At 46.9% G+C, this 57,671-nt stretch carries 52 protein-coding genes, 1 tRNA gene and 1 other RNA gene (1 of these 54 only partly in view); 28 read left to right on the top strand and 26 right to left on the bottom strand.

Translation table 11 applies throughout. The features are described 5' to 3' along the window. Window positions 1-75: 75 nt before the first annotated feature. The 12 genes from MARGE09_RS10475 to MARGE09_RS10420 form a co-directional block, all read right to left on the bottom strand. Window positions 76-747, bottom strand: a complete 672-nt coding sequence (locus MARGE09_RS10475) for an alpha/beta hydrolase (RefSeq protein WP_236987279.1) — start codon at window positions 745-747, stop codon at window positions 76-78. Between the two features lie 13 nt (window positions 748-760). Beyond that, window positions 761-1,147 (bottom strand): YkgJ family cysteine cluster protein, encoded by a 387-nt coding sequence (locus MARGE09_RS10470; RefSeq protein ID WP_236987278.1) that lies wholly within the window; start codon window positions 1,145-1,147, stop codon window positions 761-763. Window positions 1,148-1,229: 82 nt separating this feature from the next. Next, a complete protein-coding gene (locus MARGE09_RS10465) occupies window positions 1,230-3,290 on the bottom strand; it encodes a vWA domain-containing protein (RefSeq protein ID WP_236987277.1) in 2,061 nt (686 codons plus the stop codon). Continuing rightward, on the bottom strand, window positions 3,287-3,829 hold the full coding sequence (locus MARGE09_RS10460; protein WP_236987276.1) for an RNA polymerase sigma factor: 543 nt from the start codon (window positions 3,827-3,829) through the stop codon (window positions 3,287-3,289). The genes MARGE09_RS10465 and MARGE09_RS10460 overlap by 4 nt, the downstream gene beginning before the upstream one ends. A gap of 796 nt (window positions 3,830-4,625) precedes the next feature. Continuing rightward, the gene (locus tag MARGE09_RS10455; protein WP_236987275.1) at window positions 4,626-5,231 is read right to left on the bottom strand and encodes a DUF1826 domain-containing protein; all 606 of its coding nucleotides are present in this window, start codon (window positions 5,229-5,231) and stop codon (window positions 4,626-4,628) included. 21 nt (window positions 5,232-5,252) lie between these two features. Continuing rightward, the gene (gene zigA / locus MARGE09_RS10450) at window positions 5,253-6,533 is read right to left on the bottom strand and encodes a zinc metallochaperone GTPase ZigA (RefSeq protein WP_236987274.1); all 1,281 of its coding nucleotides are present in this window, start codon (window positions 6,531-6,533) and stop codon (window positions 5,253-5,255) included. A gap of 273 nt (window positions 6,534-6,806) precedes the next feature. After that, window positions 6,807-7,328 (bottom strand): thioredoxin domain-containing protein, encoded by a 522-nt coding sequence (locus tag MARGE09_RS10445; RefSeq protein ID WP_236987273.1) that lies wholly within the window; start codon window positions 7,326-7,328, stop codon window positions 6,807-6,809. Between the two features lie 235 nt (window positions 7,329-7,563). Continuing rightward, a complete protein-coding gene (locus tag MARGE09_RS10440) occupies window positions 7,564-8,367 on the bottom strand; it encodes a ferritin-like protein (protein WP_236987272.1) in 804 nt (267 codons plus the stop codon). A 173-nt stretch (window positions 8,368-8,540) separates the two neighbouring features. Then, complete coding sequence (locus tag MARGE09_RS10435) at window positions 8,541-8,996, bottom strand: NfeD family protein (protein WP_476703464.1); 456 nt, start codon at window positions 8,994-8,996, stop codon at window positions 8,541-8,543. Then, a complete protein-coding gene (locus MARGE09_RS10430; RefSeq protein WP_236987271.1) occupies window positions 8,993-9,937 on the bottom strand; it encodes an SPFH domain-containing protein in 945 nt (314 codons plus the stop codon). The genes MARGE09_RS10435 and MARGE09_RS10430 overlap by 4 nt, the downstream gene beginning before the upstream one ends. A gap of 107 nt (window positions 9,938-10,044) precedes the next feature. Beyond that, complete coding sequence (locus tag MARGE09_RS10425; RefSeq protein ID WP_236987270.1) at window positions 10,045-10,386, bottom strand: hypothetical protein; 342 nt, start codon at window positions 10,384-10,386, stop codon at window positions 10,045-10,047. A gap of 48 nt (window positions 10,387-10,434) precedes the next feature. Next, window positions 10,435-11,232: a glycosyl hydrolase family 18 protein gene (locus MARGE09_RS10420; protein WP_236987269.1), complete on the bottom strand. Its 798-nt coding sequence runs from the start codon at window positions 11,230-11,232 to the stop codon at window positions 10,435-10,437. 280 nt (window positions 11,233-11,512) lie between these two features. Here MARGE09_RS10420 and MARGE09_RS10415 point away from each other — a divergent pair, with 280 nt between their 5' ends. The 3 genes from MARGE09_RS10415 to MARGE09_RS10405 all read left to right on the top strand — a co-directional run bounded on the left by MARGE09_RS10415 (window position 11,513) and on the right by MARGE09_RS10405 (window position 17,072). Next, window positions 11,513-13,342, top strand: coding sequence for an alkaline phosphatase PhoX (locus MARGE09_RS10415; protein ID WP_236987268.1), 1,830 nt, complete (start codon window positions 11,513-11,515; stop codon window positions 13,340-13,342). 108 nt (window positions 13,343-13,450) lie between these two features. Continuing rightward, window positions 13,451-15,115, top strand: coding sequence for a hypothetical protein (locus MARGE09_RS10410; protein WP_236987267.1), 1,665 nt, complete (start codon window positions 13,451-13,453; stop codon window positions 15,113-15,115). Between the two features lie 157 nt (window positions 15,116-15,272). Beyond that, the gene (locus MARGE09_RS10405; protein ID WP_236987266.1) at window positions 15,273-17,072 is read left to right on the top strand and encodes an endo-1,4-beta-xylanase; all 1,800 of its coding nucleotides are present in this window, start codon (window positions 15,273-15,275) and stop codon (window positions 17,070-17,072) included. Between the two features lie 144 nt (window positions 17,073-17,216). Here MARGE09_RS10405 and MARGE09_RS10400 read toward each other — a convergent pair whose 3' ends face one another. Further along, window positions 17,217-18,368, bottom strand: a complete 1,152-nt coding sequence (locus tag MARGE09_RS10400; protein ID WP_236987265.1) for an endo-1,4-beta-xylanase — start codon at window positions 18,366-18,368, stop codon at window positions 17,217-17,219. Window positions 18,369-18,581: 213 nt separating this feature from the next. Further along, window positions 18,582-22,079 carry a DNA polymerase III subunit alpha gene (dnaE, locus tag MARGE09_RS10395; protein WP_236987264.1) on the bottom strand — a complete coding sequence of 1,166 codons (3,498 nt, stop codon included), beginning with the start codon at window positions 22,077-22,079 and terminating at the stop codon, window positions 18,582-18,584. A 375-nt stretch (window positions 22,080-22,454) separates the two neighbouring features. On the opposite strand from dnaE, the gene MARGE09_RS10390 reads away from it, so the two are divergent. Beyond that, a complete protein-coding gene (locus MARGE09_RS10390; protein WP_236987263.1) occupies window positions 22,455-22,823 on the top strand; it encodes a hypothetical protein in 369 nt (122 codons plus the stop codon). Here the strand turns inward: MARGE09_RS10390 and MARGE09_RS10385 are convergent. Together MARGE09_RS10385 and MARGE09_RS10380 are read right to left on the bottom strand one after the other, a co-directional pair. Further along, a complete protein-coding gene (locus MARGE09_RS10385; protein ID WP_236987262.1) occupies window positions 22,820-23,473 on the bottom strand; it encodes an EF-hand domain-containing protein in 654 nt (217 codons plus the stop codon). The genes MARGE09_RS10390 and MARGE09_RS10385 overlap by 4 nt on opposite strands. A 180-nt stretch (window positions 23,474-23,653) precedes the next feature. Beyond that, complete coding sequence (locus MARGE09_RS10380) at window positions 23,654-24,670, bottom strand: aspartate carbamoyltransferase (RefSeq protein ID WP_236987261.1); 1,017 nt, start codon at window positions 24,668-24,670, stop codon at window positions 23,654-23,656. Window positions 24,671-24,974: 304 nt separating this feature from the next. On the opposite strand from MARGE09_RS10380, the gene MARGE09_RS10375 reads away from it, so the two are divergent. Then, complete coding sequence (locus tag MARGE09_RS10375; RefSeq protein ID WP_236987260.1) at window positions 24,975-25,868, top strand: DUF2971 domain-containing protein; 894 nt, start codon at window positions 24,975-24,977, stop codon at window positions 25,866-25,868. 14 nt (window positions 25,869-25,882) lie between these two features. On the opposite strand, the gene MARGE09_RS10370 is transcribed toward MARGE09_RS10375, so the two are convergent. Continuing rightward, window positions 25,883-26,956, bottom strand: a complete 1,074-nt coding sequence (locus MARGE09_RS10370) for a LacI family DNA-binding transcriptional regulator (RefSeq protein ID WP_236987259.1) — start codon at window positions 26,954-26,956, stop codon at window positions 25,883-25,885. A gap of 591 nt (window positions 26,957-27,547) precedes the next feature. Here MARGE09_RS10370 and MARGE09_RS10365 point away from each other — a divergent pair. Beyond that, entirely contained in the window at window positions 27,548-30,961 is a 3,414-nt protein-coding gene (locus MARGE09_RS10365; protein ID WP_236987258.1) for a response regulator, read from the top strand. A gap of 4 nt (window positions 30,962-30,965) precedes the next feature. On the opposite strand, the gene MARGE09_RS10360 is transcribed toward MARGE09_RS10365, so the two are convergent. From MARGE09_RS10360 to MARGE09_RS10335, 6 genes are all read right to left on the bottom strand, one after another. Beyond that, entirely contained in the window at window positions 30,966-31,490 is a 525-nt protein-coding gene (locus MARGE09_RS10360) for an SPOR domain-containing protein (RefSeq protein WP_236987257.1), read from the bottom strand. 117 nt (window positions 31,491-31,607) lie between these two features. Further along, window positions 31,608-32,852 carry a bifunctional folylpolyglutamate synthase/dihydrofolate synthase gene (locus MARGE09_RS10355; RefSeq protein WP_236987256.1) on the bottom strand — a complete coding sequence of 415 codons (1,245 nt, stop codon included), beginning with the start codon at window positions 32,850-32,852 and terminating at the stop codon, window positions 31,608-31,610. Then, window positions 32,852-33,721: an acetyl-CoA carboxylase, carboxyltransferase subunit beta gene (gene accD, locus MARGE09_RS10350; protein ID WP_236987255.1), complete on the bottom strand. Its 870-nt coding sequence runs from the start codon at window positions 33,719-33,721 to the stop codon at window positions 32,852-32,854. The genes MARGE09_RS10355 and accD overlap by 1 nt, the downstream gene beginning before the upstream one ends. A 116-nt stretch (window positions 33,722-33,837) precedes the next feature. Continuing rightward, a complete protein-coding gene (gene trpA / locus MARGE09_RS10345) occupies window positions 33,838-34,635 on the bottom strand; it encodes a tryptophan synthase subunit alpha (RefSeq protein WP_236987254.1) in 798 nt (265 codons plus the stop codon). 1 nt (window position 34,636) lies between these two features. After that, window positions 34,637-35,851 carry a tryptophan synthase subunit beta gene (trpB, locus tag MARGE09_RS10340; RefSeq protein ID WP_236987354.1) on the bottom strand — a complete coding sequence of 405 codons (1,215 nt, stop codon included), beginning with the start codon at window positions 35,849-35,851 and terminating at the stop codon, window positions 34,637-34,639. 51 nt (window positions 35,852-35,902) lie between these two features. Next, window positions 35,903-36,526 (bottom strand): phosphoribosylanthranilate isomerase, encoded by a 624-nt coding sequence (locus MARGE09_RS10335; protein WP_236987253.1) that lies wholly within the window; start codon window positions 36,524-36,526, stop codon window positions 35,903-35,905. Between the two features lie 255 nt (window positions 36,527-36,781). On the opposite strand from MARGE09_RS10335, the gene MARGE09_RS10330 reads away from it, so the two are divergent. Both MARGE09_RS10330 and ffs read left to right on the top strand, forming a co-directional pair. After that, a tRNA-Met gene (locus MARGE09_RS10330) sits at window positions 36,782-36,858 on the top strand. A 42-nt stretch (window positions 36,859-36,900) separates the two neighbouring features. Next, an RNA gene (ffs, locus tag MARGE09_RS10325) (signal recognition particle sRNA small type) lies at window positions 36,901-36,996 on the top strand. Between the two features lie 107 nt (window positions 36,997-37,103). Here ffs and MARGE09_RS10320 read toward each other — a convergent pair. From MARGE09_RS10320 to MARGE09_RS10310, 3 genes are all read right to left on the bottom strand, one after another. Further along, the gene (locus MARGE09_RS10320) at window positions 37,104-38,051 is read right to left on the bottom strand and encodes a tyrosine-type recombinase/integrase (protein WP_236987252.1); all 948 of its coding nucleotides are present in this window, start codon (window positions 38,049-38,051) and stop codon (window positions 37,104-37,106) included. A gap of 116 nt (window positions 38,052-38,167) precedes the next feature. Beyond that, complete coding sequence (gene mobH / locus MARGE09_RS10315) at window positions 38,168-40,357, bottom strand: MobH family relaxase (RefSeq protein WP_236987251.1); 2,190 nt, start codon at window positions 40,355-40,357, stop codon at window positions 38,168-38,170. Between the two features lie 11 nt (window positions 40,358-40,368). Beyond that, complete coding sequence (locus MARGE09_RS10310; protein WP_236987250.1) at window positions 40,369-40,767, bottom strand: hypothetical protein; 399 nt, start codon at window positions 40,765-40,767, stop codon at window positions 40,369-40,371. Between the two features lie 301 nt (window positions 40,768-41,068). On the opposite strand from MARGE09_RS10310, the gene traD reads away from it, so the two are divergent. The 20 genes from traD to MARGE09_RS10210 form a co-directional block, all read left to right on the top strand. After that, window positions 41,069-43,219 (top strand): type IV conjugative transfer system coupling protein TraD, encoded by a 2,151-nt coding sequence (gene traD / locus MARGE09_RS10305; RefSeq protein WP_236987249.1) that lies wholly within the window; start codon window positions 41,069-41,071, stop codon window positions 43,217-43,219. Beyond that, window positions 43,219-43,914 (top strand): TIGR03747 family integrating conjugative element membrane protein, encoded by a 696-nt coding sequence (locus MARGE09_RS10300; protein ID WP_255711972.1) that lies wholly within the window; start codon window positions 43,219-43,221, stop codon window positions 43,912-43,914. Before traD ends, MARGE09_RS10300 begins: the two co-directional genes overlap by 1 nt. 9 nt (window positions 43,915-43,923) lie before the next feature. Continuing rightward, window positions 43,924-44,607 (top strand): hypothetical protein, encoded by a 684-nt coding sequence (locus MARGE09_RS10295; protein WP_236987247.1) that lies wholly within the window; start codon window positions 43,924-43,926, stop codon window positions 44,605-44,607. An 8-nt stretch (window positions 44,608-44,615) separates the two neighbouring features. Continuing rightward, on the top strand, window positions 44,616-45,347 hold the full coding sequence (locus tag MARGE09_RS10290) for a hypothetical protein (RefSeq protein ID WP_236987246.1): 732 nt from the start codon (window positions 44,616-44,618) through the stop codon (window positions 45,345-45,347). After that, a complete protein-coding gene (locus MARGE09_RS10285; protein WP_236987245.1) occupies window positions 45,344-45,886 on the top strand; it encodes a lysozyme family protein in 543 nt (180 codons plus the stop codon). The genes MARGE09_RS10290 and MARGE09_RS10285 overlap by 4 nt, the downstream gene beginning before the upstream one ends. Further along, a complete protein-coding gene (locus MARGE09_RS10280; RefSeq protein WP_236987244.1) occupies window positions 45,883-46,389 on the top strand; it encodes a PFL_4695 family integrating conjugative element protein in 507 nt (168 codons plus the stop codon). The genes MARGE09_RS10285 and MARGE09_RS10280 overlap by 4 nt, the downstream gene beginning before the upstream one ends. Continuing rightward, window positions 46,386-46,694, top strand: a complete 309-nt coding sequence (locus MARGE09_RS10275) for an integrative conjugative element protein, RAQPRD family (RefSeq protein ID WP_236987243.1) — start codon at window positions 46,386-46,388, stop codon at window positions 46,692-46,694. Before MARGE09_RS10280 ends, MARGE09_RS10275 begins: the two co-directional genes overlap by 4 nt. Before the next feature lie 10 nt (window positions 46,695-46,704). After that, window positions 46,705-46,941, top strand: a complete 237-nt coding sequence (locus MARGE09_RS10270; protein ID WP_236987242.1) for a hypothetical protein — start codon at window positions 46,705-46,707, stop codon at window positions 46,939-46,941. A gap of 11 nt (window positions 46,942-46,952) precedes the next feature. Continuing rightward, window positions 46,953-47,360, top strand: a complete 408-nt coding sequence (locus tag MARGE09_RS10265) for a hypothetical protein (RefSeq protein ID WP_236987241.1) — start codon at window positions 46,953-46,955, stop codon at window positions 47,358-47,360. 10 nt (window positions 47,361-47,370) lie between these two features. Continuing rightward, window positions 47,371-47,721 carry a DUF3487 family protein gene (locus MARGE09_RS10260; protein ID WP_236987240.1) on the top strand — a complete coding sequence of 117 codons (351 nt, stop codon included), beginning with the start codon at window positions 47,371-47,373 and terminating at the stop codon, window positions 47,719-47,721. Further along, window positions 47,714-48,334, top strand: a complete 621-nt coding sequence (locus MARGE09_RS10255; protein ID WP_236987239.1) for a DUF2895 family protein — start codon at window positions 47,714-47,716, stop codon at window positions 48,332-48,334. The genes MARGE09_RS10260 and MARGE09_RS10255 overlap by 8 nt, the downstream gene beginning before the upstream one ends. Next, the gene (locus tag MARGE09_RS10250) at window positions 48,331-49,140 is read left to right on the top strand and encodes a DUF3438 family protein (protein WP_236987238.1); all 810 of its coding nucleotides are present in this window, start codon (window positions 48,331-48,333) and stop codon (window positions 49,138-49,140) included. The genes MARGE09_RS10255 and MARGE09_RS10250 overlap by 4 nt, the downstream gene beginning before the upstream one ends. After that, window positions 49,130-50,575 (top strand): TIGR03752 family integrating conjugative element protein, encoded by a 1,446-nt coding sequence (locus MARGE09_RS10245; RefSeq protein ID WP_236987237.1) that lies wholly within the window; start codon window positions 49,130-49,132, stop codon window positions 50,573-50,575. The genes MARGE09_RS10250 and MARGE09_RS10245 overlap by 11 nt, the downstream gene beginning before the upstream one ends. Then, window positions 50,556-51,113, top strand: a complete 558-nt coding sequence (locus MARGE09_RS10240; RefSeq protein WP_236987236.1) for a TIGR03751 family conjugal transfer lipoprotein — start codon at window positions 50,556-50,558, stop codon at window positions 51,111-51,113. Before MARGE09_RS10245 ends, MARGE09_RS10240 begins: the two co-directional genes overlap by 20 nt. Before the next feature lie 413 nt (window positions 51,114-51,526). Then, complete coding sequence (locus tag MARGE09_RS10235; protein ID WP_236987235.1) at window positions 51,527-52,288, top strand: hypothetical protein; 762 nt, start codon at window positions 51,527-51,529, stop codon at window positions 52,286-52,288. Then, entirely contained in the window at window positions 52,288-55,119 is a 2,832-nt protein-coding gene (locus MARGE09_RS10230; protein WP_236987234.1) for a conjugative transfer ATPase, read from the top strand. The genes MARGE09_RS10235 and MARGE09_RS10230 overlap by 1 nt, the downstream gene beginning before the upstream one ends. A gap of 13 nt (window positions 55,120-55,132) precedes the next feature. After that, entirely contained in the window at window positions 55,133-55,381 is a 249-nt protein-coding gene (locus MARGE09_RS10225) for a hypothetical protein (RefSeq protein WP_236987233.1), read from the top strand. Then, on the top strand, window positions 55,382-55,801 hold the full coding sequence (locus tag MARGE09_RS10220) for a DUF1525 domain-containing protein (protein WP_236987232.1): 420 nt from the start codon (window positions 55,382-55,384) through the stop codon (window positions 55,799-55,801). Window positions 55,802-55,986: 185 nt separating this feature from the next. Continuing rightward, window positions 55,987-56,922 carry a TIGR03756 family integrating conjugative element protein gene (locus MARGE09_RS10215; RefSeq protein ID WP_236987231.1) on the top strand — a complete coding sequence of 312 codons (936 nt, stop codon included), beginning with the start codon at window positions 55,987-55,989 and terminating at the stop codon, window positions 56,920-56,922. A gap of 25 nt (window positions 56,923-56,947) precedes the next feature. Continuing rightward, window positions 56,948-57,671 carry the 5' portion of a hypothetical protein gene (locus MARGE09_RS10210; protein ID WP_236987230.1) on the top strand. 647 nt of this gene lie beyond the right edge of the window, so 724 of the gene's 1,371 nt are visible here — the first part of the coding sequence; the start codon lies at window positions 56,948-56,950; its stop codon lies beyond the right edge, outside the window.

The following is a 57,671-nucleotide window of genomic DNA, read 5'->3' as shown; positions in this document are numbered from 1 at the left end:
GCAGAATTTACTCAAGCGAGAAATACCGAAATGCTCGGCTTTATAGAGCTGAGCCAAAATGACAAATACAAACTCCTATTTAGACTCGGCAAATACACTATTAATCCACCGCCCAATGTCCACTAACTGCTCAGGTATTACACTGTGCTCCATGGCATAGTCCTGCCATTGCAAAGGGTAACCGAGCTTGGTCATTTCATCGGCACTGGCTTTACCCATACCGTAAGGCACAACCGCATCAGCGCGCCCGTGCATGGCCATTACGGGCGTCTTTAAGTTAATACCCGTGTGCTGCGCCTGTGCATTCTGGGCAAACGGCAAGTAAGTTGAAAGCGCCAAAATTCCCGCCACCTTGTGCTTTAGACGTATCCCCGTGTAATACGCGACTGCCCCGCCCTGCGAAAACCCGGCAATAATGATATTTTCACTCGCAATGCCTTTAGCTATTTGTTGCTCTATAAGCGCTTCTAACGTTTTTTGTGACTCGGAGATGCCGGGCAAATCTTCTTTGTCACTAATATCGCTGCCTTTAATATCGTACCAACCCGGCATTACATAACCGCCATTAACCGTAATGGGCCTATCTGGCGCTTGCGGGAACACCAAACGTACCGTAGGTACCTGCGCGAGCTTCAAATAAGGGAGGACAGGCACAAAGTCATCGGCTGTCGCACCTAGGCCGTGCAACCAAATAATGGCATGTGTCGGATTCCCGGTGCCGTGTATTTTTTCAATTGTTGATGTCATTGTAATAATCCAATCAAGAAGAATAAGAAGGACGACTATCGGCCATCATTTTATCAAGCTTGGCTTGCGCCTCGCTGGGCTTTTCCAAGTCGATTAATTCGATCATCTCACATTCATCCCTCACCATCTCATCGATATGGGTTGGATAGTGCCGGCAGTCTTCCGGGCGATCGTCGTAAATGCTGCAGGTGTATTTGGGCTGATTAGACTCCAACACCAAAAATGGACATCGCTGCAAAGGCATGCCCGTTTCTGGGTCTACCCAGATTTGACCATTGCGTACAAAGGCGAAAATTTCTGGTTTAAATAGCTCCCACATTTCAATCTCGCTCGCAGAAGCGGATAACCCACCATCACTATATTTTATGCAGCACTTACCACATTGGTTGCATGATTTCATTTTGTGAAGACTCAAATTATGGCGGCAAAAAGGCGATCTTATAGATCGCCCCACAGGAAGTACAAGCTCTTAACTGCGCAGCTTACATCGCTTTGGCCATCATCGCTTTACGCACTAGCTGTACAAACTCGGTGCGGTAACCGAATAAGTCCGCGCCTTTATTGGCCTGCGCCAATTCCAACGCGTGCTGAAAGCTCCAATCCCCTTGATATTGCCCACCCTTAAGCAATTCAGCAAAGCCCGCTACCGCCATCGCAAAATTTACATCAAGCATGAGCTGTTCATTCGGGTTTTGCGCATCGCTGGTAATGGCCTGCTCAATAAGCTTAGAGGTGTTTTCTTCTGGCAGTTTGTAGCGCAATTTTAAAAACCCATACTCACTCGCATTCGTTTTTCTAACCGCACGCTGTGATGCATAGCGCAAGCTATCGATTTGTTGATGCGCGGATTCAGCAGGCACAAATTCATAAATCGCCGTAACCGTGTGGCCGGCACCAATATCGCCAGCATCAACTTTATCATTGTTAAAATCTTCACGTTTTAAGGCGCGCGTTTCGTAACCTAGCAATCGATACTCACTGACTTTATCGGGGTTAAATTCCAACTGAATTTTTACATCTTTAGCGATGGGAAATAATGACGAGGTGGCTTCATGTACCAACACTTTTTGCGCTTCACTAAGGGTATCGATGTAGGCCGCTACGCCGTTGCCGTTTTGCGCCAACTCTTGCATTAAGTGGTCATTATAATTACCTCGGCCAAAACCCAATACCGACAGAAATATTCCCTTTTCACGCTTGCGCTCTACAAAGCCTTTTAGCGTATCGGGCTGGGAAATACCGACATTAAAATCACCATCGGTGGCTAAAATAATTCGGTTAACTGCATTTTGCTTAAAGTTGCGCTCTGCCAACGCATAAGCAAGCTCAATACCTTGCGCCCCCGCTGTACCGCCACCGGCGCTTAAACGGTTTAAAGCCTCTAATATTTTGCCCTTTTCCTTTACTGCCGTTGGTTCTAGTACCGTACCCGCTGCACCGGCATAAACCGCTATTGCAACAGTATCTGTTGGCTTTAGCTGCTCTAAGAGTAAATGCATTGACTGTTTTACCAATGGCAGCTTGTCGTCACTATTCATAGAGCCAGACACATCCAGCAAAAACACGATATTACTATCTGGCTGTTCACCAGCGACAATATCGTAGCCTTTAATGCCAATATGCAGCAGTTTTTTATTTTCACCGGGTTTAGACCAAGGCGCATCGGCAATCACAACTGTTGGCTTAAAGGGCTGCGCTTTGCTTTCTGCCTGGGGGTAGCTGTAATCAAAATAATTGAGCATTTCCTCGGTACGTACGGCTGCCATCTGCGGCATGTGCCCACCATTTAAGCTGCGCCGAACAAAACTGTACGAAGCCGTATCAACATCGATCGAAAATGTCGACACAGGGTGCTCAGTCACTTTTTTTACGCTATTGGATTCAACCGTTTTAAACTGGTCGCGATGTTCCGCTTCTACCGGCATACTGGCGAAATCTGCCACAGGTTTGCTTTTAGCTAGGCGTTGCGGCGCGGCCGCCAGCTTAGCGGACTCCTTAGTTCGCATTAATGCAGACGCATTGGCGGTGCTAGGCACAACACCCGCATCCTCTGCCGATATTGCATCTACCACCCCACTGGCCTCGCGCTTAATCGCTCTCGATTCTGATAGTGTCTGGCGGACACCTGTAACAATTACCTCTTCAATAGCTGCTTCTTTGGCAGGCAATGGCCGGGGTAGCTTTTCGCCTGTTGCGGCTAAGTCCGCCGGCTCATGCACTTCGCCATCTGGCGCTTTTAGCGTTGACGGCCCAATAAGCATAAAGGCCGTAACCACCGCCGCTGTTGAACCTAAACCACCTAACAACCAATTTTTAGTGAACGTTTTCATCAAGCTTGCCTCGCGTTTTTGACTATGTGTACGCGTAGGACGCAAGCGCTTTAAAAATCCTTGGAAAATATTTTCAGTTTTTTTATGCTCCGCTTGAACGGCCGTCGAAGATTCAAATTCAGCCATGGCCGCCGCAAGCGTATTGGCTTTCGCTTTAGGGTCTATATCGGGATTTTCTGACTGTAACAAAGCAATAAGCTCTGATTCTTTCATGATGATGCCCCCGTCGCTTCGTCGATAATTTTTAATTGCTTGCGAATTTCATGCATGCGCCAAGACACCGTGCTTTCTTTAATTTCTAGGATACTCGCCGCTTCCGCATGAGTCATACCCTCGGCCAATACCAACAACAAGGTGTCTTTAAACCCTCGCCCCATTGAATCAACCTGTTTTAACACGCTGGCAAGCTCCGTAGATGCTTGTGTCGCACCACCAGAATCCGGCTGCTCGGGCGGTATTACTCCAGAGCTACCTTGCGATGAACAATGCCGTTTTTCCGCGCGCCCCCAGTCGTTTGCACAATTTAATACCAGCCGGTATAGCCAGGTAGTAAAAGCCGATTCAAATCGAAATTGCTTAATCACTTTCGCAAGCTTAATGCAGGCCTGCTGAGTAATATCCTCAGCGTTATGTTTATTGCCCGCCCACTTAAAGGCAAAGCGGTAAATTACGTCGTACACAAGCGACAACAACGCCGAAAACGCTTTAGCATTGCCACTTTGTGCCGCACGAATCAGTTTATCTTCCACCATAAGGCCGACCTTATTAGAAGGTGTAATGTGAAGGTTATCGGTTAGACGTCGCAACGGCTGTTTTCCTTGGTCGCCATTCTAACCTTTGACCCAACGGGTATGCAGCTGGAGCACCGGGTAGGCGCTAAGCCCTAGCTGTGCAAGTTGATCCTCCGATTTGTAAGGGTTTATTGAAGCACCCCTTGGCTTCAACCCGACGGATTGCCCTGCGGCAAACCAAAACGCTTCAGGCGTTTTAGTCGAGAACGAAACAAATGTCCATGGGTGGACCGAATATAGGTTTTGCATCAGTACAAGAACGCACCCTATTAGAACGGCGCAGCTCGCCGTGGAGTAAACCAAAGTCGAGGAGCCATTATAGAGGAGCGAAAACCTGTAAGTAGCTATCGCGAGGAAAATGTATTTTTAGGGGAAACCTAGAGGGCCTTTAATTTTTATTCAGCTCTAGGTACACGAAACTAGGCAGCTAGTACCTCAAGCTATGTACATACTCCACAACATCCTTAATTTGCTGTTCACTAAGTTCCCCACCCCAAGCAGGCATTTGAGGGGAGCGGCATTAATACCACAGGGAAGTGGCTGATTAGAATAACGCAGGGAGCAGTTACCGAGGTAACACTATGTAGAGGAGCAAAAACCTGTAAGCCGCTATCGCAGAAAAAGAGCATTTTTAAAGCTGCCCCAATACAAGATTTTCGGTGATAACATTGGCAGGAATGATATAGGGCAGATGGATAAGAATTTATTCGTTAGCCGTTTATACCCCACTTTCAAGTGAGGATTAGTGGAAGCTAATTTAAGCAAAGTCCAGTGTCAGTACCAAGCGTGGCGCTGAGTCGCTCGCCGCTGGAGAGCGATGCACCAACCCGCGCCCTTCGTTGCCTTCCCAAGCCTCGCCTTTTAATAATGCTACATCGCCAAGCCCGAGCGTTTTAGCTGCGGCTTCTGGTCGCGGGTTTATGCCGCCGTTATCTAAGCGCTCTACGTGTTCGGGCGGAAGCCATTCGGTGCTTGCGCCAGCGTAAGTGCAGATCAAACGGCAAGGTACGCGATCCACATGAAACCTTGGGCACATGGCTTTACTTAATACCGCCATGCGAAACCCAACGTGATCCAACTCGAATAAACAACTAAACATGTCCACGACCTGCACAAGATCATCAATAAATACCTGTCGATGGCCCGATAGTGGAAGCTCCGTTTCTAACTGTTTTGCAACATTACCTGGTTGTTGAATAAATCGCGTTTGCCAGTGTGGCGACACAGCCATAAGGTGCTCGGCATAGCGATTTATGCTGTCGCTTAACTGGCGCTGCCAAATTGCAATCGTGACTTCAGGTTGATAGATATCCGCTAATGCGCTGGGGTGCATGTCTGACGCTATGGAATGTGCTGCACTCATGTTATAAAACTCCGATTAATATTAAGCGACAGAATGTTCATTATTGGACTGCTCTTCCATAGCTTCTTCTTGCCACTGGGGGAACGGGTCCGCCAGTGTTAGCCAGTATTCCTTACCGGCTAGCACCTCGTCATCAGTTAAAAGGCATTGGTCGAGCCTTTGAATGATGTGTTGTTGATTGAGGCCTTGCCCAATAAATACCAATTCCTGGCGCATATCACCAAATGGCTCCACCCAATTTTTTTCGATAGAACTAAGGTAGTCTGGATCATCTGGCCAGCGATCTTTTGGTATGGCTTTCCAAAACATACCGGCAAAACCATAACGGGCAATACCACCGGCCTGATTCCATTGACCGGCAAACTCCGGACGAGTTGCCAACCAAAAATACCCTTTAGAGCGAATCAATTTTCCTTCTAGGTTTTTACTGTGCAAAAAATCAAAGAATTTTTGAGGATGAAAGGGGCTACGTGCGCGATATACAAAGCTACTAATACCGTATTCTTCGGTTTCTGGCACATGCTCGCCTCGCATTTCCTTAAGCCATCCTGGCGATTGTTGCGCTTTTTCAAAACTGAATTTTCCAGTGCCCAGCACCTCGCCTAATTCAATCTTGCCTTCACTAATTGGTAATACGGTTGCATCAGTATTCAGCGTGCGAAGTACAGCCATGACTTTCTGCGTATGCGCCGGCGTCACCAAGTCAGTTTTACTGACCAAAATGACATCGGCAAACTCAATTTGGTCGACCAACAGATCGGCAACAGTGCGTTCGTCATCATCACCAAGGTGCTCGTCTCCGTCCTGCAAATAGTCTGCTTTGTTAAAGTCGACCAAAAAATTAGCGGCATCAACCACCGTCACCATGGTATCCAATTGCGCCACCTCGCCCAAACTCTGACCCTGCTCATCAGCAAAGGTAAAGGTTTCTGCCACGGGTAAAGGTTCGCTGATACCCGTCGATTCAATCACCAAATAATCAAAGCGCCCTTCTTCCGCGAGTTTCCTAACCTCAATTAACAAGTCCTCACGAAGCGTGCAGCAAATACAGCCGTTGCTCATTTCCACCAGCTTTTCTTCGCTGCGATTTAGCGCGACTTCATTTTTTACCGTCGCCGCATCTATGTTTACTTCGCTCATGTCATTAACAATGACAGCCACCCGGCGATTATCTCGGTTGTTGAGTATTTGATTAAGTACCGTTGTTTTGCCGGCTCCGAGAAACCCAGACAGAACGGTGACGGGTAACCGGGCAACACCACTTTCCCCGATATCACTTGGTTTATTTTCGAAAGCTTTCATATTTCTCTCACCGACTAAAGGCGCCCAATTGACTACAACTTATTAGATATCTGGCCTACATCAGATATGATATATCATATCACATTTAAGTCACAGCTAATGCTTTGTCAAGGCTTAGATATACCTGTTACTTTGGCTCATATGCGTATGCGCTTCCCAGCCGGAAAATGCCAAGCACTTTTGGGCATCCTGCAAGGACTACACATTTTTATTACTCACCATGCGCACTAAGGGAATACGCATCTTTTCGGCTCTCTAGCGCGGCTTCTAGCTTTAATTTTTTGCCCACCATGCCCGCAGACGCAACCCAGGGTAACCGCTAGCACCGATCGTGTGGCCCGCGATAGCGCCATTTTTCACAAATAATACTGTGGGTGTAACCTGCACACCCCACTGCTTTGCAATGGTTTGGCTATTATCGTTAACCATCACCAAACTTGGCGCGGCATTAGAAAAATAGCGTTTCAATTTATCATCCCCACCCGACGCCATCGCTATAGTGACCACAGGGTAATGCTTGGCCAGCTGTTTTATGGACGGCGAAGTTACTTTACAAGGCCCACACCATGTGGCCCAAAAATACACAACCACAAGCCCTTCGCGAGACAAAGCTAAAAGATCAACACTGTTACCCTCAACATCAAAGTAAACAGTTTTAGGGATGCTTGCTAATGGCAACGCCCTACCGCGCCATTCGTCCAAAGCCACTGATAGCACTAAAAACACCAGCACAAACGCGCCACCTTGCAACAAGGCTTTACGCAGCCAAAGCCATACGCTAGATTTCTGTAACATTAAGACACCGATGATTAACGAAAACCGCAGCTAGAAAAACACAGCGCACACACGTTCCACACGAAATATTCAAGAGACAAACCCTACAACGGATTTTAAACCGAAATATTGTACTAATGGGGCGCTAAAATAACAGCGCGTAGACCCTGTGGCAATTGGTAGCTAACCGGCGACAGCCAAACTGCCGCCGGTTAGTAGTAGAAGGGTTTTAAAGCTGTTTTTAGCAAACTTGTTTTTAGCGTAAATACTCGAACGGCGCGCCAACCGTTTCGCCTTGATGCATTGCTAATGGCGATGGTGTTTTCATTAGTGCAATAGCTTGATATTTTAATTCCCACATCACTGTTACAGCTTTGCGCATACCGGCTGGTTCACTTTGTGCAACATCACTTTTTTCGCCGTTAAACGCCGCATAGATATTATCGATTAGTTGCGTATAAGTCCCATTAAAATTATCCACTGCAGGCTCGATATCAGTACCTTTGTAATCTGCCGCTTGCGGATTGGTAACAGTGGGGTAAACCTCGCTCCAGTCGATAGGAATAATATCCCCTGCTGGAGTGTCGGTAATTTTTTGTGTCGGCAAGTAACGGCGTCCAAATTGGATCTCACGAAAACGCACATAATGGGAATACATTTTCCAACCATCAGCTAACGTATCACCATCATCAATAGACTCCGGTTCCAGCGTTTTATCTGCATGCTCACAAACCGTTTCATTTAAAATATTCTCAGAAACGCCTTCGCCTTGGTGCACAATTTCTTCGATGGCTTTAAGCGCCGATGCTTTATCTGTTACAGCAAACAATTTGCCAGCACCACCGTAGTATTCCTCCCCCGATATTTGGCAATGCCCCCGCGTTTTACGCGCTTGCTCAAACACGCTATCATCACACAATGTTTTTATCCCTTGCGATATGGCTGCGTAAAAACACCCTATCGACCTATACCCCTGCTCGGGCTGTTTATCACAGGTATTGGGGCGCTCGATATCAATAAAGGTTTCTACTGCTGGGCGAGAAAACCGCCTAAGGGGCATCTCTAAAAATGCACTTTTTCCGCGATAGCGGCATCAGCTCCGTCCTCGAGTCCTCATTTACACCACGTAAACTGCGGCTCTCCGGGCGGTGCTTCTTTGCTCTCACAAAAAAATTACTATTTTTAGAGGTGCCTCAAAGCAACCTATATTAACCTGTAAAAACTAAAGAAGACTCAAACAGCCTTCACCCATAGCACACCAACTTCAGCCTTAATAACCTCGACTTCGCATCCTGCCGCTATTTCGATATCACTTTTTAACTTCCACTGTATACCAGAATAGGTGTAAAGCGCAGAGCCGCTTTTATTGACCGTTTCCGATGTCACGAAAATGTGCCCTTCAAAATCACTTTTTACACGCTTATCATCGGTATGGCTTTGCATGCGTAATAGAGGGCGCCATAAAACACCCGCAAGTACTGTAGTTAAAATAGCATTTGCTAGGAGAATCACAGGCCAAGTTGCCGGCATTAGCCCTACCCAACAAATGGCACCGGTAATAATCAGCGAAAGACCTAAGAAAAATAATATAAAGGTCGCAAACCCCAATACGGCCACCTCGATGGCCAGTATGATAATACCGGCCGTAATCATTAGCTGGGGAATGTAATGCGCCAGCGATTCCATCACGCCTTTCCTCCTGCATTTAAGGCATTAATAATACTGGTCGCTTGCGCCACAAGCGCCGAAGCTTCAGTACTGCCATCGGGTAGTAATACCACGCTCGATTCTTTTGCAATGGCACGCTTGGCTTCAATAGCTTTGGTCGCCAAATCAAGCTGTACGGCTTTCTGCCCTTCGTCTGTTGCTGCTGCATCACCAACGACTTTAAGCGCTTGTGCTTGCGCATCGGCGACAGCTTTAATGGCTTCGGCTTCACCTTGAGCGGCAAAAACCTGCTCGGTACGTTCCGCTTCAGCCGCTAACACACGGGATTGCTTTTCACCTTCGGCGATATTAATCGCTGCCTGTCGCTCACCTTCTGATTCCAAAATTTTAGCGCGTCGTTCTCGCTCCGCGCGCATTTGTGATTCCATTGCATCCATAATTGATGCAGGTGGAACAATATCTTTAATTTCGTAACGCAGCACGGCAACGCCCCAGGTTTCTGCTGCAGAATTGATTGCCGATACAATTTGAGCATTCAGCGCATCGCGGTCTTCAAAGGTTTTATCCAGCTCGATTTTACCCAGCTCCGAGCGCATGGTCGTTTGGGCTAACTGGGTTACCGCAAAGGTATAGTCTTCTACGCCGTAGGTGGCTTTATAAGGGTCAAGCACACGAAAATACAACACGCCATCTACCGTCAACGAAATATTATCTTTGGTAATAGCCGCCTGGCTTGGAATATCGTAGGCCTGCTCTTTCAGTGAGCGATCGGCGGCGATCTTATCAATAAAAGGGAAAATAAAATTAAGCCCAGCTTCTTTGGTGGATTGATACTTACCAAAGCGCTCTACAATCCAAGCACGATTTTGTGGCACAAATTTAATCGATGATTTAAGAACAACAATAATGAAAACAAAAAAGGCAAATTGAAACGTTAAAACATAATCAAGAATAATATTCATAACTCAATCCTTAGTGATGGAGGCACCCATTAGTAAAGTGCTGCACCGATATTACATGTAACACAATAGAAAATGCAAGCACATCGCGTACAGCTGGCAGAGGACTACTAGCTTTGGCACCCTACGGCTTGTAGCCTTTGATGTACGCGCCGCAACAAGCTGGTTTGCGGATCTAGGCTGTCGCCTGTTAACTCAAAGACCATAGCGCCAGCGTAATCGCCTTGCTGTATTAACTGAGCTTTTTTAGCAATAAGTGAAGGCGTTTCAAAATAAAGGTCTTGATCACGTCCGCGCTTAAGTACATCACTTTTACCATTAGCTTGCGATAACCGCTTAAGGGCATCTCTAAAAATGCACTTTTTCCGCGATAGCGGCGTCAGCTCCGTCCTCGAGTCCTCATTTACACCACGTAAACTGCGGCTCTCCTGGCGGTGCTTCCTTGCTCTCACACAAAAATTACTATTTTTAGAGGTGCCCTTAAGAATATCGCGAAATGGTTAGTGCTTAATCGCTTTATTACCACTCTCATGAAACTCAATACCGTAAGTTGGTAGCCCTACAAGTAGCTTTTCGGGATTAAAGCCTTGTGAACGTGTAAAAGCTAACGCACGTTTAAAGGTGGAAAAATCAGCATGATGGCCCACGGGGGATTCTGGCCAAGCACCGGTAAAGTCGTAAGCCATAACATTGATATAATCCACATATTGCTCGATCTCCGGTAAATACTGCTGCCCGACCCAATCACCTACAAAAATATCTACGGTCAGTAATTTATCGGCAGGCAGATCCGTGCGTAATGCCTTGAGTAAATTCACTAAACGGCGGCTTTCATCTGGGTCGTTGCCGCCCTTGCCCAACACATTTTGATAAGTCCAATATTCCCAATCAATATCCACGCCGGCTAAGTCGTAACGCTGTACATATTCAACAACCCTACGAACAAATATTTGCTGGGTTTGCGCGCTTTTTGTTAACGCTAAAAAACCTTTTCCCGCTTCGCCGCTACCACCAATAGAGATAATGATTTTTTTATTATTTTTTTTAGCTGCCGCGAGCAATGCCGGTAATACGCTATCGGCATCCTGAGTGTTTAGCGTACCGTCGGCCAAAGGGTAAATCGCAACAACTCCAAGGTGGGTAAAATAATCCCAGCGAATATCCTCAATGGAAAAGTCTACAATCGGCCACGTTGGGTAAGCCGCAATGATGGGTTTACACCTCAAAGTATCGTTATCGCAACCTGCAAACAACATCATTAAGGCCATGAAAAAAAACTTTCTGTTTAGTTTTAGCATGCGTCCATTTTCCTTTTTTCTTAACACTAAAGGGCATCTCTAACGTTTTTCAAGAGCTTTTAGCGTATGCAGTATATGCTCGAATTTTAGTCATCACATTAGTGTCGTCTGAATGCCACAAAACTATCACCTAATTGCCCCAAAACAGTCAGCCATTTGTCACAGGCAGCCTCTAGCCTGCAGCACCACAAGTTTGAGTTGGCGCCAAATGCTAACGACTGGCTTGCACAATTCCATATGGGAAGTGATTTTCAGACATCCATTAGTTAGGTGATACATTATGAAACGCAAAACGCTCAGCGTACTTATTGCTGCTATGTCAGCAGTGGCTTTAGGTCTTACCGGTTGCAGTGACGGCGATGACGGTACACAAGGCAAAACCGGCGAGCAAGGAGCCGCAGGTACAAACGGGGCAGCAGGCACCGACGGCGCGACAGGAGAACAGGGCGAACCCGGCGTTACCGGAGCCAGCCTTATACGCTTAGCTAGCGCGCCTTTGGGTGCCGAGTTTACAGGCATGTACCTAAACAGCGATGGTACGTTCTTTTTAAACGTGCAACACCCTAACTCGGCAAACGATACCCTCGATAGCGATGGGATGGCTTTTGCCAAAGGTACCGTAGGTGTTGTTGTTGGCGCCGACTTTAATAATTTAGGCCAAGTAGCTGAACTGCCCGCCCCTATTCTTGAAAGCGAAAAAGAAGTGGTGAACACCGCAGTAGGTCGTTACCAGGTTTTAACTCAGCAAGATGTCGCCCTAGCTGATAATAAAACCATGGGTGATATTATTGCTTCAAACGGCACAACATTGCTTAAGAATTCTAACGACCCCGATTTTAACGGTGTAATTCCTGATGGCGACACAGGCTTTTATGTTTTTACCAACTGGGAAGATCGGCCAGGCGGCATGAGCCGAATTCATGTTGATGATTTAAATTCTTCTGGTTATCAATCCGTTACTCAAGAAGGCATGTTAGATTTTTCTAGCGTTAAGGGGACTTGGGTTAACTGCTTTGGCAGCGTAAGCCCTTGGAACACACCACTTACAGCAGAAGAACTCTATTTTGATAATACCGCCGACTGGTTTGATACCGACAATGGCAACGCCGTATCGGTAACGAGCTACCTTGGTCTGCCAGTCGATGGCTCTGGCGCATGGGCTAACCCGTACGATTACGGCTACATAGTAGAAATCGGCACTAACGATACCGCCACGGCTGCCAATGTTGCGAATATCGAAATGGAAAAACGCTTTGTTATGGGCCGCTTTTCGCACGAAAACCCCGTGGTAATGCCCGACAATAAAACCGTATTTTTAAGTGACGATGGCGGCGGTGTTGTTTTCTTTAAATTTGTTGCTGATACCGCAGGTGATTTAAGCGCTGGTACTTTATATGCGGCTAAAGTCACGCAAACCAGTGGCGTAACAGACCCTGCCGAAGCCGCGTTTGCGATTGAGTGGGTAGAGCTCGGGCACGGTAGCGATGCCGAACTCCTCACTATTGTGCGGTCTTACGATGGCACAATAGCTGAAGCAAAATATATTACTGATGCCAATATCAACGCTTGGGCTGAAGCTAAAACCCAAACCGATTTAGATACCGACGGCACTATTGCCACAAGTCCATTTAGCGACGATCGCCCAGCCTTTTTAGAATCGCGTAAAGCGGCTGTTGCCTTAGGCGCAACCGGTGAATTTAATAAAATGGAAGGCGTGAATATCAACTTCGATCTCGCAAGCGCTTGGTGGAATAACGGCGCAGCAGATGGCGCGCAAGCTTATATGTATATGGCCATGTCTTCCTTTACTGGCGCTATGGCTGACGATGTTGGCAGCATTCAACTCGATGGTACTCACGGTAGCTGCGGCTTGGTGTACAGAATGAAGTTGGTTAAAGATAGCGATGGCAATGTTGATGCGACGCATATGATCCCAGCGATTGTTGGCGGCCCCTACTATCCAGACCGCACCGCTAACCGCTGCAATATTAATAACATTTCTAACCCCGACAACCTCGTCATTTTAAACGACGGTCGTGTATTAATTGGTGAAGATACCGGAAATCACCAAAATAATATGGTTTGGGTATTTGACGACCCCGCTATTTAATGAGTAATTGCTGAAGCCTACGCTTCACTAATTAATGTACGTAAAAAGGTGGTTTCGGCCACCTTTTTTTATAACCAACTTTATGTTTGTAATACCAACGGTACCACAATGAAAACGCTTTTTATCCTTAGCGCCTGCTTACTTTTTTCTGCCTGCAATAGTGATTCCTCATTAAACGAAAAAAAAGATAATGCCACTGCGGCGAATGCATTATTAAGCAATACTAAAACCAGCGATATTCGCCCCAAAACCCGCACAACCACATACAACCCTGAAGCCGTTATTCCGCCCCAGTGCTATACAAAACACGAAGCCAACTACAACCCATGTATTACGTGCCATCAAAGCTATCCCTTTCTCTCGCGCCCTAACGCGATGAATGATTTGGGCCTGCAGATGGAATACGCCTTTTCAGATCCTGGGCTTACAAATCACTGGAAAAACTTATTTGAAGATCGTCGCGAACGCATTAGCCAAATCGGTGATAACGAAATCCTTAATTACATCAATACCGATAACTATTCACCACTCATTCGCCAACTAAAAGATATGGCCGACTGGCAAGGCCCTATTCCAGAACTTAACAACTTAGCTTTAGGTAAAGAGGCTTTCGATAATTTAGGTTTTGCGAAAGATGGTAGCCACTGGGTAGCATTTAACTACAAACCACTGCCCAGTACCTTTTGGCCAACTAATGGTTCTACAGACGACGTAATGATTCGCTTACCTCAAGCCTTTAGAGCATCCGCCTGCACCGATACAAACAACCGTGACGATAATGCTTATTCACAAGACGCCTATTTAGCGAACCTTGCTATTTTAGAAATGGCGATTAAAGATTTAAGCACTATATCTACCCCGCCTATTAACGAAAAATTGCTGTGCCAGGACCTCAACCAAAACGGAATTTTAGAAGAGCGCATTACAGAAATACCCCAGCAAGTCACTTATGCCGGCGGCGCGAATCACACCCCCGTAAACATTATGCTGTACCCGCAAGGCACGGAATTTTTACACACTGTGCGTTATGTGGGCGTAGATAACAATGGCAACATTACCGTACCGGCGCGCATGAAAGAGCTGCGCTATATGCGTAAACACCAGTTTTTATCAGCAGCCAGTTTGTTATCCGCATACGGTAACGAGCAACAAGAAAAAACAGAGGGCCGACTGCCAAAATATGATTACCGCGAAGATAGAGGTATTAGCAATAATTTTGGCTGGACACTAATGGGGTTTATCGAAGCCAAAGATGGACACTTACGCATACAAGACAGCGAAGAAACACTTTTTTGCATGGGCTGCCACAGCACTATCGGTACAACTATTGACCAAACATTTGCTTTTGCCCGCAAAATTACAGGTGCAAACGGCTGGGGTTACATCGATTTAAAAGGCATGGTTGATGCGCCAACAATGGGCAGCAAGCAAGGTGAAATTGCTCATTACCTAGCTACTGTGGGCGGCGGTAATGAATTTCGCCAAAACAGCGAAATGACCGAGAAATGGTTTAATGCCGATGGCACGCTACGCAAAAACGCCGTCGAAAACGCCGATGTTTACACACTCATTACCCCATCACCGGCGCGTGCATTGAGCTTGAATAAAGCGTACCTAACCATCGTGCATGATCAAGACTACATTTATGGCCGCGATGCCAACATCACACCCGCAATCAATGTGCATCGCGCCATAACGAGCGATACCCCCGTGCTCGACCCAAGTAAAGTACACACTTGGGACATGCGCCTTGACTGGAGTGGCGAAAAATAATCAAACCTAGGGCAATTAAAGTACTCATCAGTCATGAATACTCTTTTTTATTATGTTTCGTCTGGTAACTCCAGTAGGCACAACTACACTTAGCTGTGATTTTTAAGCTATGCGCAGGCTTAACAGCCGCGCATTCTATCCCTCACTGGAGACACCTATGCTTTCACTGATAAACACATCCTCTAGAAACAAAGGTAAAAGCCTTATCGCTATTGCGACCTTAAGCTTAGCGCTGGGTGGTTGCAAAGATGATGAAGACGATGACGCTGCCAGCAGCTCAAGTATTGCTAGCTCTGAAATGGCCATAAGTTCCGAAGCGGCTTCTAGCTCTGAGATGACCATGAGTTCCGAAGAGGCCTCGAGCTCTGAGATGACCATGAGTTCTGAAGCGGCCTCTAGCTCCGAAATGGCCATGAGTTCTGAAGCGGCCTCTAGTTCTGAAATGGCCATGAGTTCTGAAGCGACCTCTAGTTCTGAGATGGCCACCGCATGCGCCGCTGTCACAGATAATTTAGCGGTTAACGGCGGCGCTGAAGACGGCTTAACTCCTTGGGGGGCACAAGGCGCCACAGCGGAGCAAAGCGACGCAGAGGCTCATTGCGGCTCATTTAGCATTCTTGTTAGCGGTCGTACCGATTCTTGGAACGCACCTTTAATTAATCTAAGCAACTTTGCTACAGGCGAAACTTACTCTTTCGAAGTGTGGGTCAAAATGGCCGCGGGTGAAGGCACCGAAACCGTTAGCCTTACCGTTAACTATACCGATGACGACGGCAATGCAAATTACACCGGCATCACCAGCGAAAGCGTAACAGCCGACGACTGGGTCAAACTGAGCGGCTCTTACACTCACACCCCCACAGGCACTTCAACAGGTGTTTATGCCTATATCGAGTCTGCGAGCGAAACCGCTTCTTATTATGTTGATGACATGGTGATTTTAGGGGCAGCAGGCGACGACTCCATTGTTTACCCAGAACCCGACGCGACCGCCACTGGTGGGCTAGCCGCCGGTGCAACCAAATTCTTGGGTAACATTATTGCCAGCTCTATTCCAACCAGTTTTGGCAGTTACTGGAATCAAGTAACACCTGAAAACTCTGGCAAGTGGGATGCCGTTGAAGGCAGCCGCGACTTTATGAACTGGGGCAACTTAGACCGCGCCTACGCCTACGCCAAAGTTAATGGCATGCCATTTAAAGGCCATACCTTTGTCTGGGGCAGCCAAGAGCCTAGCTGGATTGGCAGCCTAACCGAAGCTGAGCAATTAGCCGAAGTAGAAGAATGGATTCAAGCCTATTGCGAGCGCTACGATGCACCAGCAGAAAATGGCTTTAAGCATATGATCGACGTTGTGAACGAACCCACCAATGCGCCCGCATCTTATCGCGATGCCATAGGCGGTGCCGGCACTACAGGCTGGGATTGGGTCATTTGGAGCTACGAAAAAGCCAGGCAATACTGCCCCAATGCCACTTTGTTAATTAATGATTACAACATTATTAACGATGCTGTAAATGGCTCTAATACTAACTCTACCGACTACGAAACCATTATTGGCTTACTTAACGACCGCGACTTAATTGATGGGGTTGGCTTCCAAACACATGCCTTTAGTATTAATGGCGTGGATTCTTGGAATAGTGTCACTGCCGCACAAATAGATGCCGAACTCGACCGCTTTGCCGTATTTAATATTCCGCTGTATATTTCTGAGCTGGATATTGACGATGAAGGCATGGACCAGTGCGCGCGCTACAAAGCACTCTTCCCAACGATGTGGGAACACCCAAGCATCCAGGGCGTAACATTGTGGGGCTATATCGAAGGTCAAACATGGCGCAACACCGAACGCTCTGGCATTGTGACCGCAGAAGGTACAGAGAAAGCCGCGATTATATGGCTGCGCGAATACCTTGACGGTAACGGTTCAGCCGAGTGCGGTAGCGATACCTAATTAGCCAAGGCTAATCCTTAAATGGGCCGCCATAGCGCAGCGGCCTTTTAAACCTAAAACCACCGCCTAGCCGGTGGTTTTTTTATGGGCATAAAAAAAGGCTTTGGGGTAATCCCCCAAAGCCTTTTGGTTACTTTTTAGTGATTATTCAGATTCTATTATTGCTTCTTTCACACCGTAAAAAGCTGGCTTTTCTTTAAGGTTTCCATCCCACAACAAGGGCCAATCGGGTTGCGATGGTTTTTCTACTGGCCCGTACCAACTGTCAGTATCAGACACACCCCAAATCGTAATACCACCACGCAGTTTAGCTGGCACCACCTCATAGTAAGCTTTAACAATTTCCTTGTAGCGCGCTTTTTGTTTCTCAAGGCCTGGGCAATTGTTGCAAGTTTCGTAGTCGTTATCGGGATTACCATCGTAGCGATTATTCACACGCACATCTAATTCGGTAATCTTAATTTTAAGATTATGGTTTAAATCAAGAATGCGACGCCACGACGCTTTAATATTATCGAGCGATGGGTAATCTGATATCACATGCATCTGAAAACCGACGCCATCAATCGGTACGCCCTGCTTAACCAAACCATCAATTAAATTAACCAAGGAATCAGTTTTTGGGCCGCCATCTTCAGTATTAAAATCGTTGTAATACAAGTCGGCATTGGGCTCGGCTTTATCGGCCGCTTTAAACGCTTGGGCAATATAATCTGGGCCTAAAGCGCGATAAAAAACTGACTTTCGATACTTCACCCCCCCGTTTACGTCGCCACCTTTACCGTTAGGGCCGTTGTCGCCATCATCGTATTTATCGTAAAGGGCTTCATTTACCACATCCCAACTCGCCATGATGCCTGTTGATGCATTTTTTCCTGCCACACCAGCAACGTGCCGAGTAAAGTCAGTAAGGAAATTAGGGTTATCGTCATATGCCCAGCTTGGTAGCTGGTACGAGCGATGCCATACCAACACATGACCATGCATCTTAAGGTTGTTAGCAACAGCAAAGGCCGTTAGCTCGTCAACCCTAGGGTTGGAGAAATCCTTGCTATCCCAGTATTTCATTTTCATTGTGTTTTCGACGGACATTTGGTCAAAGTGCGTCGTTACAATAGCGCGGCGAACGGCGCTATTTAAGGTATCACGCGCTTTACCTTCGATATTCACCGCAATACCAATAGGCATATCGGCTAAATCGGCCAGGCCTTTTTCTGCTGGTGTTTTCGATTCGCTCGAAGAGAACGCTGAGCAACCGGCTAGTAACGCCGATAGCAGGCATATTTGAGACTTCATAAAAGCAACCGTTGGTTATACCAATGTACGAGGTAAAAAATTCACAAGCCAATACGCAACAAAATATCAGCCACCCCATTGATTGTAGTCACGATTTAAGAGTTGAAGCGTTGATAATGGGTAGAATATTCACGCGAACAAGTGATTGCGACATGATGAATACCCCAATGCGGTGCGCAGGAGCGATCGCACACCGCAATAAGCTGCTCAAAATTAACGGTAAACAACCTCTACCGCTTGTGAGCCAAAGCTGCTGCGCAAGCTTTGCAGTAAATCATCGGCGGCACGTACTCGCCACTCTTGGCCTAGTGCCAACTGTGCGGTGGCATAATCGGTATTCAAACTCACCATAACGGGGCACTGGCCACCCGAGAAGGCCGTTAAACTTTGCTTTAGTTGCTTCACGGTATCTACCGATAATTCATTGTTATCTAGGCGTAAACGTAAGCCTGCCACCCTTGCCTCGCGCGCTTGATCAAAGCCTTTAATGGTATCGGCACGCATTTTAAGGCCACCACTGTAATCATCGTTACTGACCTGCCCTTCAACAACCAGCAGAGCATCTTTCACAATAATTTCACGGTGATCATTATAGGTGTCGGCAAAGATAGCTAAATCAATTCGGCCGGTCCGATCATCAAGGGTAATAAAGGCCATGGTATCGCCGCGCTTGGTCTTCATTACCCGAAACGCCACCACCATGCCCGCAATCGTTTGTTTATTTTTATCGGGTACTAAACTAGAAATACGCGACGACACTAAGTGCTTTAGCTCTGCGTCATATTCATCAATAGGGTGCCCGGTTAAATACAGGCCCAAGGTTTCTTTTTCGCCATTTAAGCGCTCTTTAATTGACTGGCGCCTTATGTGGCGAAAATCTTGGTATACATCAGCGCGATTATCGGATTCGGGCACCACAGAACCAAACAAGTCGACCATACCTGCACTGGCGTTTTTGGCGCTTTGCTCGGCGGTTTTAACGGCTTCGGCAATGGCCGCCCACAATACTGCGCGGTCGTAATCGTAATCTACACCGGGGCCAATATTATCCATAGCCCCAGAGCGCACCAACGCCTCCAAGGCGCGCTTATTTACTTTGCGTGCATCAACGCGATCACAAAAATCGAAGAGATCTTTAAACGGCCCAGCCTTTCTTGCCTCAATAATGGCTTCAACCGGTCCTTCACCTAAGCCTTTAATAGCCCCTAAGCCATAAATAATATTGTCGTCATCATCCACTGTAAAATGAAAGTCGCCATTATTAACATCTGGCGGCAACAGGTTAATTCCCATGTTGCGCACCTCTTCAATAAAGGTAACGACTTTGTCGGTTTTATCCATATCCGACGACATGGTCGCCGCCATAAATTGCGAGGGGTAATGCGCCTTTAACCAAGCAGTTTGATAACTGACTAAAGCGTAAGCCGCCGAGTGCGATTTGTTAAAACCATAACCGGCAAACTTTTCCACCAAGTCAAAAATTTTGATCGCAAGGTCTGGATCTATGCCGTTATCTTTGGCACCGTCTTGGAAGGTAGAACGCTGCTTAGCCATTTCTTCAGGCTTTTTCTTACCCATTGCACGGCGCAGCATATCGGCGCCACCGAGCGAATAACCCGCCAGCACCTGTGCAATTTGCATCACCTGTTCCTGATAAACAATTACGCCATAGGTAGGCTCAAGAATAGGCTTAAGGCTTTCGTGCTGGTATTTTGCATCTGGGTAAGCAACTGGCGCACGACCGTGCTTACGGTTAATGAAGTCATCAACCATGCCCGATTGCAAAGGCCCCGGCCGGAAAAGTGCAACCAAGGCAATAATTTCTTCGAGGTTTTCAGGCTGCAAGCGTTTGATAAGGTCTTTCATACCACGCGATTCCAGCTGGAATACGGCGGTGGTTTCGGCCCGCTTAAGTAGCTTAAAGGTGGGCTCGTCTTGAAGATCGATAGCACTGATATCTAATAGCGGTTCGCCTTTGGCGATTAACCGCTGGTCGATCATTTTTTTGGCCCAGTCGATGATTGTCAGCGTGCGCAAGCCCAAGAAGTCAAACTTCACAAGGCCGGCATCTTCCACATCGTTTTTATCGTATTGCGTCACCAGCCCTGCGCCAGTTTCATCGCAATATAACGGGGCAAAGTCCACCAGTTTTGTCGGTGCAATCACAACTCCACCGGCGTGTTTACCGACGTTTCGGGTAACGCCTTCGAGCTGCAAGGCCATATCCCAAATTTCTTGGGCTTCCTCGTCAATGGCTAAAAATTCTCGCAACGGCTCTTCTTGCTCAAACGCTTTGTTTAGCGTTGTACCAGGATCGGCAGGAATCATCTTCGAAAGCTTATCGGCAAGGCCATAAGACTTACCCTGCGCGCGCGCCACATCGCGCACCACAGCCTTTGCCGCCATGGTACCAAAGGTAATAATTTGGCTTACGGCATCGCGGCCATAGTTATCGGCTACGTAACCGATCACCTTGTCGCGGTTATCCATGCAAAAATCGACATCGAAATCCGGCATCGATACCCGCTCGGGGTTCAAAAATCGCTCAAAGAGCAAATCGTATTCGAGCGGATCAAGATCGGTAATATCTAACACATAGGCCACTAATGAGCCCGCACCCGAGCCACGGCCAGGCCCAACGGGGATATCGTGCTCTTTCGCCCAGCGAATAAAGTCCATTACGATAAGAAAGTAACCTGGGAACCCCATCTGAATAATAATATCCAGCTCGAAATTGAGACGCTCATCATAAGGAATACGCTTTTGCGGGAAGTCTGGCAAGCTAACATCCATTAGCTTGCTCAAGCGGTTATCCAGGCCTTTAACGCACAACTCTCTAAAGAACTCAGCTTCAGTCATGCCCTCTGGGATGGGGTATTCTGGCAAGAAGTATTTGCCCAATTGAATATCCAGCGTACAACGCTTGGCTATTTCGACTGTATTTTCGATGGCTTCTGGAATGTCGCTAAATAGCTCGACCATTTCTTCGGGGCTACGCAGATATTGCTGAGGGCAATAGCGTTTTTCTCTGCGTGGATCGTCCAGAGCCCGCCCTTCGCCAATACACACCCTCGCTTCGTGAACGTCGAACTGATCAGCCGTTAAAAAGCGCACATCATTTGTCGCCACTACCGGCACTTGTAACTCACCCGCTAACGCAACCGCCGCATGCAAATAGAACTCTTCGTTGGGGCGGCCTGTGCGTTGTAACTCTAAGTAGAACCGGTCAGGGAATGTTTTTTGCCACCAAGCACACATTTCACGCGCTTGGGCGGTGCGATCGGCCACCAAAGCCATGCCAACTTCGCCATCGCGCCCACCGGATAACGCGATAACATCGCCGCTGCACTCCTCTACCCACTCACGGCGTACGAGCGCTTGGCCACCATACTGGCCTTTTTGGTATGCCCGCGAGATCAGCTCTAAAATGTTTTTATAGCCTTGGTTATTCATCGCAAAAAGCGTAAATAGCGTGGGCGGCGTTTCGTCATCAATACGCAATAAAAAGTCGCAGCCACCCAAGGGCTTCACCCCTGCGCCCTGCGCCGCTTTATAAAATTTAACCAAACCGAAATAGTTGGTTAAATCACTAATGCCGCAGGCCGGCATGTTCATATCCACTACCGTTTTTATCAGCGGCTTAATGCGAACGATGCTATCAACCAAAGAAAATTCAGTGCGTACTCGAAGGTGAACAAAAGGGGCTGTCATAGATGTGCATATATACAATTACTGTGGCTTGGCATTGTAACGGCATAAACCCGCAAGCGACATAAAAGAAGCCAGCCTTGGCACGATCAAGTTATAGGCCGCGAGTACTGGGGTAATGTATTAACTACAAGAGCATCAACAGAAAAGCGGTAGCACAAAATATTAAACAATCAAGTTTTTTGCGATTAGAGGTGGATTTAATACCAAACAAGTGGAACAATCGGTCTTAATGGCACGAAAAACAACCAGCGAGTGCAGCGCCGCAAGCTGAGTACGCTCTTGGTAAGAGTCGTTACACCTGTTTACTTGCCGATTAAGCAAAGGATTGTTGATGCCCCAGCCTTGTGCTCACAACAATCTATGGCCCATACAACTATGCAATTCACCAAACCCATGATCGAGCTAGTCTATGAGATTCGCAGACTAGTACCATCAGACATGAAGCCCGCCATAAAGCTTGCCAACCCTGAGCTTTTCTCCGATTTACAACACCACTACCACCACGGCGCTAACGCTGTGAATAAAGCACTGATCAAAGAACTGTTTCATCTAGCCGGTGCGCCATGGCCCGCCAGGCTAGAAAACCCAGCGGCGCCGGTAAGCAGCCAAACAATTAAGGTGTACCGCGGGCAGGTTCAAGCAGAAGACCGCCCCTTAGTCGGCGACAAACACTCCACTCAAAAAGACGCACAAGAGAAGCAACGTAAAAAACGTATTTATCGCGGCCGTGTTATCGAGTATTAATGCGCGCTGGAGCGCACACACAACCACAAAAAGCACTTAGGTGCAGGGCTTGTAGCAACTTGCGTTGAAGTGGCGCTAGTATCGCTATTGATTTCATCCGAAGTAATTTTGCCATTACCGTCTAAATCAAATGCTCCAAAAGAGCCATAGTATTCAATGTACTCTTCATCGGTCAGTATGCCATCAGCATTGGCATCTAACTTGGTGAAGCGAGCGCGCACAATAAGCGCACGTTTTTTCGCATCCAATAAAGCATATTCATCAATGCTCACTCGGCCATCGCCGTTGTCATCCATGTAACTGAACATTTTTTCACGCTTCTGGCTGATTTCATCCACCGAAATAATACTATCGCCATTAGTATCGTATTTTGCCATTAGCCACTGCTGCGTTTGTTTTGCTACTAGGTCGCGCTCGTCAGCAGAAGATGCCGTGCTCCAAGCCATAACAAGTATAAGCGACACTAATACACAGAATTTAAACAGCAAAGCTAAACCACGTTGACGCTGTGCAGCCCTAGGCAACGGCATGCTCCACTCTGGCGATAGGGTATCCCGCGAAAGCGCTGTAACGGCTAGCGAACTGCGCACTGGGGTTAATAGAAGAAGAGACTTTAATGTGTAACGAAAAGAAGAACGCAAAGGAGACATCAGCACAACCCACCACAATGAACTACCATTCGATTGTAATGGGTTACGGCAATGAAAACACAAACAAAATCATACTTTTTGCTTAAATGTAAATAAAACTGTCACTTAAGTATTAAAAAGGGCGTACTTTACCACTCTGGCTCTGCGTCAATTGAACTATAAGCCGCTTAATACAAGGCCTTATAGCAATGAGCGCCGATGATACCAACCCACAGGCTTCGCATGCTTTTCAACATCGTTTTCGACGCCGAGAATCAGTGCAAACAATGCCATCCTAACCAGCACGCCATTATCGGCTTGCCTAAAAATCGCTAAATTAGGGTTTTGATTCAGGTCATTATCTAATTCATTAGCATCGGCGCGTGAATCCCGCGGCAATGGATGCATAATGACGGTATTAGGTTCGCAATACTGAGTGTAAATGGCCTGATTTAAACGAAAGCGCCCACGGTACATATCGGCTTCGGCTTTGCTACTGAAGCGCTCTTCTTGAATACGCGTTGAATAAACAATATCCACATCGCGAATGCCGTCGGATAAGTCAGATGAAATGGTCACTCGGTGGCCAGCTTGGCGCAGATGCTCTACGTATTTTTCTGGCATTGCGAGTTCATCCGGCGATACCAGCACAACCTGAACACCTTTAAATAAAGCTAACATGCGGCACAATGAGTGCACCGTTCGGCCATGCTTCAAATCGCCAATCATGGCAATACGCAAGCTATCGAGCGAACGCCCCTTATCTTCCAGCTCTTTGCGAATGGTGTATAGATCCAACAATGCTTGACTTGGATGCTCGTTAGCGCCGTCACCGCCATTAATCACCGGCACGCGACTCGCTTCGGCAAACTCAGCCACCGAGCCAGGCTCTGGATGGCGCATACAAATCACATCACTGTAACCAGACAGCACCCGCGCGGTATCGTACAACGACTCCCCTTTTGCAATGGCCGAGCTTTGAAACCCTGTAGTCTCGCGCACATTGCCGCCCAGCAAGTTAAAGGCGCAACCAAAGCTTACCCGCGTACGGGTACTCGGCTCAAAAAACATGTTGCCCAAAATAGCGCCTTCAAGCACTCGCGTTACCTTGGCCCGCGAAGCATAGGGCACCATAGAATCGGCAACACCAAAAACATGCTCAATATCGCACCGCTCAAACTGATCAACCGATAAAACATGAGAACCTAAAAACTGCATGGCAAACCCCTTAATAGAACAGTAATAGCGAAGATGCTGAGCGCAAACTCGGCGTATTTTAGCTGCGGCATTGTCTAGCGCAAGTGGAAACATAGAATTTCGAGCGCAGCCTCGACCTGGTTACAGCCAAGAATTACTTATAGACTCGCCCCAAACGCTGACGCTAACGACACAATCAACGAGCAGGCGTATTAAGTAACGGCTGTTTTCACAAGAAAGCAGCAAAAAGCAAACACGATTGCGCAACAGCAACTACCCTTAAGATGGACACCAACACATTGACGCACTAATAACGAGACTGACAGTGACCGCCGAGCGCCCCAAACAACTTATTAAATACGTCAGCGCTGACGCAGGCCTCGCCATACTTCGCTCACAAAGCCTGCTATGGAGTAGCCCTAATTTATATTCATCGCCCTTTGAGATGAATGGCAAATGCGCTATCCCCTTCAGTAGCCAAGAACTTCTTGAAGCAACCGTTAAGCTTTCGACGACGCTTATCTTTAATGATGATAGGCCTCAGGGGGATACACCATTGATGACTGCCATTAACCGGTGGCGCGATGAAGAGCGTTTTAACTCCCCGCAGGAAGCTGAATCCGTACTCAAAGATTTACTGAGCCGAATGGTTGCACAAAAAGAAGAGCAGCTACACGCGTCTTTACAAAAATGGCAGATGTTTGTTGAATCTGTGCGCACTTGCTGCTTTTGTGCCTCAAGCGACCTGCCGCAAGCGTGGGAAAAGTTTGCCGATAACCATCGCGGCATCGCAATTGGTATTGCACCAGATACCGACAACGGGTTAGAGCAGGTTCAACCCGTTATTTATACAAACGAGCGCCCACAGCTCACAACCCTAAAAGAGCAAATTAACCAACTGCTGTATAACTTAGCGGTAAACCCAAACCAGCGGTTCCCAAAAAACTTATTATCAAAACCCAGCTTTTTATCGGAAGAGCGCGAATGGCGAGCGCTTGTGCCAAGGAACGGAAGCTTCAGAAAAACAGACCATCCCAACCGAGACGAAAGGATGCTAACCCCAGGCAGTATTCGCGCAGTTTATCTTGGCATCGATTGTGACGAAAGCACCCGCCAATCAGTAAAAAAAGCGTGTGCAGACATGAAGAAACAACCCAAATTAATTCAGCTTAATATTGCCAAGAATCATTTCAAATTCGACGCGACACCCGTTGTGTAAAATTTGGACCTGCTTTAAACCCCTTCTTCTGTTTTCGAGCCGGCCACCGCCTCTAGTTTAGCTTGCCAGCCCTCGGTTGAATTGCGATAAATAACCTCGCATGCGATATTTTGAGGGTAATCGGTGTTATCTATTTTTTCGATTTTATCAATGAGCTTATTCGCGGCAATTTCCGCCATACGACGATTGGGTTGTTTTACGGATGTTAACCCAGGCCACGATTGTTTTGCTAAAGGCGAGTCATCATAACCGGCAACAGCAAGCGCTTGAGGCACGGCAATATTAAGTTCGTGAGCAACAGACAATACCCCCGCAGCCATATCGTCATTACTGCAAAAAATTGCTGTCGGTCTAACTGGGCGCTGCAATAACGTTTTAGCAGCAACCACCCCAGAACTAAATTCATAAGTTCCTGCAACCACATATTGTTCATCAACAGGTAAACCGTGACTGAGCAACGCTCGCTTATACCCTTCATAGCGCGTGATTGTCGAAAGGCACTCGGGGTTGCCGCGAACAAAGGCAATCGTTTTATGGCCTTGCTGTATTAAATGCGTTGTGAGTTCATACGACGCTTGCTCGTCGTCACACAAAACCTCAGAAAAGCCGTCGTATTCTTCGCGCGGCGTAATGCGAATATAAGGCTTACCCAACCGCTTTAACAACGACGTTAGTGGTGACATACATACCAATGGCGGAACCAGCACAAAACCATCAATGTTCATATAACGCGCTTTATGCTCTACCAACGCCAATATTTGTTCAGGAGAACCCTCGCAAGGTTGCATCAGTAAAGAATAATTGCGCATAGAAAAGTGATCTAACATGCCACCTTGCAATTGGTGTAAATAATAAGCGCCAACATCAAAATACAACATTGCCACTAAATAAGAACGCTTAGAAGCCAAACTACGGGCAGACAAATTGGGGTAATAATTTAGCTCTGCCATTGCCTTTTGAACCCGCTCGCGAGTTTCAGGGCGAACATTTAACTCATTATTAATTACTCGAGATACTGTTTTTTTAGACACCCCAGCATGGCTGGCAACATCATTAATGGTCGCCTTAGCAGACTCAAATTCCGTCATAAATGTCAAACCCCTAATAATACCGATATCGTTTTAATATTTTTTGTTCTAATGGGCGGCTAGTACAAGCCACAACTCCACGCCTAAAGAAAGCCCGGGGAGTCACGTATTGTTCCCAGCGCAAGGCCACGTAGCAGCCGGCCATTCTAATCAGTCGCGCTTCAAGTCAAATAAATAAAGTGGATCTTTGCGATCTACTCGTAATTATTTCAGCAATATTCGTGACCATATTCACAGCGGTGAAATTTACCTCCTTGAATGACACCCTTGTCAGTGATTCGGGTAATTCCACTTCTCGAAAGTCAATAAGGTCGCTTAAATAACAACACTACAAATGACGCCATAACGCAAAAACAAAACACCCACCAAATGCCCAGCAGAGCACAACACAACTAATACGCCAATCTTTTGGCACGCACTGAGAAAAAGTCGAATAGAAATTAACTTTCAAACATAAACTCACCTTCGTTTATGGTGAAAATAGCTATAGTTAAAGAAGGAATTAGCGAAGCGAAGAGTCTGCTGCAGGATACTTACCGAGCCTGCATGCACTTACACGTATCGAGCAATGGCAGGGGTCAGCATCTTGTAATGTCGCGTTTAATCAACCGGTCGGCACCCATTATTAATCAGCCCATACTCCCACTTTTAGTGGGCATGGTCGCGTGCACCCTCAGCTTATTGCTTTACAGTTTAGTGTCCGAGCAAAGCAGTAAAGAGCAAGAAAAGTTACTTAATTATTATGCTCAGGGCCTCAGTAACGACATCTACAAAGATTTGCACCAACGCGCGCGCGCACTACAACGCCTAACTTACCGGTGGCCCATTCACAATGGTTTAAGCCAAGAAGAGTTTGAAGCTGATGCTTTAAATATGGTCAACGACGAACCGGGCTATCACGCAATTGAATGGGTCGATTCCAACTTAGTAGTTCGCTGGGCAGTACCTTTAGAAGGCAACCGTTCGATTTTAGGCCTTAACCTTTCAGAAGAACCCGAGCGCAAAGCCTCGCTGGAAAAAGCCTACAAACACGCCATCACAACAATGACGCCCCCTATCGCTTTAGCTCAAGGCGGTACTGGTGTATTGATGTACTTCCCGATTTTGACTAACAATGATTTTGAAGGTTTTATTGTTGCCGTTTTTAAAACACAAACGTGGCTGCAGTCTGTTATTGAAGAATCCATAGAAGAGCTTCAACTCAAAAAATTCAACATCCATATATCGCTGGCTAACCAAAGTATTTATGGCGATGAGGCAGCAATTAACGAAGGGCTAACCGCCAAGACAAGTCGCCACATTTACAACCACGAACTTATTATTGCGCTATCAACCCAAACCCAAAGCATAGATGCCAGCGCTAACCGAATGCCAATTATGCTGCTCGCCACAGGGCTGGTGTTTTCACTCCTTCTCGCCGGTATCGCCTACCTATTGCAACGCACCTCGCTACATGTCGTGCGCATAAAGAAATCTAAATCTGAATTGCAAAAAGAAAAACAGCGACTCGCGAGCATCATCCAAGGCATTAATGCCGGCACATGGGAGTGGAACTTACAAACCGGCGAAGCCATTGTTAACGAAACTTGGGCGCAGCTTATTGGCTACACATTAGAAGAGCTTCAACCCATAACCATTAAAACGTGGGAAGATCTAATCCACCCAGAAGACTACCCCATTTCGTCCGAAAAGCTCGTCGCGCATATTAGTGGCCAAACACCACTTTACGACGTTGAAATTCGCATGCGCCACAAAAATGGAGATTGGGTATGGATACAAGATACCGGACAAGTCATCACCCGCTCCAAAGATGGCCGAGCACTAATGATGTACGGCACCCATACCGATATTACCGCCAGTAAAAAAACAGCCTACGAGCTGTTGATGACCAACCAAGAATTGCAAAAAACATTAACAAAGGCCAATACCATGGCCACCGAAGCAGCTATAGCCAATAAAGCCAAAAGCGAGTTTCTTGCCAGTATGAGCCACGAAATTCGCACCCCAATGAATGGCATCATAGGTATGCTTAGCTTACTTATGCGCGAGCAGCTTAACCAAAAACAAGACCATTTTGCGACCTTAGCGCTAAATAGTGCAAAATCGTTATTAACGCTGATTAATGACATTCTCGATTTCTCGAAAATTGAAGCGGGAAAAATGGAGTTAGAATCCATTAGCTTTGATATTCACAAATTCTTTGCAGAAACAACAGCGCCCTTAGCATTGCGCGCACAAGAAAAAGGGCTTGAATTAGTCGTAGACTACAGCAGCATCCCAAGCTGCAAGGTCATTGGGGACCCAGGCCGCCTTCGCCAAGTTATTATTAACCTAGTCGGCAATGCTATTAAATTTACCGAAACAGGCTTCATTAAAATTTGCCCAATTCTAACCCTAGAGGGCGATACCGCCGAGCTTAAATGCAGTGTTATCGATACCGGTATTGGCATACCGAACAATAAGCTTTCATCACTCTTTGAAAGCTTTACCCAAGTGGATACCAGCACTACCCGCAAATATGGCGGTACAGGGCTGGGCTTGGCAATATGCCTTAAGTTATGCCACTTAATGAGCGGTAGAATTGTTGTTTCAAGTGAAATAGACCAAGGCTCTAACTTCACCTTTTATGCTCAATTAAAAAGTAGCGAAGAAAAAGTACAAGGGCTTCCGTGGTTAGACCTAAGCGCTCACAATATTCTAGTCGTCGATGGCTGCGCACCACAGCGCAAACAAATTATCTCTATCCTTCATAGCTGGCGCGCAAAAACGTACGAAGCTGAAAATAGCGAATCAGCTTTAAAAATTCTTAATGCGCAGCGCGGCTCTATTGATTTCGCCATCATTAACAATCAACTGCCCTACAACACCGGCACCCAACTTAGCCTGCAAATAGCCCAAATGCCAGACCACCAAAAGCAATTAAGGATATTGCTGACCGGGCAAGGCGACCGCGCCACACATCAAGATTTCGCCAACCTTGGTTTTCATGCGAGCTTAACCAAACCTATATCACCATCAGACTTATTTAATACCCTGATGCAATTATTGACCGGCAACAATAGCAACGAAGGTTTGATTGCCATCAGCAATAAAAAAACCAGCGAAAGCAGCAGCCGCATTACAGAGCAAACTTGCCGCGTGCTTTTAGTCGAAGATAATCCCATTAACCAAGAGGTGGCTCAGGGCTTACTGCAAGATTTAGGCTTAACCGTTACCTTAGCGAATAATGGCAACGAAGCTATACGCGCACTGGCGACGGCACCGGCAGATATTCCACCATTTGAAGCTATTTTAATGGACTGCCAAATGCCTGTAATGGACGGTTACGAAGCCACGCGCCAAATCAGAGACAACGCGGCAGGTAAAAAATATCAAAATGTTCCCATTATTGCCATGACAGCAAACGCCATGACCGGCGATAGGGAAAAATGCTTACAATCAGGGATGAATGATTACATTAGTAAACCTATAGACCCAGACACCCTAGAGGAAGTATTACGAGCCAACCTCAATCTTGAGGCAGTTTCAGCGCCACAAGCACTACCTTCACAAGCGCAGCCCTCACAAGCAGCCGAGCTACAAAGCAGTGCTTCAGAAAATTTACCCGAACCGCCAACACCCCAAGCACCGAGTACCGAGGAAAAAGCAGAGACCAGTAGTGAAGAAGAACCCGTTTGGGATAAAGAAGCCATATTAAAGCGAGTAAAACACCGTAACGATCGCCTAATGCAGCTCATTACAATGTTTATGGAAGACATGCCGCAAAAAATTGCAGAGGTTAAAGAAGCCGTAGCCAAAGAAAATTTCGAAGAAGCCAAAGCTTTCACGCACAATATTAAAGGCGTATCGGCGAATTTAGGCGGCGTGCAATTACAAAAAAAATGTGCTGAATTTGAAGGTTATTTGATGGCTAATGACAAAGTCGCCATTGAAGGATTTTTACCCGTTTTACTGGAAACTTTCGATGCGTTTACCGCAGCACTCGAAAGCCACGAAGCCGGCTAAGCTTTTATTGCTTGGGTGTCATATCCAATAAAATGCTGGATATCTTATACTTCGAATCCACTATTTTTTTATCGGCTAGCAACGCTTTTTTATCGAGTTTGGGGCCGATATAAACGCGGTGATGCAAGCCCTTCGAGGTTTTTGCATCGCGTAAAAATGCATGGTAACCGTCTTCAATAAGACGATCCCGAAAAGAAATAGCTTTCGCTTTTTCGCTGTAACTAATAACTTGCAACACCCAACCATTAGGCACGCCGTTATCATTTAATGTTGGTGCAGCGGGTGTTTCGGGCTCTGGTTTAGTCTCATCCGGAATAAACATTTGCTCAGGTTCTGGCGCTGGCGAGGGCACCTCTGGCGCTTGAGCCACAACAATAGGCTCAATTTCAATAGTCGGCATTGGTGGTACTTGCGTGGTAATACTCACAGGCGTGATTGTTTGACGATCGAACAATACCGGAATAAAAATTACCGCTATCGCCAATAGCACAATGGCACCAATGAGCCGCTGCTTTAAACCATCATCCATATTAATAACCCACTTACCGCTTTTACTTTGTATGCCTTAGCACAACAAAATTAACAACGCCTTTCAAAAAAGCGCCAATAAAAAAGCATAACGCCCACAAACATATCCGCTCGCGGCTTAACTTTCGCAACAACTCAACGCTTCGGCAACCGTAAAGAAAGAGCCAAAAACCAATGCTTGTTGGGCCGCAAAATCCTGTTGTTGTAAACCGTCTATTGCGTTGGTCACTGTCCTTCCAACGGTAATAGCATCGCCACTTACCTGCAATTGCTGTAAAACAGCAGCCACGGCCTCAGGTTGCGCTGCCCGAGGGTTGTCTGCAAGAAGTACACAATGCCAGTGGCTCACCCACGGTATTAAAGGGGCCAATACACCATTTAAGTCTTTATCTGCCATAACAGCGACAATGGCAGGCATTGGCTTGAAGCTACGCCGCTTTAACTCGGCGGCTAACAGCTCTGCTGCCGCGGGGTTGTGCGCAACATCCAGCAGCAAAGATACATCTCCAACCGGTAATAACTGCATTCGCCCAGTTAACTGCACAGCCTCAATAGCTTTCACAAGCTGGGCTTGGGGTAAACACCCTTCCAACTCGCACACCTGTATAGCCGCTGCAACACTCGGCAATGGCAAACGCACTTCGGCAGCACTGAGTTTTAAACCTGCGCTTGTCCACAGCGTATTATCTTTAACACCAAAATCTTTGCCCCACCACAACGCAGGGCACCCTAGCTGCTCAACCTGGTTGCGCACAGATTCTGGCGGAGCACTATCGGCACAAATCAAGGGAGCATCAGCGCGGCAAATGCCGGCTTTTTCCGCCCCTATAACTTCGCGGGTAGATCCTAACCAAGCCTCGTGATCTATAGCGACCGATGTAATTACTGCGACACTAGGCGCAACAATATTGACGGCATCCAAGCGCCCACCTAAACCAACCTCTAATAACCAGTAGTCCAGCGGCTCGCGATTAAATATGTCCATCGCGGCCAAGGTGCCAAACTCAAAATACGTTAGAGAAATATCACCACGGGCCTCGTCTATGCGAGCAAAGGTATCGCATAGCTGTGCATCGCTAACAGGCTGGCCCTGCAAGCGAACGCGTTCGTTGTAGCGTATAAAGTGCGGAGAAGTATAGGCCCCAAAGCGCTTACCGGCAGCACTTAACAATGCCTCAAGCGTAGCAACACAGCTACCCTTACCGTTAGTGCCCGCGACAGTAATAACCCGGGCTTTAGGCGAAAGCACACCTAAACGCTCCGCCACTATACGAACACGCTCTAAACCTAAATCGATGGCCGACGGGTGGTGGCTTTCTTGCCAAGCCAACCACTCAGCGAGCGTATTAAAACGTGCTGTCATTAGGCGGCAGGTTGCTCTTGGTTTGTCATTTTCGCTAATAGGCGCGCTAATGTGTCACGCATTTCACTGCGGTGAATAATCATATCGATAGCACCGTGCTCTAACAAAAACTCTGCACGCTGAAACCCTTTAGGTAATTTTTGACGAATCGTTTGCTCAATAATATTAGGGCCAGCAAAACCAGCGCGTGAACCTGGCTCTGCCGCGTTAATATCACCTAACAACGCCAAACTAGCAGAAACGCCACCATAAACAGGGTCTGTCATTACCGAGATGTAAGGCACGCCTTGCTGCTTCATGCGCTCTATCACTGCACTGGTTTTTGCCATCTGCATCAAAGAAATTAAAGCTTCCTGCATACGGGCACCGCCGGTAGCCGGAAAACACACCAAGGGAATGCCCTCTTCCAACGCGCGGTTCGCAGCGCGGGTAAAACGCTCGCCCACAACATAGCCCATCGAACCACCGTGAAAATCAAACTCAAACGCTACAGCAACAACGGGCATACCTTTTAACTGTCCGCGCATCGCGATTAAGGCATCTTTTTCGCCAGTTTTTTTCTGCGCTGTACTTAAGCGGTCTTTGTATTTTTTCACGTCTTTAAATTTAAGACGATCAACGGGTAAAACGTCTGTTGCAAGCTCTTCTCGTTCGCCACTGTCTAAAAATAAATCCAAGCGCTTGCGAGCACCTATACGCATATGGTGGTCGCATTTAGGACACACACCTAAATTTTTCTCTAATTCGGGGCGATACAAAACAGCAGCGCATTTTTTACAGTTTTGCCACAAGCCTTCAGGAATGTTGCTTGCGCTTTTTCGCTCATCTGAGCGGACAACTTTGGGGACAATTTTATCAAACCAACTCATTCTACTTGCCTCTTGCTTCCCCTGTGGGGCCTGCGTTTACTGTGTATCGATTTTAGCGCCGCTGTGATTTAAGCGCGCATACTTAGTCGTATATTTAGCCGTGAATTTTGCAACGTCTAAACATCTAAACCTTGTCGAATTTCACTGACTTTTTCGCCCACGCGCTGTGCAATTTCTTCTGCAGAGCCTTCAGCCATTAGTGCCACCAACGCACTACCCACTACGGCGCCATCAGCACTTTGGCTAGCCGCTTTGGCGCTAGCACCATCTTTAATACCAAAGCCCACCATCACAGGTAAACCCGTAGTGCTTCGTATAGCTGCGACTTTTTGCGCTACAGAATCCACATCCAAATGACCAGCTCCGGTAACCCCTTTTAAGGACACATAATAAATAAAGCCTGTTGCAGACGCGGTGATGTGCGCAATGCGCTCGTCAGCAGTAGTTGGGGCGACAAGGAAAATATTTTGAATACCTACCGCTTTAAGCTCAACATCTAAATCGGAAGATTCTTCTGGCGGTAAGTCCACGGTTAATAAACCATCAACACCTGCGGCGGCGGCTTTTTTAGCAAAATTCGCATAGCCCATGCGCTCAACAGGGTTGGCGTAACCCATCAGCACTATAGGCGTTGTGGTATTGGTCTTGCGGAATTGCGCAATAATATCCAACGTGCTTGTTAAGCTAATGCCATGAACTAATGCTCTTTCATGGGCGCGCTGAATAGTTGGGCCTTCTGCCATAGGGTCCGAAAAAGGCACACCCACCTCGATAATATCAGCACCGTTTGCAACCATGCTGTGCAAGCTTAGCAATGTTGTATCGGGCGTAGGGTCGCCATTTACAATATAGGTGACTAGTGCTTTTCGGCCTTCGGTTTTTAGTGCATCCAAAGTTGTTGTTATTCGATTCATCTTAAACCTTAATTCCATCAATTTCGGCAACGGTCAGAATATCTTTATCACCACGCCCAGAAAGGTTAACAATAATAATGTCGTCTTTGCTCAGTTCGCCGGCGAGCTTTTCGGCATAAGCAATAGCGTGTGACGATTCCAGTGCAGGCATAATGCCCTCTACCCGCGTTAGGCTGCGAAAACCGTTCATGGCTTCATCATCGTTAATGGGAACATAGCTTACGCGCCCCACATCTTTTAACCATGCGTGCTCTGGGCCCACGCCTGGGTAATCTAAGCCTGCCGATATTGAGTGAGTTTCAATAATTTGGCCGTTTTCGTCTTCCATTAAATAGGTGCGGTTACCGTGCAAAACTCCCGGCACGCCATCGTTTAACGGGGCTGCATGCTTACCCGTTTCAACGCCGTGACCACCAGCTTCTACGCCATACATTGCAACGTCTTTATCATTCAAAAACGGGTGAAATAAACCAATAGCATTAGAGCCACCACCCACACAAGCAACTAAGGCATTCGGTAAACGCCCCGTTTGCGCTAGGCATTGCTGACGGGCCTCGCGCCCAATAACGCATTGAAAGTCACGCACTAACTGCGGGTATGGGTGTGGCCCCGCAGCAGTACCGATAATATAAAAGGTATCGTCAACATTCGTAACCCAGTCGCGCATGGCTTCATTCATGGCGTCTTTTAAGGTTTTAGAGCCAGACTCAACCGGCACCACAGTGGCACCTAAAAGTTTCATACGATAAACATTAAGAGACTGACGCTTAACATCCTCTGCCCCCATGTACACCACGCACTCCAAACCTAAACGTGCTGCTACCGTCGCTGTTGCCACCCCGTGCTGGCCAGCACCGGTTTCGGCAATAACGCGCTTTTTGCCCGAATGCTTTGCCAACAACGCTTGCCCAATGGTGTTATTAACCTTGTGCGCACCCGTGTGATTAAGGTCTTCACGCTTTAAAAACAGTTGCGCACCACCAATTTTTTTTGTCCAACGCTCAGCAAAATATAACGGCGACGGACGCCCAACGTAATGAGCCAAGTCATGATCGAATTCTCGGCAGAACTCCTCGTCATCCTTTAAGCGGTTATACATTTCGCTAAGCTCGTCTAGAGCATGGATCAACGTTTCAGAAACAAAACGCCCGCCAAACTGACCGAAGTGGCCCTTCGCATCAGGCAGCTGATTAAAATCTGTGGGTTGCTCAATAATACTCACGGTATCCCTCAATTGGGTGTGCTTAGGGTGCAAAGCACACAATATTTAGTTAGCGACATTCGCCATAAATTGTTTGATTAGGCTTTCGTCTTTTTTGCCGGGGCTGGCTTCTACACCGCCGCTCACATCGACTGCCCAAGGCGCGACACTCGCAATCGCATCAGCCACATTCGCAGGGGCCAAGCCGCCCGCCAATATCAACGGCTTTACAATATCCCGAGGAATAGCGTTCCAATCGAACGTTTCCCCCGTCCCGCCAGGCACCCCTTTACGGTATGCATCCAGCAGTATGCCTCGCGCACCAACATATTGATTGGCAAGCCCTGCAATATCGGTTTCGGGTTTCATACGTAGCGCTTTAATATATGGACGGGCGTAACGCTCGCAAGTTTCAGGCGTTTCATCACCGTGAAACTGCAGTAAATTTAATGGCACTTCTCGCAATACTTGCTCTATGTACTTAGGATCTGGATTTACAAAAAGACCCACTACCGATACAAATGGCCCGGCCGCCTGCGCAATGTCGCGCGCAACCGCTAGGTCAGCCACATAACGCGGACTTGGCGGGTAAAACACAATCCCTAACGCCTGCGCTCCTGCATCACAAACCACTTGCGCATCGGCAACCGAGGTAATACCGCAGATTTTCACTCGTACTGTGCGCGCCATGGTTAAACCACCTTCACCTAAAAGGGGCGCAATATTACCAGATTTACCGTAATGAAGGGAGACTTGTCCATAGCCCATTAACGCCCTAATGTGAAGGGAAATCGCCACAGAGCAAGTCTGCGAAAGTGATACCAAAAAGAACAACTTAGCCTCCAAAACTATTTTGCGTATTTTTAAGAGCTGGCGCTTGACTTTACATAACCAAGTAGTGAAAATGTGCGCCCTTCGCGGGGTCAACCCGATGAAGAACTTGATGGCTAGGTAGCTCAGTTGGTTAGAGCACAGCACTCATAATGCTGGGGTCGGGAGTTCAAGTCTCCCCCTAGCCACCATCATGTTTTAAGGCTGTAATTTTGAAGTTGCTACTATGGTGACTCCGGTCTCTTTGCAACGACTCGCTGTGAACTCCGCCAGGCCCGGAAGGGAGCAACGGTAACAGTTTTGTCGTGTGCTAAGATGCGCTGGAGTTGCCACCCAAAATAGCTTAGGAAATTAGGTCTTTTTTCTCACGCTCGTTTAGTTTTGTTATGGCTGGCCGATCTTATGATCGACACTCCCCTATAATGGTTTCCATTTTTTAGCGCGTCAAGACCTTCTGAGCTAAATTTGGTAAATTCATTTCCCCCAGAACCTTTGTTAAACGCCCCGATGACATCGAAACATACCGACGCGTCGTCGAAATCATTGTGTGTCCCAATATCTGCTGTACAGCAAAAATATCAGGCGCACCTTCGGCGGGATTGCACAGTCGCGTAGCGACAGTATGCCGAAACTTGTGCGCACCGATGTTCAACCCAGTATTTTTATTAACTCTCTTAAAGAAATCCGTGATCGCTCGGGCTCTCATTTGCCCCGCCACTTGCTCACACGGCTTATAGCGGCCGTTGTGCCAGCACACGTTAAAAAGAGGATCGCTTGGAGCAAGGGGGCGATCCAAGACTGATGAGGATTTCGTCATCACTTCCTGAAACACGCCCACTAAGACTGAATGCATTGGTATTGACCACTCCCGATACGTCTTAGAGCCTTGATGAGATAGCTTGATAACCATAAGTTCAAAATCAAGGTCACTTACACGGAGACTGACGAGCTGTCGGCGCCTCATGCCAGTGAAATATAAGGTCTTAATAACCGCGAGCCAAAACCACACAGGGTCATACCGCTGCTTATTATCATCTAGATGACTAAGGAGCTGCCAAAGGTCGTTATCTGACAAAGATTTGGATACACCGGCGGGCACCGGTCCGGTCTTAACAGTACGGAAATGGTTACTCTCGGCATAGCCTTGCGCGACGGCATAGTCGCCAATAATGCGCAGATAACGCAAATAACCGTTATATGTCACGGTTTTAGCGTTAGCCAATGTGATCCGCTTAAATTGAGCAATATCACGAACCGAGTATTCCTCAACTGAGCACATCGCCCTGATATCAAACAATCGCCCAATTCGGATTATGGTAATGCGTGTTTCTTCATTGAATACGTTTAAATCGCAGTATTCAGCTGCAAGCTCTTCAAAATACATATTAATACCCCTTTTACTTGCTCACAAACCTCCTCAAATGCAACGTTAATGACGTCAGTGTCCTATTGCATCGAGTCATGAGCTAGGGATATTTTGCCATGAATTCTTTGTATGCATTAAGTGCTTTGTGGAATTGTTTTGTAAATGAATGTATTAGGCTTTGGGATGGGGTAGTCATCACCATATATTACAGAGAAAGGTATTAGCCGCCCCTGTATCTTTGAGTGTCGTGACTTACCCACCACCCAGTACGCATGGATATTTAATCCCTTATCAGCCTTAATGTGGTAACTCTTGCGATCAAACTTTTTACTAATTTTCGCGTGGGCGTCCTCAGGCAATCCATGCTTGGTGCAAAACATCTTGAAAACCGATGGAGCCAAAATAAACACGCCCTCAGGGACAATATGCACTACCGCCTTAACATCATTAATGATGATTGTCTTTTCAATTAAATTCGTTCGAAGCCAATTCACGAATTTGCTAGCTATTTGTGGGTCACTCGAATCTAAACCTTGGTAAACAGCGTGCCCATCACGTGAACGATCAACAACTGAGCTAATAACATCACTTCCCTCAGCCTTACCTTGCGGTGCCTCCACGTCTTTTTGCTCTGAAAACAGTTTTGCTTCAGTCGTCGGCGCTTGCCCAACGGAGTCCATTACCTCAAGTTCCAACTGCTCTTCCGTCGGCTTCGTAACAACTTCTGAAACCTCATTTACAGTATCACTCGCAGTTTCTACCACCTCTGGCTCAGCTTCATTGCTTGCAGCTTCTAATATTTTCTTTTCAGCTGCAGGAGCAGCTTCAGGTGGTTTCTTGCCTTCGGCTTTTCTTTCAGCCTCTGGCTCGGGCGGCTGACGCCGCTTATTCGCTGCAGCGAATACCAAGCTTGGTTTGGGGGGGGGATTGTCTTTTTCGTCAGCTGCAGGTGCAGCTTCTTCTGCCATTGTTTCAGGTTCAATGGCAGTTTCTTGTGTTTCTTTTTCAGCTTCCGTGCCTACAGCTTCACTGCGGCCTGAAGCCGCATTACTATTTTCTGCCGATGATGTTTTATTTTCAGCGTCCTCGCTGATTTTATCTGTGCCTACAGCTTCATCCGCGCTCTGCGCGGCTTGTTTATTTTCAGCTCCGCTGGCCGCTATATTTTCATTTTCAGTTGCTGGTGCAACCTCTGCCGGTTTGACCGGTGGAGGAATTTTGCCTATCAGTATTTCACCCGAAAACGGTTTAATTGGACGGGTCGGCACAGTAAGCCTCCGCGCTTCAAATTTTAGGCATGTAAATGCGTGCCTAAAATCACTGCCAACAGCTGTAATCGTCCATACCGCCTTGCCATCCGATGTTGGCAAGGCGTAGCCATGCTCTTGGAGGATGTCATAAATCCTTACCACTTCACGCGGAGTATCATTTATCCCCAATTCGTCACACTTGCTAATGATTTTTTCCGCAAGCGAGCGGCACACAAAATAGATATGACCTTCCTGATCACACCAACCCATTCCACCATTCACATTCATGCGAATTGAACCATCGGCGACCCAGTCGCGAATAAAACCCAAATAACGATCGATAAGCGGTAAAGCACGACTAAAGCGCTTGCTTGGCATAGGAAGCTGTAAGTTCGCACGCGTGGACTCCATATCTGCACGCTCAGCGAGGTCACCAATAATGCCAGACTCATAGCGATCACCGCGCAGATGCGCGCAAATCTGCTTCATGAGCTCTGCTTCATTCGCCAACCAAGCCCGCGCCATACGCGGCAAAATATCAAATAGCGTTGGGCCAATGTAGGTGTGCATGTGGTACTGAACCTTCACAAATTTGATGCTGTAAGACTTCGCATCTGTAAATGCCGTCAACGCTTTATCGTGCGGAGTCCACCAGCGTTGAGTGCCATTTTCGAGGTTAAGCTGAATGCGTATCGAGGTGAGTAACTTGCCGATATCGTGAAGAAGGCAGCCGGCAAAAACACCATAAGTCCAAAGGTGCTGCTTATGCTCAATCTCACTAATGCTGGCCCCGATCGGTAATTTAATTCCGGATCGCATTTTGAGGGCTAGTGTGATGACCTCATAAGTATGGGTTAACAAGCCACCAGGGCCACAATGGTGGTGAGACTCAGAAGCTGGGGCTAGCTGGATGGATTCAGCATACTGAGAGAATGCCGCTTTAATTAAGTGATCAAAAACATTCGAATCGAGTCCAACTAATGAGCGCCACTCATGTAGCTCAGGATTGATCGATAACCGCTGGCAAAGATCAGCGTATTTGAGAATCGGTAATGCCGATATATCAAGTGTCAAAGGGAGCTCGCTTATTTTAGGTTGTCGCGAGACCAGCGCTTAATAATATCTTCAGCGGGGTGAGCGGAAGTAGCTTGGGTTGTATGTGTTGAGCTGTCTTTAAATTCAATGAACGGCTGACTGAGCGGGTCCCATGTTTTGTGCTGATCTCCTGCAATATTGGTGGCACGTAATGTCCAAGACGTTAATTTGGGTAAACGAATCGCCACGAAAGTTGAAAGCGGAATTTGAGGATCAGCCTCGTGAGCCTCAGTAAAACCCCAGAGCATGCTGAGAAGCTCTTCGCGTATATCGAACTCTGGCGTGGGATAGTGATCGAAATTATTGGCAAGATTTTGAAGGGGTTCTTGCCAACAACCCTTTTGCAATTTATCGAGAACGGTAGTGAGTGATGCATTGAAATCGGACATGTGAGTACCTTTTTGCTTTTGAATTTAGCTTTTTTGGGGTTTAGCCTTTTTCCCTTAAAAGCCCTTTCCCCATTATGTTTTTTATTAACTCTTAAAAACCCATTAACTGTTAACCTTTTTGCTGGTGGCCAAAAATCCCGTCTTTTAGGGATTGAAGGCCACCATTTCCGAAGGGTAAGCCCATTAGCTTTCTTTAGTATCTAGCCTATTTTCTTTCATTACAGCAATTTAATTGTACAGACCGTGTACGGTTTGATTGCTGCACAAAATATTGCGCTCTTTATGATCTCGGGTCATGAGCATGAGCAAATACCCCATTCAGCAGTTATTACGTCCAGCACACGAAATCCCCGTGGGCATAGCGTACCTGTTGGCCGCAACTCTGAGTGTCCTATCCAGCTCTGTATTGCTGGGGGCTGTCAGCACACCGGCCGTATCATGGGCACTCGCCCTCGCATTTTCAGCGAGAGGAATCTATAGGCTCTATTGGGGATGTCGTTTATTAAAATATCAATATGAGCTGCGCGTACTACCGCCATTTGAGATTGCGAGCAGTGATATACCGGTCTCGAAAAAGGAACTCTACCTAGGAAAAGGGTTCGAGTGGCGCGCCCGACACACGCAACGACGAACAGACGTTGACCGCATCGAGTTTGATTATCATAAAGACCGAAATAGTAAGATCGCCTATAAAATAGCCCGAGGGTTTGAAGCCTGGGTAGCGAAAACCGGAATTAATAAACGCGTTAAGCAGCTGTTATTGTTAACGCAATTGGCGGCACTGACAAGCATTAAAAGCTGGGCAAACCCAGTCGCGCCAATACCATATGTGGAAGGGGTTCCCGAAATTCACGCGGTCGGACTCTGGGAAAAAGAGGGTATAGTCACCGTTAAACAGGGCGAGCGCGTAGCTCACATGTTTGTGGTTGGGACGACCCGCGTCGGAAAGACCCGACTTGCGGAAGTTCTCGTTACACAAGATATACATAACGACGAAGTCGTAATTGTGTTTGACCCCAAAGGGGACGCGGACCTTCTAAAACGCATGTATGTCGAAGCCAAAAAAGCGGGTCGGCTCCATCAATTCTACTGCTTCCACCTCGGTTTTCCCGAATTTTCAGCACGATACAATCCAGTCGGCACGTTTGGTCGAATCACCGAGCCGGCAAGTCGAATTGCGAGCCAATTACCAGGCGAAGGCGCATCAGCAGCTTTCCGAGAATTTACGTGGCGTTATGTCAATGTAATGTCAAAAGCCTTAACGAGCCTGGGCAAAACAATCACATACGATAATTTGCTGCTGTACGGCGCCGACATTGATCCACTACTGAAAGAATATCTGGAGTACTTACTCGATAAGCCCGAAGCGCAAGTTACTCTTAATGCTCGCAATATTGCGGATTGGCGAATCGCGGTTCAAAACATCGTAGACAACCCAGAAATTAAACAAGGAAGAGAGTCAGCATCACGCGATCGCAAAGCTTGGGCGACAGCACGACTCTACAAAGAATCCGGTCTTGTGGACGCCACTGCGCACGCACTAATTAAAACGTTTGAATACGAAAAGTCCTTCTATGACAAGTTAGTCGCCAGCCTATTCCCGCTACTAGAAAAATTAACCTCTGGCCCCACCGCCGAATTACTCTCACCGAACTACACCGACACCAATGATCCACGCAAAATTTTCGATTGGGATTCGATTATTCGCACCGGCGGCATTGTGTATGTCGGGCTCGACGCATTGAGCGACGCCGAAGTCGCCCAAGCCGTTGGCAACTCCATGTTCTCAGACCTGACCAGTCGCGCCGGCTCCATCTATAAAGGCGGGCTAACTAAAGGCCTACCCGAAGACATGGTTTCACTTATCAAGAAACGAAAAATCTGCGTGCATGCCGATGAGTTCAATGAGCTTGTGGGTAAAGAGTTTATTCCACTGGCTAACAAAGGTGGTGGCGCAAACTTCCAGCTCACGGTGTACACGCAAACACTCAGCGACATTAAAGCGCGCTTTGGTGACGATGCGAAAGCCGGCCAGGTCATTGGTAACTTGGGTAGCCTAGTCATGCTTCGCGTGAAAGAAGAAGCGACAGCCGAACTGCTCACAAGTCAGCTCCGCGATGTGGAAGTCAATCAGCTAACGAATGTATCTGGCGTAACAGATGACACCAACCCCGATAGCGAGACTGATTTCACATCACGAAACGAGCAACGCATTACATCGCAGTACGTCAAAACAATTACGACAGCAGACCTGATGGATTTACCGAAAGGGCAAGCCTTCGCGCGGCTTGGCGGAAAACTCCACAAAATACGCTTGCCACTGTTCAACGATGAATCTGAGTTGCCCGAAGGCCTTAGCTTTATGTATGAACAAATGAATAACAACAGAAAAGTCGTCGAGGATTTGAAGTGGGCAGAGTTGCCGGACATTGATTTAAGGATGGCCGCGTAATGGCACAACGAAAGCAACCAAGAGAAGTAAAACGTCGCGGGGTTATAGAAAGGCTCTTTGGGGCCACTGTGGGTCGAGCGTGGAGTATGTCGATGTGGGCGCTTTACGCCGTAATTGGATCAATCCTTATCGAGTGGGTTGGCATAGTTTTTTGGTGGGACCTCGATCATTCACAGTTAGTACTGAATAAAGAAATCGAATACTTATCGGACTTCAATAAGAACTTTTTTCTCAATATTTATCCCGGTGATCTCGCCGCGCAATTAGCGAGCTATACACGAGACTTTATGACGTGGAGCGGAATTGGTGGATTGGCCTATTCAGCGGCCAACTCAAGCTCGTCGGTGATGAATGTCATAGGGTCGTTACTGCAATCGATGATCAATGTGTTTTTCATATTCTCAGTGCGCCTTGCCATGTGTATTAGCTCGATAAGTGGATTCATTTTAGTGTCATTGCTCGCTGGAATGGATGGACTAACAGAGAGAGAAATACGCAAAAGCTGCGGTGGCAAAGAATCAGCAACAATCTATCACCACGCTAAACGATGGGTAGGACCATCGATGATATTGGCGTTTGTCTTGTATTTAACAATACCGATCTCGATACACCCTACTGTGATTTTTTTACCAGCCATGTTCATCACCGGACTAGCGATATTTATCACTGCATCAACGTTCAAGAAATTTTTGTAGGAAACGGCTATGGAATCAACCACTTTACCACCTGAACTCACCCAGCAGTACGAGCAAGAGGTGTCCGACGAATCAGAAACTATTGGCGAATATAAAGCGAATAAAAAACGACACCTTGAAACAGCTTTTAAAGGGTTTTTTGTAATCACCAATATAACGCTAATGGTTTTTGTGGGTTACACGGTATTTAAGCCCGAGGACGATCGCTTCAAAGGTATCGAAGATGCTGTTGCGCTCAACACAAATAGTATTTCCGAGGTGACAGGGAGTGTAAAAACAAATGAGGAAACAGCGAAAAGTTTTGAAGACAGCCTTCATAACTTGAAAATGTATATCGAGGAGCGTAGTGACCAAAACAACGGGAAGATCACACTCTCGAGCGAGCGCGTCGACCAACTCGAATTGAGACTCATAGAAATTGAAAAGCAATGGATCGCAATAAAAGAAAGCAAGAAAAAATCGGTAGTCAAAACAAAACCAGTAGCACAGAGACGGGCTGTCATTCAGCCAATGAGTCTCGTATCGATACGCTCCCAAGGTGATTACGGTTTGGTTAACCTCGCTTCAACTAAAGGAGAAGTATCACCATTACTACGCAACGGTGATGAATGGAATGGCTGGAAGTTTATTCGACTCGATGGTCGCAGCGCTATTTTTGAAGTCGCTGGCCGTGAACGCCAACTCGCTTTATGAGCCTACCAATGAAAGCTTTATTAATGATCATCGCGTGCCTATCCGGCCTAGCGCAAGCTGAGGGTACAGCTGTCGCGCGCCTAAAGGTTCAGGAGTTTAACCAACTATTTAACGGGCTTGATGAAGTCAAAACAAACACTTGGGAGAACTGGGGCCTCACGGAACAAGAATGGACTACATACGAAACAATTAAAGCTAAAACGGCATGGGGATCATGGGGAAACGAAGCCACTCCCCTACAGCTGCTGTCAATTTATGCCACGAATATCGAAGAGAAGCGTCGCTATGCGCGATTGGAGGCAAAGCTCGATCAGTGGAGAGAAGATGCGGTACTCAATTATCAGCAGATTTATAACAATGAGCGAGAAGTTATTCATGCGAAATATGCTGCATTTATCAAAGGGCGTCGACCAGTAGCCGATAACCTAGGACCAAAAGATGCAGTGGCATTTTTCACGTATGCCAAGGCCTGTGATGCACGCTGTAAATCCATGATGAATCGCCTATTAAGTTCAGGAACAAAAATCGATGTGTACGTGATGGATGACGTGAGCCAAGAACAGGTTTTTGAATGGGCAAGTAACGCGAACATTCCGGTTGACCGAGTACAAGCAAAACAGATAACACTCAATTATGACAAAGGTAACTTTAATCAACTGAGTACGATACCGGTCGCATTTGCCAGCATTCCAGTGGCGTATGTTAAAACCGAAGAAGGCTTTGTGAGGTTAGCCTTGTGATTAAGTTTTTTGTAATCGCGATATTAAGTGCGTCGGCATATGGCGAAATACCAAGAGCCTATGGGGTCGTCGCCGAAAAATATGGTGTTCCTGTCGAAGTATTTTATAGCGTAATTCTTCAAGAAAGCGGTGAGTCGAGAAACGGAACCTATCACCCATGGCCATGGACACTGAATGTCGCACACAAAGCGTATCGATACCGCAGTAAGGCAGAAGCCAAAGCGGCGTTAATCGAATTCATGAATTATGAAAATCGTATCGCAGTAGGTTTAGGGCAAATTTACTTACCGGCACATGGCCACAAATTCAGTGACCCAACGGCATTGTTAAATCCAAGAGTCAATTTGGAGTATGCGGCTCAAATTCTATCTAGTGAGTTTGATGTCACATCCCGTAATGGGCGCCCCAACTGGTGGGTGGCCGCAGGCCGATACCACCACCCCTCCAAAGAAGAGTATGCCGCCCCGTACCGCGCCCTGGTGTTTATGAAGTGTCGGGAGATTTCAGCGCAATGCACGATGTATGGAGATATTTTATGAAAATCATGGCCTTTGCATTGATTCTAATTTTGATCGCAGATGTTACTAAAGCAGAACCCATTGTCATTAAAGACTTCGGCAATACACGCCCAAGCGGAATCCCAAGCGGAGAGGATATTAGAAAGCTCGCAAAATCAATGCGAGTACCTACGAAAGAGCTCATTGCATTTGATGCTTATGTTTTTCCAATGGTATCCGAAAGAATGAGTGTAGGAAAACTTGCTGCACCAATTAAGCACGGCAAGCAAGGCATCAACCCCTTCTTTGTATTAGGAGCCGACACAGCATCAAAAGGATGGATTATTAAAAACAAAGCCGTCCTCCAAGAGCAAGGCATTGTCCGTGGATTACTGACAAATGTTCCCAATGGCGACGCGTTCCGAGAAATGTCAATTGCCGCTAAACCGCTAAAACTCTACGTCTTAAATACCGATGATATCGCAGAGATATTCGGCGTATCTGTCTACCCCATTGTTATCACTAAAGAGGAAATACAGCAGTGAAAATTCTAATAGCGGCGTGTATCGCCATCCCCCTGTCACTAGGCGTTCCCTCGGCAATCGCGAGTGATAACGCTTCTGAGTCTGAGCGCGCATTGCTCATAAAAGCGGCCTCTGAATTGGAATACATCAAATCACTTTTAGCAAAAGCAGAACAAGCGAGGAACAAAAAGTCACGAATCCGCGCTGACTACGCAAACATTGACGCAGATCTAACCGAGATACAAACGGCAATCGAACGTCACGCGAATACACCTAAGCGCTCGCCGCGCCGAGTAAACCCCCTCAAGAAACATTACACGCGCTAAGCGAGATGTTATGAACGACAACACGATAGAAGCCTTCAAGTTGTATTTCGGTTCACCCACAAAACTGGCTGGCGTGTTCGTGATTATGATTGTCTGCCTCATGGCGATCGTTATTTTTAAAGCAGTAAATAATGGGATCAAAGAATCTCAAAAAGACGGAGCGGACTACACACCACAAGACCTGATCATGCATATCCTCCGACTATTCGCGGTATTGCTGATACTAGGTATTTTTTTAGGATTCTAGGAGCAAAAAAAATGAAAACACTTACTTCACTTTATTCAAACCTTAAAGACAAGGTCAACACGGCAACACTAAAGCCATTCGTGATGCTAAATATGACCGCGCTATCTACTTCGGCCGCAGCGCAGGACGCAGAAAATGGATTTAAAGTACCAAAGGTCACACTACCAGGCGTCAATGAGAGCTCGTCACCGCTAGATATGTTTTTAGCCATCATCAAATATTTATTCTTATTCGCCTCATGGATTTTTGTGATTTTCATGGCCTTTACAGTGTTAAAAACTGTCATAAAAGAATTCAACAAGGTACGACGCGATGAAGAAACAGCCATTGGCGATATTGTCGGTAAAGTGGTGGCATCCATTGGCGGGCTCTTATTCGTCGTTGTCTTTGTCGGCTGGTTGACTGCTTACTTAGCATAAGGAGAGGACTATGGATTCCAATGACCGTTTGGCAGAGGCCATCAATTCTGAGCCCGTTGTTTTCATGGATTGCACAATGCGTGAGATCACGGTAAGCGCCCTATTTTCTTCGGTCATTGGAATCGCAATTTTTATATTTCTAATGATTATTTTCGGTTTCTTTGTGGGTGCCGTGCTGGGTCTAATTTCAATCGTAGGAGTTACTTACCTAGCATTGAATATGATCCAGGGACTCAGGCAAAAATATTATGAAGGATGGTTAGCCGAAAAACTATTTCTAACAAAATTAAGTGCCGGTTTATCGAGCAAGCCATTCCTGCTCGATTCAAAACGCTACGGCAGAGGAGCTCGACGTGGCTGATCAACGTAATGGTATCTCATCGCGCGATTCGCACATTTGGACATTGCGAATGGGCGGCCTTGTTTTAGTTGCAATTATTGCAGGGCTGCTGACTTTAATAGGTCTCAAGCAAAACATGTTTACAGTTCAAGTGCCACCCGACCTATCGCATGGCGCGCGCGTTAAGCCTGGTGAATATCAATCATCATCAAGTTATGTATTTGCACATCACATTTGGCGTGAAGTGAATGATTGGAAAGTGAGTGGAAAGGTAGACCTGCCTGCAAGGATAAAAACCTATGAGTGCTATTTCACGCCGGCATTCAAAAAACAGTTAGACAAGATTAAAGCAGAAAAATCGGCTAATGGAGAATTAGACCGAACACGAACAATGACATCAGATGTTGCATTTAAAGAGTCTTTTGTCAAAGAGCTAGGCGGCAGCACATTCGTGACTTACTTATACATGCATATCGTCGAGCGAATTGATAGCTCAGAAGTGAAAAACGTGCATATCAAATATCCACTTCGAGTAGTACCGGACAATCGAAATTGCAATCATTTTGGCCAAGCGCTTGATGGTTTCTACAGTGAGCCAGAACGGATCACAGAGAATGAGGTAAAGACACTATGAAAATAACTCACTTTGTAGCCGTGCTAATAATTGGTCTTGGGCTAGGTTCAGTAGCTAAGGCCGAGACAGAAACGGTCAAGGTTTGGGACAATAAGCCGCTGACAATAAACATTAAAGTGAATGAAGAAGTTAGAGTCATATTTCCAACAGCGGTAAATATCCAAGTGCCACTGGCAACGACTCAAAAGCTGCAAGCACTAGCACCAAATAGGCAAATCATTTATTGGAAAGCAACAGCGCCTTTCGAGAAATCACGGATTATCGTCACGACCGATGATGGTCAGGATGTTTATGTCATTGACTTGATGGCATCGGAAAAAGGATTGACCAACGACATCATCATTGAAGACCCACGGCGCGTGCTGTTAAACAATAGCAATAAACCTAAAGATGTAATACCCGAACTTAGTGACCCTGCAGAGCTTGTGCTGACACGTTATGTCGCGCAATCACTATATGCCCCAGATAGATTATTGCCGAGTGACAGCAATATCGGACTCTTAGAAACGCCCGAGCTCCCAGAGGATTTTCCACTGCTCCAAAGCGCACTCGGTGAAACCTATGGCGTTGAAGTTATCGGGCAATGGAATGGCTATGGACATTACATCACAGCGGTACTCATCATCAATAAAAGCGCCATGGTCGTGCCAGTGAACCCTGAGCGAGTGCGCGGAAACTTTACACACATTACGCCGCAACACCAGTATTTGTCAGAGGCCGGCACTTTTGACGATAGAACGACGCTTTATCTCGTATCAGACATCCCATTTAGCGAGGCGGTAATGGAGGATGGTTATGCGTACTAATAAACTGGTATGGGGTGGCCTAGGCCTAATCATAGTGTTTGTCGTTATTGTCGTGATCAATAAATTCAACGAGCCCGCCCCCAAAACTCAAAACACCGTTACCCAACAGGAAGACTCAAAACAGGAAGACCCAAAAACGAAAGTCACACCTGTCGCCATCGAGGGCGACACGATTGTCGAAACGATGAAACAAACCAATGCTCGCTATGAAGCCTCACAAAAAAGGGTGAAAGAATTACAAACACAAAACGCATTGATTAATGATCGTTTAGAAAGTTTAGAGCGCAGTAACGGCACGGCCAAAGGCGACAACCGGATTGATCTAGCCATGAATAAATTCGGCGAGATGTCAGGTGAGCTTAAAAACCTAACCTCGCAATTCATCCAACAACAACAAAAGTTTGAAACCACGTCGGCCAACGGTTATGAGTTTACCGATGGAGATTTAGGCTGGGATGGTAGTACCGGCTCAGCGGGGAAGAGTAAGGGATATGGGAAAGCTCAAGATCATGCCCCGAGTTACCGGAAATTAAGCGGGTACGCCAGCGTACCGGTAATATCCAACACTGCCTCTCCGTCTATTAACTTCGAGTCACCGGAGCCAACGGCAGACGAGCCGTCGAAATCGGGACTCAGTGGACTAGACGAAATCATCGAAGTGGATGAGATCACCCCACACTATACGATACCCGCACGCTCAACTTTACTCGATGCCGTAGCAATGACGGCGATGATTGGTCGAGTGCCGATCGGCGATAAACTGAAAGATCCCTTCCCGGTAAAAATCATTGTTGGAAATAATAACCTGGCAACTAATGGCCTCAATATTCCAGGATTAGACGGCATTGTATTTGAGGGAATTGCGACCGGTAACTGGAATCTTTCATGCGCGTCAGTGGCACTGACGGCCGCAACCTTCACATTTCAAGATGGGCGCGTTCAGCACCTAGAGTCGAGCAACGGAAAAACGTCAGCGATTAGCTCATTAAACCCTATCGGGGGGTCGAAAAATAAGAACTCTATTGGCTACATCAGCAACAAAATGGGCGTTCCGTGCATCACAGGACAGCGCGTTACCGATGCACCTCAGAAAATTACAACAGTCGGAATATTAGGTCTCGCAGGAAGCTACTTTAACGCAAGAGCCGAATCGGAAGTGACCAATAGAAGAGATATCGCCGGTGGTAGCAATAGTACGGTAACCGGCGATGTAGGGAAGTTCGAAGCCAATCGTATGGCCGCAGACGCTGTAGGGACCGTTAATGAATTTTACATGTCACGTAACCGCGACACCTTTGACGCAATTGTCGTCCAGCCTGGGGCAGAAGTAGTACTCCACATAACATCAGATCTCCTTATCGACTATCACAGCAATGCGAGAAAGCTGGTCTATTCACATAACAATCGGGGCTCACATGAAAAATTATTGGATTAAAGCAAGCGCAATACTTGCGTCGATACTTGCAATGTCGCTGACAGCAGGGTGTGCATCTTCAATCGATAAAGTCGTAGAGGACCGCGGACAAGATATGGAAAGCATTTACGCCCACTACGCCGGTGGTGACAAAGCAAATAATTACGAGCGAAGAAAACGAACGCTCAACATGCGGGACGCAGAAAGTCGAAGCGCGATGACGGGATTTCCACCGCACCCAGAGCGTGTAAGGCATTTATTCCCTAAGCTACCGAACCCCGAATTGTTTATGTTCGTACGCCCACATGCGGTCGGCGCCTCGGGCGCGCCCATCCCTGCCTACATTACACGCTTCACGATGTATGAAAAAACGCACTACGCATTACCAGGGGAAACAGTGGATACCATTCGCCGAAATGCAGTTATTGATGAAGCTCTAGACCAGCAAGATCGTGAACGCGCTGCCCAGCTAGAGGATGAGCAATTAAAGGCACAGCGCAAACGTGAGCAAGATGCCCGAACCCAAGCGTTTCGCGCATCGGCTCATAAAAAACGGTAGGACACTAAGCTCGGTCGGGCCAAGCTTATTGTACACAGCAACAACAATTAAACGGTATTCAGCGTTTCCGTAATTAAGCATCATTGATGCAAGTTGAAAACGCCGCATTTCGGTGAACAACGGATAGCTGGAAAATGAACGCCTTTCTTTATTGGGAGGCAAAAGGTTTGGGGAGCAGCCCGCAAACGTTGCTTGTTCTGAGACTGTCAGACAACAGCCGGTGTGATCAGGACACCGATAAAAGGTGCTACTTAGGGGACTGCGTAGCTACAGCATGGCCAAGAGCCACCCGACAGCTGATCACTGTCGACATAAGGGTAAAAGCTGTGTCAAACAACCCTACTCGCCTCCGCTTTTCCGAAGCAATAGGGCGGGCTGCTTCCCAATTTTATGACACATAACGGTGCGGATCAATGACACACAATGAATGCAAAGAGGTGCTTAGGTTTTGCGTTGCCAAGGGCATTGGGCTTCACCACGTCGTTACCATGCTAAGCCAGGCTCTCGATGTATCGCTTGGCGACGTGGCGCGTAAAAGCGGCCATAACAGAAATACACTCTATAACGCGTTAAAAGGCGTTCAAAATCCCTCTGAGTCACTTAAGCGTCACGTATCCGAGGCTTTAGGAATAGACCCGTGGGACGCGACTCGTGACCTGCTCGTTGCCGATACGGCGGCATGGACTCCCTCGCAACTGGAGAGCCTGTACACACTGCATGAAAAGCATCGCGTGCCGTCGCGTATTACGTTCATGCTCGCTTTACGACTCGTCAATAAAACCAAGGGTGATTGCGCACAACACGTGAATTATGAGAGATACCCGTTCAATGGCCTTATCAGTGGAAGCGATGCGCCGACTACAACACAACGTAAAAAACTGTGTGCTTTTACGGGGTTTGACCACTTTGCATTTGCGGCACAAGCAGGCAACCAAAATCCTACAAAAGCCACGTTAAAAGCGCTTTTTGAGGCCCATCGGTCCTTGCACGTTCCGACCACTTATACCACGTCAATGATGGGACAGTGGATCGGCACAACGCTCAGCACCATCGCCACGACGATCGGCTGTCCTAGCGCCGAAGTTCAAAGAGCGATTGCCAATAAAACACGCGCCTCCAGCGCATTGCGTGATTACTTTAAAACAACCTTTCACTTTGATCCTTGGGAGCAATAATGGGTATCAACGCTGTATTAAGTGATTTTTTCTTAAAAGGATCGCCCTTAACGGGAGATAAGCCCTACACGAATGACGATGCTAAAAAGGGCTACAAAAAGAAACCGTCAATCACCGGTAAATTACCGTGGCTCGATATCGTCGATAACAATAAAATTTTACTCGAAGACGGCAAAAGCGTGGCTGCCGTTTTTGACGTTACGCCGGTGGCCACAGAAGCACGCTCGGAGGCACATTTAAAATCCATCCGAGATGGTATCAATCGGTTTGTAACGGGCACCTTTGAAGAGCTAGGGGTTTCGCCCTGGACCGTACAAATATTTTCGTGGTGCGACACCGCAATTTTTCGGGAGCTGCCTGATGAAATGCTCGCGTATGCGAAAAAAGTTCACGCAGACAGAGATGCGGAAATTGAGCCCTACACAGAACACTTCATTAACAATGTCTACCGGCCTCACGTCGAGCAGATGTCGAGTGGTCAAGGGATATTTATTGATGACCTAACAAAGCGGCCCTGGGGAGGTTCAAAGCGAAAGGTCCACATCGTGTTCTATCGCCGCTTTACTCACGCCATTAAACGCCGAAAAAAGATGACTGCCGAAACGGAGCTCGATACGCAGTGTAAAAGATTGAGCGAAATGATGATGGCTGCGAATATGCGCTGTGAACGACTAGACGGTGAGAATATTTGGAATTTCCTGTTCCGGTGGATGAACCCCAACCCCAAAATCACCAACGGCGACCGCGATGCGTGGTTAAAGCAAAACCCGTACATTAAACCGGAAGAGCGCACTGCAGAATTCGATCTAAGCGCTGCGCTATGCAGTGGCAATATTGAATCCAATAAAGAGACTCAGAATTGGTACTTCGATGGCATGCCGCACACCGTGGTATCCATTGAGCGTATGGATCGAATTCCAGAGATCGGGCAGCTGACAGCTGAACACTACGCTAGCCGTGAAGAGATGACCGGTGCGAACGCGCAAACAAGTTGCTTTATTGATGACTTGCCTGAAGGCTCAATTATCTGCATTACCTATGTAATTAAACCCCAGTCTGAAATCCGTACGCATTTATCAAAGCTCAAGAAAAATGCAACGGGAGACTCAGCAGAAGCGAGAAAAACGCGAGACGAGATTAAACTTGCTGAGCGAAAGCTACTCAACAACCACAAGCTGTACCCCTATGCCATGTGCATCGCGCTGCGCGGACGAGACGATGAAGATATGGATGATCGAATTGTTTCTGCCGACTTACTTCTGCAGAAGAATCACCTCAAAGTCATCGACCCCGAGTATGACCACTTCCGGCTAGATCGTTATATTCGCATGCTGCCGTGCGCTTATGATGTTTCGCTCGATCAAGTGGAGCTTCGCCAACGCATTATCTACACCGATCATCTTGCCAACTTATTACCCTTCTACGGGCGCAGCACTGGATCAGGAAACCCCTGTATTGTCGCCTCAAACCGTGGCGGTGAGGGCTTTTGCTTTGACCCCCTCGGGCCTGACCGCCTTAAGAACGCACACTTATTTTTACTCGGCCCTACTGGAGCCGGTAAATCAGCAACATTAGTGCTGCTACAGATGATTATCACTGCAATCCATAACCCACGGTGGGTTGTCGTTGAAGCTGGTAACTCTTTTGGACTCCTTAGCAATTGGCTCAAGGCCTGGGGAAAAACGACTGTTGATATTGTTTTCAGGCCTGGCGTTGCCCCATCGATCGCGCCGTACAAGCCCGCCCTATCCCTCGTTGATAAACACGGCAACATTCTTCAATACGATTCGACTATCGAAGAGGTTTTGATCGGAGAAGAAGAGATCGACGAAGCCGATGACGGTTCGATTGAGCTTGATGATGTGAAGCGCGATATTCTCGGCGAGATGTTGATTATTGCTCGACTGATGGTCACCGGTGGGGAAGCAAAAGAAGAGCAATTCATGCGTCGTTCAGAAATTAGCTTTTTAAAATCGGCTATTCTCAATGCCGCTAGCGAAGCGCGACGAAACGATAAAGAAGATTTATTAACCGAAGATGTAATTCGTAATTTACGAGAACTAACTAAACAGTATCCAAGCCAAGCGCAAAGAATTAATGAAATGGCGCAGGCAATGGATTTGTTTACAGATGGTTTTGCTGGGGAGTTATTTAACCGCCCGGGGGAAACACTACCGGACGCGGACTATATCCGTATCGAGATGGGCCAATTAGCCAGCAGCAATGACACTAACGATAAACTATCCGTTGCCTATATCTCAATCATTAACCAAGTGATCGATCGCGCACAGCGAACACAACGTGATGGGCGCCCGACAATCAATTTAACCGACGAAGCACACGTCATTACGTGTAACCCACTGCTCGCGAAATACCTCATTGTGGTTTCGAAGCTGCTCGGCCGGCGCATGGGGTTGTGGCTCTGGCAAGCCACGCAAAACATGGAAGATTACGTCGGCGAGTCCAAGAAAATGCTCGCGATGTTCGAGTGGTGGATGTGCCTAAAAATCGAGAACGAGGACTTAACGAATATCGAGGCTACGCGATCGATCACTGAGGATCAGCGAACCATGATGCTCAGTACCCGCAAACAGTCACGTGCGTACACGGAGGGCGTTGTCATGAGTGATAACGTTCAGGGCTTATTCCGCATTGTGCAACCTGCACTATGCCTGGCTCTCGCCATGACCAACAAAGATGAAAAACAAGATCGCTATCGCATGGTTAAAAAACACGGCGTCACTGAGACCCGTGCAGCGGAAATGATCGGCGAAATGCTATTTGAGGAACGGCGTAAGCACGCAGAAAAAATGCTCTCAAACTCACTTTAAAAGGAGCGAGGTTATGGCGGTTGTAGCAATTATTAAACGCGGAGAAAACAACGTACCAGCGCTAGTGGAGCGAATTAATAAAGGGGAGGAGTTCTGCTTTGTGGTTAACCAGAAGGTGCTCCCTTGGCATATAGCGCCGGCAACAGGCAGAGAAAACCTTAAGTATTTTGAACCCGAAATCCGTGCAGCCGGCGGTGACCCAAATGCAGCGCCATTGCGCAAGAAACATAAGAAAAAAGTGGTAATGGAGGTTTTCGAATAAATGAAAGTATTTAGCGCAATCATGGCCTTACTCTTAACCTCAAGAGTCGCAACGGCCGAGCCAATGAGCGTTGAAATATTTGCGGATGGTGAAGTTTTAACACCACTCATTACAAATATGAAAATCATCGCGTATGACCTAGACGAAATCACCTATATGAGGCAGAACGCACCAACTTTCAAACGCGGTAGCGTAGAAGCATCGAAAGATGCCGCTTATGAATGGCTCAATTCAAAAGATTTTCAAAGCTATAAACAGCAGGTTATGAGAGTAAGGTATCCACTAATGCTCGTCTCGAAATATCAACTGTCAAAAATTCCAGCAATTGTTTTCGATAAAGGGAGTTACGTGATTTACGGTACGACAGATATTGAGCTTGCGTTACAGGAGTGGAGCCGTTTTATGGAGAATACAAAATGATACGTATTATCACCATAGTAATTTTTCTATTTATCTCGCCTCAAATATTCGCGTTTGATACACATGCTGAGTGGGTAGCAAATGAATTAGCGCAAGAAGCGAACTGTGAACAGCAAGGGGGTACGTATACTAGAGGAAGACGAACAATATTAACTGGAAAGATAATACAACATGGGCATTGTGAATTGCCTGATGAAGATGAGGATACTTGGAGCATTATAGAAGAAACATTGAAGTGTGATGATTGCTTCGATTGGTCTTTAATGGGCGTTTGTTTCTGGCTCGATATTGAAGTAATACCACCTAGCGCAACGGTTAGAACCTCTGCACTCGTTAAAAACTTCTTACCCGATTTCGTCGTCACTGCTTATAGCAATCAATCGCCCTATCCCGAAATGGGCGGAATAGTGAAGCGGGAAAATGGCGCAATACAGACAGAGAAAAATGATACCTATGTTGGTACGAACGAAATTGATACCAATTTGGATTTTAAACACGTTGATATTATCACCAACCCAGCAATCCCCATTTATAACCAAATAGGGGATTCATTTTCGTGGTCCTGTAAATCGGTAGAAAAGATTCCGTATTTTCCTCATTACGTGAGCGACAAAGACCCTGCATGGGAAGCACCAATTGTAGAGCAGCTTTATCCGCAAGCTTTACTGGGTTTCCCCCGCATGAGTCGCCTACCCCATTACTGGGGGCCGATATACCCGCGTACAGGATGGACAAGCCTCCCTCATGACGCCATGTCCGCGCTGGTAGTTGCTGAACGAGCATCAGAAATTGTGACTGGCGGATTTAGTGTCCATGTATTCTTTCCCCCTGGTAACGACTGCGGAAACAAATGCTGGCCACCAGATCCCGTTAAGGTCGATGACTGGGAAAATCGATTTCAACAAATTTACCCATCGGAACATGTCGATACAGACGCGGCTCCACTACCCCGTAACGCATCATGGATTAACGGTCGCGAATACCCAAATCAAAAATATGCGTGGGTACTCTGGCGGCGCTATGAATGCTGCAAAGAAGAAGGCGAAATTTTTATTGAACGCGTAGTTATCGATGGTGATTACGGCGGCAATGGTCGTGGCCATGAAGCCGGCAGACATTAATCATTAATTGAACGGAAATTAAAGAATGAAAACATTAACCAAACTATGCTCTATCGCTGTGCTAACCGCTCAATTGGGCGCAGTATCACAGGCATACAGCCAAGAAGTATTACGCCCCATCGGCGCTGATAATTGGTTTTACGAGATGGGCGGTGGTGATAGTTATCTCGCATACCGCCAAACAAATCGCACGAATTTTAATTTTGGCGTTGGAGCAGACTGGCGGCTGTTTAGGGGATGTAGTTTTGATCCTAGAGGGTCAATTAGCGATTCTTTCAGTGATATTCAAGAAAACATTTACGGCCTCGCGGATAACTTAGTAGATTCAGCTCCGAGTATGCTGCAAAGCTGGGGGCTATCAAAGGTACAGGAGGCTTATCCAACATTATACGATTTTGTAATGAATGGAGCTAAAGATTTGCAGCAAAAATTCCAAGTTGCAATGAAATCGTGCCGCGACTATCAGAATGATCTCAACGCTAAGCGTGACCCCTCCTCTGGCTGGATTTCATATGGGAAGTCTGGCGCATGGGCAAGAGCATCTGATGATGGTGACAACCCCATCAAAGCCGACCAGATCATTGATGAAGAAGCTGGCGAGCACGGAATCACATGGATAGATGGCGAACAGCGTGCAGGCAAAGATACAGATCCAATACAAGTCATTTCAGAAGTTACTACTAAGGGCTACACCCATATTACCGATCCTGGCAGCGGCGCGATCGTCGGTGGTGGTAACCCCCTCGGAG

This window comes from Marinagarivorans cellulosilyticus, assembly GCF_021655555.1.
In the GTDB taxonomy this organism is placed as follows: domain Bacteria; phylum Pseudomonadota; class Gammaproteobacteria; order Pseudomonadales; family Cellvibrionaceae; genus Marinagarivorans; species Marinagarivorans cellulosilyticus.
This window is presented reverse-complemented; position numbering and strand designations above follow the sequence as displayed.

Bases quoted from the DNA above. Each gene is read 5' to 3' on its own strand.
- MARGE09_RS10370 (WP_236987259.1), bottom strand. From the start codon at position 26,956: ATGACGGAATTTGAGTCTGCTAAGGCGACCATTAATGATGTTGCCAGC.
- accD (WP_236987255.1), bottom strand. From the start codon at position 33,721: ATGAGTTGGTTTGATAAAATTGTCCCCAAAGTTGTCCGCTCAGATGAG.
- MARGE09_RS10235 (WP_236987235.1), top strand. From the start codon at position 51,527: ATGACACACAATGAATGCAAAGAGGTGCTTAGGTTTTGCGTTGCCAAG.
- MARGE09_RS10295 (WP_236987247.1), top strand. From the start codon at position 43,924: ATGGAATCAACCACTTTACCACCTGAACTCACCCAGCAGTACGAGCAA.
- MARGE09_RS10335 (WP_236987253.1), bottom strand. From the start codon at position 36,526: ATGGCGCGCACAGTACGAGTGAAAATCTGCGGTATTACCTCGGTTGCC.
- MARGE09_RS10475 (WP_236987279.1), bottom strand. From the start codon at position 747: ATGACATCAACAATTGAAAAAATACACGGCACCGGGAATCCGACACAT.
- MARGE09_RS10455 (WP_236987275.1), bottom strand. From the start codon at position 5,231: ATGAGTGCAGCACATTCCATAGCGTCAGACATGCACCCCAGCGCATTA.
- MARGE09_RS10365 (WP_236987258.1), top strand. From the start codon at position 27,548: ATGTCGCGTTTAATCAACCGGTCGGCACCCATTATTAATCAGCCCATA.
- MARGE09_RS10245 (WP_236987237.1), top strand. From the start codon at position 49,130: ATGCGTACTAATAAACTGGTATGGGGTGGCCTAGGCCTAATCATAGTG.
- MARGE09_RS10360 (WP_236987257.1), bottom strand. From the start codon at position 31,490: ATGGATGATGGTTTAAAGCAGCGGCTCATTGGTGCCATTGTGCTATTG.
- MARGE09_RS10430 (WP_236987271.1), bottom strand. From the start codon at position 9,937: ATGAATATTATTCTTGATTATGTTTTAACGTTTCAATTTGCCTTTTTT.
- trpA (WP_236987254.1), bottom strand. From the start codon at position 34,635: ATGAATCGAATAACAACAACTTTGGATGCACTAAAAACCGAAGGCCGA.
- MARGE09_RS10405 (WP_236987266.1), top strand. From the start codon at position 15,273: ATGCTTTCACTGATAAACACATCCTCTAGAAACAAAGGTAAAAGCCTT.
- MARGE09_RS10265 (WP_236987241.1), top strand. From the start codon at position 46,953: ATGAAAACACTTACTTCACTTTATTCAAACCTTAAAGACAAGGTCAAC.
- MARGE09_RS10400 (WP_236987265.1), bottom strand. From the start codon at position 18,368: ATGAAGTCTCAAATATGCCTGCTATCGGCGTTACTAGCCGGTTGCTCA.
- MARGE09_RS10465 (WP_236987277.1), bottom strand. From the start codon at position 3,290: ATGAAAGAATCAGAGCTTATTGCTTTGTTACAGTCAGAAAATCCCGAT.
- dnaE (WP_236987264.1), bottom strand. From the start codon at position 22,079: ATGACAGCCCCTTTTGTTCACCTTCGAGTACGCACTGAATTTTCTTTG.
- MARGE09_RS10410 (WP_236987267.1), top strand. From the start codon at position 13,451: ATGAAAACGCTTTTTATCCTTAGCGCCTGCTTACTTTTTTCTGCCTGC.
- MARGE09_RS10240 (WP_236987236.1), top strand. From the start codon at position 50,556: ATGAAAAATTATTGGATTAAAGCAAGCGCAATACTTGCGTCGATACTT.
- MARGE09_RS10220 (WP_236987232.1), top strand. From the start codon at position 55,382: ATGAAAGTATTTAGCGCAATCATGGCCTTACTCTTAACCTCAAGAGTC.
- MARGE09_RS10440 (WP_236987272.1), bottom strand. From the start codon at position 8,367: ATGCCCCTTAGGCGGTTTTCTCGCCCAGCAGTAGAAACCTTTATTGAT.
- MARGE09_RS10460 (WP_236987276.1), bottom strand. From the start codon at position 3,829: ATGGTGGAAGATAAACTGATTCGTGCGGCACAAAGTGGCAATGCTAAA.
- MARGE09_RS10310 (WP_236987250.1), bottom strand. From the start codon at position 40,767: ATGTCCGATTTCAATGCATCACTCACTACCGTTCTCGATAAATTGCAA.
- MARGE09_RS10420 (WP_236987269.1), bottom strand. From the start codon at position 11,232: ATGCTAAAACTAAACAGAAAGTTTTTTTTCATGGCCTTAATGATGTTG.
- traD (WP_236987249.1), top strand. From the start codon at position 41,069: ATGAGCAAATACCCCATTCAGCAGTTATTACGTCCAGCACACGAAATC.
- MARGE09_RS10385 (WP_236987262.1), bottom strand. From the start codon at position 23,473: ATGTCTCCTTTGCGTTCTTCTTTTCGTTACACATTAAAGTCTCTTCTT.
- MARGE09_RS10230 (WP_236987234.1), top strand. From the start codon at position 52,288: ATGGGTATCAACGCTGTATTAAGTGATTTTTTCTTAAAAGGATCGCCC.
- MARGE09_RS10270 (WP_236987242.1), top strand. From the start codon at position 46,705: ATGAACGACAACACGATAGAAGCCTTCAAGTTGTATTTCGGTTCACCC.
- MARGE09_RS10415 (WP_236987268.1), top strand. From the start codon at position 11,513: ATGAAACGCAAAACGCTCAGCGTACTTATTGCTGCTATGTCAGCAGTG.
- MARGE09_RS10390 (WP_236987263.1), top strand. From the start codon at position 22,455: ATGCAATTCACCAAACCCATGATCGAGCTAGTCTATGAGATTCGCAGA.
- MARGE09_RS10355 (WP_236987256.1), bottom strand. From the start codon at position 32,852: ATGACAGCACGTTTTAATACGCTCGCTGAGTGGTTGGCTTGGCAAGAA.
- MARGE09_RS10320 (WP_236987252.1), bottom strand. From the start codon at position 38,051: ATGTATTTTGAAGAGCTTGCAGCTGAATACTGCGATTTAAACGTATTC.
- MARGE09_RS10300 (WP_255711972.1), top strand. From the start codon at position 43,219: ATGGCACAACGAAAGCAACCAAGAGAAGTAAAACGTCGCGGGGTTATA.
- MARGE09_RS10290 (WP_236987246.1), top strand. From the start codon at position 44,616: ATGAAAGCTTTATTAATGATCATCGCGTGCCTATCCGGCCTAGCGCAA.
- MARGE09_RS10380 (WP_236987261.1), bottom strand. From the start codon at position 24,670: ATGCAGTTTTTAGGTTCTCATGTTTTATCGGTTGATCAGTTTGAGCGG.
- MARGE09_RS10470 (WP_236987278.1), bottom strand. From the start codon at position 1,147: ATGAAATCATGCAACCAATGTGGTAAGTGCTGCATAAAATATAGTGAT.
- MARGE09_RS10250 (WP_236987238.1), top strand. From the start codon at position 48,331: ATGAAAATAACTCACTTTGTAGCCGTGCTAATAATTGGTCTTGGGCTA.
- MARGE09_RS10260 (WP_236987240.1), top strand. From the start codon at position 47,371: ATGGATTCCAATGACCGTTTGGCAGAGGCCATCAATTCTGAGCCCGTT.
- MARGE09_RS10280 (WP_236987244.1), top strand. From the start codon at position 45,883: ATGAAAATCATGGCCTTTGCATTGATTCTAATTTTGATCGCAGATGTT.
- MARGE09_RS10445 (WP_236987273.1), bottom strand. From the start codon at position 7,328: ATGTTACAGAAATCTAGCGTATGGCTTTGGCTGCGTAAAGCCTTGTTG.
- zigA (WP_236987274.1), bottom strand. From the start codon at position 6,533: ATGAAAGCTTTCGAAAATAAACCAAGTGATATCGGGGAAAGTGGTGTT.
- MARGE09_RS10225 (WP_236987233.1), top strand. From the start codon at position 55,133: ATGGCGGTTGTAGCAATTATTAAACGCGGAGAAAACAACGTACCAGCG.